The organism is Paenibacillus sp. FSL K6-3182 (genome assembly GCF_037976325.1).
Classification (GTDB): domain Bacteria; phylum Bacillota; class Bacilli; order Paenibacillales; family Paenibacillaceae; genus Pristimantibacillus.
Map to the genome: position 1 here is coordinate 3164631 of NZ_CP150265.1, position 57671 is coordinate 3222301.

Genomic DNA, 57671 nt, shown 5'->3' on the forward strand with positions numbered 1-57671 from the left:
TTATGAAAACACTGATTTATGTTGCAGACGGTGCTCCGGTTGCTGTTGTTGTTCGGGGAGACCATGAGGTAAATGAAATAAAAGTGAAAAATGCGCTTGCTGTAGCACATCTGGAGCTTGCGGATCAAGCTACGACAGAGCGGGTAACTGGCGCACCTACCGGCTTTGCTGGGCCGATCGGCTTGCAAATTCCCGTTTATGCTGACCATGCGGTTCTTGCGATGAAATCAGGAATTGCAGGAGCGAATGAGCAGGATTATCATATCGGAAATGTTATCCCAAGCATTCATTTGAAGGATGTGCAGGCAGGTGATTATCGAAATGCAGCAATAGGCGACGGGTGCCCGCGATGCGAGACAGGCAGCTTGGTATTTTACCGCGGCATTGAGGTTGGCCATGTGTTTAAGCTGGGAACGAAATACAGTGAAGCGCTAAATGCTAAGTTTTTAAATGCGTCGGGCTCAGAACAGCCGTTAATAATGGGCTGTTATGGTATCGGAGTTTCACGTTTGCTCTCCGCAGTACTTGAACAGCACTCCGATAGCAATGGCATCATTTGGCCTAAATCGATCGCACCTTACCAAGTTCATGTGGTACCTGTATCAGCGAAGGATCAGGTCCAAATGGATTTGGCTGCACATATTACAGCAAGATTGCTTGAGGCTGGGGTAGATACGCTGCTCGATGATCGTGACGAGCGCCCAGGCGTCAAATTCAAGGACTCCGATCTTATCGGCATACCACTGCGCATTGTAGTGGGGAAACATGCTGCTGATGGAATCGTAGAGCTTAAGCAAAGGAACGAATTAGAAGCGCAAAAGCTAGAATTAGAAGAAGCTATCGCTTTTGCTTTGCGTAGCTAAAGTTGAAAACATATGCATGAAATGGGTTTGAAAAATCCATGAAGGCCTATGGAATATATGATCAAAAGGGTGCGAGACCGCTTCATATGAAGACGCTCGCGCCCTTTTTTGAGATAAGTCGGCTATAAGCGTAAAATTAGTCAATAATCCAAGTTGCCATAACATAAGATGGAGTATAAGATAAAAGTAAGAACAAATTATCAGAACATTTCGTCAACTATTCTGAGGTAAGGGAGGGATTGCCGTGAACAAAAGCCATGAAGTCGAATATTGCAATTTGGAGCTGCGATTTGACCGGCGGCAAATCCAAAATCTCATCCGCGATCTTATTCAGGAAGGGTACTCCTTGTACTGGAGTGAGACGGAGGGGCAGTTTCTTGTATCCATTCGAACTGGCCGCAAGCTCGTTAAGCTTCAGTTCCAGCGAATGAAGAACCGTTACAAAATTGTCGGGGACTACATTATTAAAGATGAGAAGCTGTCAGAATTAATTGAAAAGCTGATTAATGACACACGTGGACATGCGATTGTGAAGCGCATTAAAGATCGTCAAATCGTCATTGAGAGTATTATGTTCGGTGAGATTATACGACTCGTGGAGGTGTCCGGTATGGAACATCGGATTATTTATCAGAAGAAGCCTTTCGTTACAATAGAAGAAATGATTAGAGCATTTCAATCAAAGCGTGCTGAGGAAAGAGCGGTTGTACTGCGTTATGAGCTGGATTATGAGCTATCGATGCTGTTTGACGCGTTAGAGAGCAAGGATGAGGAAGCGGTTACTGAGTCTAAAGAGCGGCTGAATACTCTTCGCTCGGAAATGTTGCAATTGGAACTCTGATGATAGATGCTAGCCCCCATTTGAAAACATAAAAACGATCAAAAGCTGCCTTCTAACAGCATTTGATCGTTTTTATGTTGTTCATTTACCATTAAAAAAGACTCCTTTTATTATAAAAATGTCTAAGCTTTTCGGTATATATAAGATAAACTTTTTAGTTCTCTCAATATAATTGATGCGACTATTGCGACATTTTTCCTTGCAGACAGTTTTCTTCTTGCCGCAAAAAGAGTAAAATGAAACTATTGTGACCCAAAATAGATGATGAAGGATGGAAGAACCAGATGTCAAAACAGCAAATTGGTGTAATTGGATTAGCCGTAATGGGTAAAAACCTTGCCCTTAACATTGAAAGCAGAGGCTTCACGGTATCGGTGTTCAACCGTTCCCGCGAGAAGACTGATGATCTTGTTAAAGAAGCAGTTGGAAAAAATCTTGTTCCTACTTATACAATCGAGGAATTTGTTCAATCATTGGAAGTTCCCCGCAAAATTTTGATTATGGTACAAGCAGGTGCAGGAACAGACGCAACGATTGATTCGCTTGTTCCACATTTGGCTGAAGGCGATATCATCATCGATGGCGGCAACGCTTATTTCCCTGATACTGTTCGTCGCAGCAAAGATCTTGAAGCTAAAGGCTTCCGTTTTATCGGAACTGGCGTTTCTGGCGGCGAAGAGGGAGCACTAAAAGGACCTTCTATCATGCCGGGTGGACAAAAATCCGCTTACGAGCTGGTTGAACCCATTCTTACTGCTATTTCAGCTAAAGTTGGAGACGATGCTTGCTGCACATATATCGGACCAGATGGCGCCGGTCATTATGTGAAAATGGTACATAACGGAATCGAATACGGCGATATGCAGCTGATTTGCGAAGCTTATGATCTGCTTAAAAACGTACTTGATGTTAGTGCTGAAGAGCTGCACGAAATTTTCTCCGAGTGGAATAAAGGCGAGCTTGACAGCTATCTAATCGAAATTACTAGAGATATCTTCTCCAAATACGATCCTGAGACAGGCAAGCCAATGGTAGATGTTATCTTGGATTCCGCTGGTCAAAAAGGTACTGGAAAATGGACAAGCCAAAGCTCGCTAGATCTTGGCGTACCGCTTTCAATCATTACAGAATCCGTATTTACTCGTTTCTTGTCAGCTATGAAAGAAGAGCGCGTTGCGGCAAGCAAAGTACTTAACGGACCTGCAAAAACACCTTTCCAAGGTGACAGAGCAGCATTTATCGAATCTGTTCGCAAAGCATTGTTCGCAAGTAAAATTTGCTCGTACGCTCAAGGATTTGCTCAAATGCGTGCAGCTTCTGAAGAATTTAACTGGGATCTTAACTACGGCGAAATCGCTATGATCTTCCGCGGCGGCTGCATTATCCGTGCTCGCTTCCTGCAAAATATCAAAGACGCTTACGACCGTGATCCTAACCTGCGCAACCTTTTGCTTGATTCTTATTTCCAAAACATCGTTGAGTCGTACCAAGGGGCTTGGCGTGAAGTGATCTCCACTGCAGTTTCGAACGGAGTGCCGGTTCCTGCATTCTCAAGTGCAATTGCTTACTTCGACAGCTACCGTACGGAGCGTTTGCCTGCAAACCTGCTTCAAGCGCAGCGTGACTACTTCGGTGCTCACACGTTCAAACGTGTAGACAAAGAAGGAAGCTTCCACTTTAACTGGATGCAATCTTAATTAGATCAGCCATTAGTTCCTCGTCTCGCGAGGATTGTCCTTATTTAAGCCATAAGCTGCTTGACGCAAACAGTCGCGCAGCCGATCGGCCTCTTGATTGGAATAATGTCTGCGATGGATGAGCGACATGGCCGCTTCGGCAAAGAAATGAAAATTTTGCAATAAGCGTGGCTGCGTAAGATCCTTTAAGGCTGGATCTTCGTCAGCCACCTTTTTTTTAATAAATTCAAGCATCCAGACCACATCCTCCCGGCAAAGGGGATGGTCAGGATCGAGAATACGATTGAAGCGTTTTTGAGTTGGACTCTGATCAGGCAACTGAAGTTCACTGTTCATCGCTAATGTCACTCCTATTCTCGAATAAACATCTTTATCATCCATACGGCATATATAACTTTTTTATACCCTAGTATTACAAAAAAATGATATGATATTGTAGAAAAATTGGTTTAACAAGAACGAAAAGGGTGAAACGGTTACGATGGGAAGGCAACAATTGAGTAAATTAGTGCTTATCGGGTTTATGGGAACCGGCAAATCAACCGTCAGCAAGCTGCTTTCCGAGAAGGTGGGCTGCACGCGCATCGACGGCGATGAAGAAATCGAAAAGCTGGAAAACAAGCGGGTTTCTGATATTTTTGCATCGGATGGCGAAGCAGGATTCCGGATCATTGAAACCAAAGTGCTGGGAACGATTTTGGAGCGCGAGGATACCTGTGTGGTTGCAACAGGCGGCGGCGCAGTGCTAAGTCCCATTAATCGTGAGCTAATGCTTAAAAACGGTTTTGTCGTCGCTTTAAAGGCGAGCCCAGATCAAATCATCGCTCGGGTAAAGACGGACACAGAGCGGCCTTTGCTTCAAGGCGATGCAGAGGAGCGAGTTAATCTGCTGCTTAAACAGCGTGAGCATGCTTACGATTTTGCTCATTTTACGATCGATACGACAAATATGAGTGTGGAAGAAGTTGTTGCTGCAATACTCGAGCAATGGTCGCTTCATAAATAACTGAGATCATCATCACCTCAATCAGCCGATCAGCTGTAGATGTGTATATATTATTGTAAAGGGAGATCATACGAACTATGGACGTTTTAGTGACACCAACGCCAAGACTTGAAGGTGAACTTCAAGCGCTTTCTTCAAAAAATTATACCACTCGCTACCTTCTGGTAGCCGCTCTAGCTGAAGGAACGAGTACGATTTATTTCCCAGCCCACAGTGAAGACAGCGATGCAATGCGCCGCTGCATTCGGGATTTGGGAGCAACGGTTGAGGAAGACGAGGAGAAAATCGTTATTACCGGTTTTGGCCGCAATCCTAAGCCAGTTGAGCAGCTGGATGTAGGTAACGCAGGTGCGGTTTTGCGGTTTTTGATGGCCATCGCGGCACTTTGCCCAGACGTAACCTTTATTAATCGTTATCCAGATTCTCTAGGTAAACGACCTCATAGCGACCTCATTGAATCTTTGACAGCGATGGGCGTTTCTATTGAGCATAATGAAGGCAAGCTGCCTATTCGAATTCAAGGCGGCGCTCCAAAGGGCGGCAAAATTCAAGTTTCAGGCAACATAAGCTCGCAATTTTTGAGTGCGCTGCTGTTTTTGACGCCTCTTCTCGAAGAGGACAGTGAAATTGAAGTGCTGCATGATTTGAAGTCAAAAGTAGTAGTTGGCCAGACACTAGAAGTATTGGAGCAAGCGGGTATTGTTATCCATGCAGATGAGGACTATATGAGGTTCCGCATCCCAGGCGGTCAAAGCTATGAAGCAAAAACTTATTCTGTGCAAGGCGACTACCCGGGGTCTGCAGCCATTCTAGCAGCTGCGGCTGTAACGGAATCGGATGTCATCGTACACCGTTTGGAAGAGAAGAGCAAGCAAGGCGAACGCGCTGTCGTTGATGTGTTGAAAATGATGGAAGTTCCGCTTACGCATGAGAATGGCATTGTCCACGTGAAGGGCAATGGCAAGCTCAAAGCAGTCGAGTTCGATGGCGATCATGCAACGGATGCTGTACTTGCAATGGTTGCAGCGGCTGTTTTTGCTGAAGGCACATCTAGATTTTATAATGTAGAAAATTTGCGCTACAAAGAGTGTGACCGCATTACCGATTATTTGAATGAATTAAGAAAAGCTGGAGCCAATGTCGAAGAACGCCAAGCTGAGATTATCGTGCATGGACGTCCTGAAGGTGTAGAGGGCGGTGTCGAAATCAATGCGCATTACGACCATCGTGTCATCATGGCATTATCGGTCGTTGGATTGCGTGCGAAACAGCCTATTCGAATTCGTGATGCACATCATGTAGCGAAGTCCTATCCGATATTCTTCGATCATTTGCAAGCTTTAGGCGCTAAGGTTGAATGGATTGAAGGTTAATTATTAGTTGACGTTTAGAAGCTTGTTCACAAAATAATGAATCGAGGTATGATCATGGCATTTGAGAATCCAACTCGCGAGCATATTAAGGGTATTTTGGAGAATAGCACGACGGTAGCTGTTGTAGGCTTGTCAGACAATCCAGAGCGCGTATCCTATATGGTATCTGAAGCGATGCAAGCGAAGGGCTATACGATTATTCCTGTTAATCCTAACGCCGATTCAATCTTGGGACAAAAAAGTTATGCCTCTCTAAAAGATATTCCCGTGCCAGTAGATATCGTAAATGTTTTTCGCAGAAGCGAGCATACGCCGCCTGTAGCTGAAGAGGCGGTTGCCATCGGCGCAAAAACCTTCTGGCTGCAGCTTGGCATTGCAAACGAGGAAGCGGCTTCGATTGCTGCAGCAGGCGGTCTAGAGGTTATAATGGATCGTTGTATCAAGGTGGAGGATTCCATCTTGCTTCCGAACGGGAAACCCAAAAGATAACAGTTATAAAAAACAGGTCACTCCTACACAATAAGAAAGCTTCAAGAGCGATTGCGTACTTGTTTTTCGCATGTAGAAAGCGAAACAAGCGGCATTCACTTGAAGACAATACGATTGTAATTCAAGGAGGACACGACGTGAATCAGTTTTCGCAACAACCGGGTAATTACCAAGGCCAACAGAGCTACCTTAACCAAAATGCACATTTTGAGCCATCTGGCCATGTGCAATCGCATTATCAAGGGCAGCTAAGCCAACCGACTTTTGGCAGAGAAACGCACTCAATTGTTGCTAACTCGCCAGGCGGTTACCAATCGTCTAATGCTTATAGCCAAGGAGCACAAACACAACATTATGCTCCTAATAACTATTCGAATATGACGCATCCGGTGGGAACGAACAATTCATTCATGTCGCATCAACCGGTTCACAGCTACGCGCAATCGCCAGCAACGGCGTTTGGCAACGTAGGTCCGGTTATCGCACATGTAGGTTATCAAGCTGGTTCTGAGCATAACCAACAACATTCCTACTACCAGCCATCCTCGAATAATGGGGCGCAGTATGCTCAGCATGCAGCATCCAATTATGGAGGTTACGGCCAATCGCAATTCCAAAATGGATATGGCGGTATGACACAAACGCACTCAAACACGTCGCTTCACCCTGTATATGAAGCAACGAATGCTTATCAAAATGCAGGGCCTGTCATTTCTCATGTAGGCTGGCAGTCGACGAGTGCAGTCAATTCTTCTCCTTATTCAGGCGGTAATCGATAACACTTTTTTAATACAATTAGAAAAGAATCATCAACATCGGCGGGCCCTTACAGGCTCGCCGTTTTACTTTGACAAAAACGCAGCAAACGCTTAACATCGATATAGATGTGTTGAATAATGCTTACGGAGTTAGTTTTGTTTTGCAAAACTTGAAGCTTATGCTTACGAAGTAGTTTTGCTTCGCAAAACTAAGCAAATGCTTACGAAGTAGTTTTGCTTCGCAAAACTTTAAGGAGGTGCAAGATGGTTTTCATTGGGAGCCTGCAGCAGCTTGGTAGAGCATTCATGCTGCCGATGATTGTTCTGCCAGGTGCGGCTATATTTTTGAGTTTAAGCAAGCTGCCATGGGATTACTTTGGCCTTCCAGGGATGGAAGGCTATTTACTAGCTGCAAGCGAAACGATTTTTACATATTTACCATATATTTTTGCGCTTGGCATCTCACTAGGCTTAACGGGTAATGCTCTCGCAGCAGGGATGGCTGCTCTTGTAGGTATGGCTATTTATAGCGGTATTACAGGGTCGGCAGAGGTGCCGATTGAACCAACCGTGCTCATTGGTACACTTATAGGAATTATTTCAGGCGTGAGCCATGAGAGGTTTAAAAGCTTAAAATTACCGGAATACATACAATTTTTTGGCGGACCGCGGTTTGTACCGTTATTTGTAAGTGTTGTTAGTTTGTTGTTCTCAATAGCTATGATCAATATTGCGCCTTATTTACAAAGCATGATGATAAATCTGGGTGAAATTGTTGAATCGGGTGGCGGCTTCGGTGTATTTTTATACGGATTTGTACACAGGATTTTGGTTGTATTCGGTTTGCATCATTTGGTCAGCCATGTATTCTGGTTTCAAATTGGCAGCTTTGAAACAGCTTCAGGACAGATGGTGTATGGCGATCTTCCGCGTTTCTTCGCTGGCGATCCTACTGCCGGCTCGTTTATGGCTGGACTTTATCCGACGATGATGTTCGCTTTGCCAGCCATCGCATTCGCCATTATTCACGAAGCGCGCGAGGATTTAAAGCCGAAAATTCGGAAAACGTTTATGTATGCAGCGCTTGCGTCATTTCTAACTGGCGTTACTGAGCCGGTTGAGTTCGCATTTTTGTTTGTTGCTCCGTATTTATACGTCGTCCATGCGATATTGTCAGGCATTATCATGTGGGTTACTTACGAGCTTGGCATTAAGCACGGATTCTCCTTCTCAGCAGGAGCCATAGATTATGTTATCAACGAGCATTTGGCAACACGAGGTTGGTTAATCATTCCGATCGGCATCGTTGTTGGCTTCGTTTATTACTTTTTGTTTCGCTGGGCGATACGAAGATTTCGGATTCCGACACCAGGTCGTGAGGAAGGCTCACAGCTTGATGAATGGGCAGGCGATATCCCTTATCGTGCACCGCTTATTTTGCAAGCCATTGGTGGTAAACAAAATATAGAAAAGATGGAGTCCTGTATTACAAGACTGCGGCTTAAAGTTTCCAACGATAAGCTGCTCGACATAAATGCGCTTCGAAATCTGGGCGCTGCAGGTGTAATCAAATTAGGCGGTGGACATGTTCAGGTCGTATTTGGCACGTATTCCGAACTTATTCGTGAAGAAATGATCAAGACCATTCATCGTGATCAAGCACAAGTTTTGTTCCACTCGCCGATGCAAGGCCGCATGATTCCTCTTGATGAGGTGCCTGATCCGATATTTGCGGGCAAACTCGTCGGACAAGGCGTCGCATTTATACCGGAGAAAGGAGAGCTTGTATCGCCGGTTAAGGGCAAGGTGATGCATATTTATCCGACGATGCATGCGATCGGCATTCTTACTCCTGAGGGGTTGGAAGTTCTGCTTCATATAGGCATAGATACTTCGCGTCTGGCTGGCAAAGCGTATTTTAATGCGCTCGTTAAAGAAGGGGACGAAGTTACGCCAGGCATGATGCTTATAAAATTTGATTTGCAGCGTGTTCGAAAGGAGAGCAAATCTCTTGCTACTCCTATGGTCATAACAAATTCTGATCTTGTTCACTCATGGCGATTTGCACCTTTCAAAGCGGTGAAAAAGGGGCAGTCCTCGGTATTGTCTGTTGTACTTAAAGAGAGAAACGGTGGAGGGGAAACACAATGATTCAAGGAATAGGGGCGTCAGCAGGCATAGCGATTGGGAGATCGTTTGTGCTTCCGAATTGGGAATGGGAGTTACCGGAGCAAAAAATCGATGTAGCTGATTTTGCCCGCGAGTTCGAACGTGTATACGAAGGCATTCGTACCTCTAAGTCTGAAATTGAACAGATTAAAGATGATCTGCGAGATGTTGTCGGTTCAGAGGAAACACATATATTCGATGCTCATATAGCCATTTTGGACGATCCTGTCTTTATGAATGAAATCCAAGGTATTATCCAACGCCAGTACAAAGCGGCTGAAGTTGCTGTTAAGGAAGCTATTGATCATTTTGTTACGATGTTTGATCTGCTTGACGATGAGTACATGAAAGAACGGGCGCTAGATATTAAGGATGTGGGCAATCGATTGCTGAAGCATCTGCTGGGAGCGCCAGAAATTACACTGCCTTCAGATACGCAGCCATTTATATTGATTGCTAAGGAGTTGTCTCCTTCTCAGCTAGCACATATTAATCCGCAGCATGTGCTCGGCATTGTGACTCTTGCTGGCAGCAAAACTTCACATTCAGCTATTATGGCTAGAGCGCTCGGCGTACCTCTTGTTGTTGGTGTAGAGACGAGGTTAGTTGAGCCTATTCAAACAGGGCAAACGCTAGTTATTGATGGTAATGACGGCACTGTGTTTATCGATCCTGCTCAGCAAGTTATTGACTATTACACTGAGCTGCACTCCCATCAATCGGAAGCGAAAAAAAGACTGCACGGCATTGCAGGTCATCGCCCGGTAACGCCTGATGGCAAAAGGCTGGAGCTTGCAGCCAATATTAGCTCCTACAAAGAGCTGGAAATTGCGATGTCGAGCGGGGCGCATGGGGTTGGGCTGTTCCGCACGGAATTTTTGTACATGGATCGAAATCGGTTTCCAAAGGAAGAAGAACAGTTTGAGGTATATCGCAGCGTAGCCGAACGCCTTGAGGGTGAGCCGCTCGTCATCAGAACGCTGGATGTCGGCGGTGACAAGCAGCTCGATTATTTTGACCTGCCAGAGGAAGACAATCCTTTCCTAGGTTACAGAGCCATTCGGATATCGCTGGATCGTAAAGATTTGTTCAAAACGCAGCTTCGTGCTATTTTGCGGGCAAGTCATTACGGTCAAGTAAAGCTTATGTATCCGCTTATTTCATCTGTCGATGAAGTACGTGCTGCAAATGCAGTATTAAACGAAGCGAAGCTTGAGCTTGAAGCAGCGGGGTATCCCTATGATAAAGGGATGAAGATCGGAATTATGATTGAAGTTCCTGCCGCAGTTATGATCGCTGATTTACTCGCGGAAGAGGTTGATTTCTTTAGTATCGGCACGAATGACCTGGTACAGTTTACGTTAGCTGTGGATCGTATGAATGAGGAAATCGCACACTTGTATGAGCCTTACCATCCAGCGCTCATTCGAATGCTGCGCATGACGGTGGAAGCGGCAAAACGAAGCGGGATTACGGTTGGCGTGTGCGGTGAGCTTGCAGGGGATCTAAGAGCGCTGCCGATATGGCTAAGCCTTGATGTAGATGAGCTGAGCATGTCTTCACATTCGATTTTGCCCATCAAGGAAAGGCTGCTCTTCACTTCACAAGAAGAAAGCCATGAGGTATTTCAGCAGCTGCATCATTGCCGTACAAGTACAGAAATATTAGAGCAGCTAACTGGTTTTATGGAGCGCTTGGACAAAAAAACAGCGAATGGTTAACCCATTCGCTGTACTAGTGCATCTACAAACGCTTTTGCATAAGGAGGAAGATCGGGCGGACGGCGTGCGGAAATGAGATTTCCATCAACAACGACGGCTTCATCGAACCATGTCGCTCCTGCATTTTCCATGTCATCTCGAATGCCTGGTGTTGAAGTGACTTTGCGCCCCTCCAATATTTTCGCCGAGATGAGTACCCAGCCCGCATGACAGATTTGGCCGATCGGTTTGTCAGCGGCATTCAGTTCTTGTACGAGCTGGAGAACTTTAGGATAACGGCGAAGCTTATCAGGTGCCCAGCCGCCTGGGACCAATAAACCGATAATGTCTTCGCTATTTACTTCATCAAATGACAAATCAGCTACTGCAGGCACGCCGTATTTTCCGATATGTGTTTTACCTTTCTCAGGTCCAGCATATAAAACGGTCGCACCAGCTTCACGCGCACGATATACGGGATACCATAGCTCCAAATCCTCAAATTCGTCGTCTAGCAAGCAGATGACGGTTTTATTTTGTAACGGCATATTTTTCCCTCCATCTAGTAAAGATCTCTATTATTGTAACGAAGGAGAAACAATGAAGCAAACGGAGAGTTATTCTAAACCATTTTCATACGTTAGGCTGCTGCGCTTTTTGCCGGCTATTGCATGGATGGCTGTTATATTTGCGCTATCTTCGAGAACAGGTGATGAGATAAATACCTTTCTCCCTTTCTTTCAAAAGTTTTTCCCCTTTATGGAAGGTTTTAATTGGGGCCATTTTGTTTCCTACTTCATACTTGCACTTACGATAGACTACGGCATTGGCAAGAGGGGCGACCGATTTTGGATGAAGGTCGTTATTGTACTTATTTGTGGTTTATATGGAATTACAGATGAATATCATCAGTCTTTTGTTGGCGGCAGAATGCCGGACGTTATGGATGTGCGGAATGATCTTATCGGAGCAGCGATTTGGACGATTGTTGCAGCTGTGCCGCCAGTAAGGAAAATGTGGAGAAAAGTTGCGCCATAACTAGCATTTAGTGTTCAATTTTGAGTGTGATTTTAGTAGTAAAAATTACAAGGTTGTGCATGCAGGAATTTGTGCGAAAATAGTCGAATCATTTATACATTATTACTCTGAAAGCTATGGTTGTTACGATAGCTGCTACTATGAAGGAGTGGACCACTTTGCATAAGAGTTGTCATTGTGGCGACATCATGAAGATGAAACTGCGCACAGTTATTTACTCAGGGAAGGTTGAGATCGATAACGTTCCTATATATTCTTGCACAACCTGCAATCGCAGTGAAGTATTTCCGGAAGTAAAACCTGATTTATCAGGTTTAATAGCACAATTGGGGGCTCAACCAGACAAGCAGACATTCCTTTTTAATGAATGCAACGAGTGGGCTAGCATTCTGGTAGAGGCAAAGGCAGACAAACAGCAGACGGATCGCATTGGATTCGAGAGACTGGTTGAGCAGAGAATCAATAAGCTACTTGATTTGTATTTGCTTGCTCAAACGCTTAACGATGAAGCATGGATTTTGGATTTGAAAAAGAGACTTGAGCAAATAAGCCGTCGAACGTTGCTTACATAGAAGCTCAGATTATTGATTTTACAAGCCGTGCAGATGAGTGAAACATGCGTCAACATTGCGAAAAGAAATATTTTGTCGTATGATAACGTTAATATGCGTCGTGCGTAATTATAAAATCTGAGCTAATGGAGAGAAACACTGTGACGGTAACCATTTATGATGTAGCAAGAGAAGCAGGAGTATCAATGGCTACGGTTTCTCGGGTTGTGAACAATAATCCCAATGTGAAACCAGCAACACGCAAAAAAGTATATGAAGCAATAGAGCGACTAGGATATCGTCCAAATGCCGTAGCAAGGGGCTTGGCAAGTAAGAAAACAACGACGGTGGGCGTAGTTATTCCTGATATTTCAAATGCTATTTTTGCTGAAGTAGCACGCGGAATTGAAGATATCGCAAATATGTATCATTACAATATTATTTTGTGTAATGCGGATAAGAAAAAAGACAAAGAAATCCGTGTTATCAATACACTTCTTGAGAAGCAAGTAGACGGCTTGCTATTTATGGGCGGGGCAGTGACGGAAGAGCATTTGCAAGCATTTAAGACGGCTAATGTTCCGATTGTACTTTGTGCAACTTCCGATGAGAGCGGACAAATTCCGTCTGTTGACATCAACCACGAGGATGCTGCGTTCGATGCTGTACAAAACTTGTATGAGCAAGGACATAGAAGAATTGCAATGATCAGCGGAACACTGCAAGATCCATCCATTGGTTATGCAAGATTCCAAGGCTATAAGCGTGCACTTGAAGCAGCAGGTATCGCTTATGATGATGCTTTAGTTCGTACGGGCAACTACCGTTATGAATCAGGCGCAGAAGCGATGAAATATTTTATTGAGCTGGACGAGCGTCCGACAGCTGTGTTCTCCGCAACGGATGAAATGGCGATCGGCGCAATTCACAGCATTCAGGATTCCGGCTTAAGAGTACCGGATGATATATCTGTCATTAGTGTTGATAACAGCCGTATGGCATCTATGGTTCGTCCACAGCTTACAGCTGTAGCACAGCCAATGTATGATATTGGCGCGGTATCGATGCGTTTGCTGACAAAGCTGATGAAGAAAGAAAATGTAGATCAATCCAAAGTTGTGCTGCCGCATGAGATTATCGTGCGCCAATCGGTTGGAGGAATATAAAAGAAATGTCGTTTAATAAAATTGGAATTATTGGCGCTATGGCTGAAGAAATTGAATTGCTGCATGAGCATGTAAACGTAGTGTCTGAGGTTACTAAAGCAGGTATTACATATTATGAAGGCACACTTCATGGCAAAACGATCATTTATTGCAAATCAGGTGTAGGGAAAGTAAATGCTGCGGTTTGTACGCAAATTTTACTTGATCTCGGTGCTGATTGCGTTCTGTTTACCGGCGTTGCTGGTGCAGTTGATCCGCAGCTTAACATTGGAGATATCGTCGTTTCGACGAGTTGTGTCCAGCATGATATGGACTGTACACCACTAGGCTTTGCTCTTGGAACGATTCCTTTTCATCCAAGATCAGAATTTCCTGCAGACGAGAGATTAATTGAGCTGGCTTCTGCAGCTAGCAATCGTTTATTCTCAGGACGCAGCATACAGGGCAAAGTGCTGTCGGGCGATCAATTCATTGCCAGCCGCGAGTCGGTCAAGCTGCTTCACGAGAAGCTGCAAGGCGCATGCGCGGAGATGGAAGGCGCCTCAGTTGCTCAAGTTTGTGATATGAATAATACACCATTTGTCATTATTCGTTCGATGTCTGACAAAGCGGATGGATCGGCTCATGTGAACTTTCCAGAGTTTACGGTAATCGCCTCCAACAACTCTTATCAAATTATTGATGATATCATGCAAAATATTTAAACGAAATAAAAAGAACCAGCTCTGATGCCAACATCGGAACTGGTTCTTTTTTTTGTGCGAGCTTGATGCTGTAATTGGATTACAGATCTTGAATAACGATCTGCTGCATCATTCTGTTTTTGTTCGTAATTTCGATTCGTCTAGGCATAGGCTCAATATCTTCGGGATCGTCCATCCAATGCGTAGGGAGCTTGTGAGGGCTAATGGATTCCCAATGGCTCAACCAGCGATCTGGAAGCCTAGCTTCTTCACCAGCTGCAATCGCATGTGCAATAGGGTGATCAATCATTGTAAGCCATACTAAAGACCAAGCTCGTGGAACGACGCGGAAAATATCATAACCGCCGCCGCCTAACGCAATCCAGCGGCCATCGGTATAGGTATGGGCTAATTCATGTATGATAGCAGGGATTTGAGCATATATACGCATGCTGCAATGAATGTGAGAGAGCGGGTCAAAGGCATGAGCATCGCAGCCGTGCTGACTAATAATGACATCTGGTTTGAAGGCCGAAATGATTTTGCGCAACGTAATATTAAAGCTCTCCAGCCAGGATTCATCCTCTGTGTACGGTTCTAACGGCACGTTAAAGCAAGCGCCAAAACCATGATCTGTGCCTTTTTCGTGCACGTAGCCTGTACCTGGAAACAAAAATTTTCCCGTTTCATGGATCGAATAGGTGCATACGTCTGGATCGTCATAGAAAACCCACTGAACACCGTCCCCGTGATGGACATCCGTATCAATATAAAGCACTTTTGCACCATACGTTTGACGGATATGCTTAATAGCGACTGCTGCATCATTATAAACACAGAAGCCTGAGGCGCGGTCAGGGAAGGCGTGATGCAATCCTCCGGCAAGATGGTAGGCATGCTTGGCTTGGCCCGTCATAACAAGCTCAGCGGCCGTCACAGAGCCTCTGACGATGGACATAGCTGCCTTGTGCATGCCAGGGAAATAAGGAGTGTCTTCTGTATGTAGTCCAAACTGCTGTGCAAGTACGCTGTTATCATTGATTTCGGCTTCACTCAATTGTTTAACAGCGTCCAAATAGTCGGTTCTATGGACGAGTGACAACAGCTCATCCTCGGAATACACTGCAGGAGGCTGGATATCCTCATCATACAAAGCATCAACTTCTTTGAGCAGATCGATCGTTAGAGCAAGCCGCAGCGGATCGAAAGGATGCTCCTCACCGAATTTATATCCGCTAGTATCCGAATGATAGATGAAAATAGAGTCAGAAGCCATTCCTATCCTCCTAAAGGTTTGCGAAGCAAACCAGCATCGTAAGCGTTACTTAGGTTTGCGAAGCAAACCAGCATCGTAAGCATAAACTTAGGTTTGCGAAGCAAACCAGCATCGTAAGCATAAACTTAGGTTTGCGAAGCAAACCAGCATCGTAAGCAAAAGCTTAATACATAAAGCGCTGCCGAAAACGTACTGTGTCAAAATGTTCTACCGAGCTTAGCGGGACCTCTGTGCCGATACGCACCATAAGACAATTCGCGGGATGGGAGCAAATTTCGGGGTCATCTGTGGCGTACCAAATCATTCCGACGGATTGCATCAATTTTTCCATCATTTTACGATAATCCCACACATTTAGCTTCGTGCCCTCAAGATCCCAATGCCAATAATACTCTGTCGTAAATACAATCATATTTTCTAATTGCTCCTCGGCGAAGGCGAGCTGAATCATTCGTTTTCCTAAGCCAAGGCCGCGATAATCATCTGCAACCTCGATGGCGCCGAGCTCGATTAAATCCGTCATTCCGCCTTCTGACCAGCGCTCAAGCTCGTCTGCATAGTGGAAGGTAACGTATCCAACGATAACCGAGCCTTCACGCGCTAAAATAATTCTTCCTTCTTCTAGGCCGGCAATTTCAACTAGCGCAACATGCTGCTCGTTTGGTCTGCGGAATGCATCCAGCGATTTGTGCATCGTCATGTTGGCTAACTGATCGGGCGGTACTGGTCCTTCCAAAATAAGTTCACGACTTGCGTCCAAAACGAGCTGCTCTCGCTGCAAACGCTTTCGATGTTCCAAGGCTGCCCCCCCTTTGCTGTTAAATTGCTGCTTAACACAATCCTCTATTACTCTTTATAACAAACATTTTACTAAATGAAAAGCGTAGTCGAATAGAAAAAGGTTATGTTATAATAAGTTTGGCGGTTTAAGATCATGGGATGCGCGAGTTGTTGTCGGCTTGTTTGCCTCAAGTTACGACTTCGTTTTGAAAGCGTATTCTTACAAAGTAGAAACACAGATTTGATGGGAGAGTGATAGTATGATCAACTTACATCAAGAACGAATTCCAGCGACTGCGCAAAATTCGAACTTACCGAATTATGAAGAAGCGATTAATTCCTTTGAATGGAGTCAAATCGAAAGTCAATTTAGCTGGTACACAACTGGAAAAGTAAATATGGCGTATGAGGCCATTGACCGTCATGTCGAGCAAGGAAAAGGCGATAAAATCGCCCTTTACTATAGCGATAGTGAGCGGGATGAATCCTACACCTTCGAACAACTGAGCAAACAATCCAATCGTTTTGCAAACGTCTTGCGCAAGCTTGGCATTTCCAAAGGCGAGCGTGTCTTCATCTTTATGCCGAGAACGCCTGAACTTTATTTTAGCGCGCTTGGTGCTTTGAAGGTCGGCGCGGTTGTTGGTCCGCTATTCGAAGCATTCATGGAGACAGCGGTAAAGGACAGACTTTTGGATAGCGAAGCTACTGCTATTATTACAACGCCTGCTCTTCTCAAAAGAATTAAGAGAGATGAGCTGCCGAATTTAAAGCATGTAATCGTATTCGGCAAGGATTTAGCGAAGGAAGAGAATATTGTTGATTTTGCAGAAGAGATGGCTGCAGCGTCCGACGAGGCTGAGATTGAATGGCTGGAGCGCGAGGATGGTCTCATTTTGCATTATACTTCCGGCTCAACCGGCAAACCAAAAGGTGTCTACCATGTACAAAATGCGATGATTCAGCATATGTATACGGGTCAAATAGTACTTGATTTGAAAGAAAACGATATATATTGGTGCACTGCAGATCCAGGCTGGGTTACTGGCACTTCTTATGGCATCTTTGCACCGTGGCTTAACGGCGCTACAAACGTCATACGAGGCGGACGCTTTAGCCCAAGCGATTGGTATAGCGTCATTCAGAAATACGGCGTTACGGTATGGTATAGCGCACCTACGGCATTCCGTATGTTAATGGGTGCAGGTGACGAAATATCACAGCAATTTGATCTTACAAGCTTGCGGCATGTTCTAAGCGTAGGCGAGCCGCTTAACCCAGAGGTCGTAAGATGGGGAATGAAGGTTTACGGCCAACGCATTCATGATACATGGTGGATGACGGAGACAGGCGGCCAATTGATTTGCAACTATCCAAGTATGGATATTAAGCCAGGATCGATGGGCAAGCCGTTGCCAGGCGTGAAAGCTGCTATTATCGATGATAGCGGCAATGAGGTGCCTCCATATCGTATGGGCAATTTAGCAATACATGTGCCTTGGCCATCCATGATGCGCAAGGTATGGAATAATCCTTCTAAGTATGAGGAATATTTTTATCTTAAAGGCTGGTATATCTCTGGAGATTCCGCCTATATGGACGAAGATGGCTACTTCTGGTTCCAAGGCCGTATCGATGATGTAATCAATACAGCAGGCGAGAGAGTAGGCCCGTTTGAGGTTGAGAGCAAGCTGGTTGAGCATCCGGCTGTAGCAGAAGCGGGCGTCATCGGCAAACCAGATCCGATGCGTGGAGAAATCATTAAAGCTTTTATTGCGCTCCGTGAAGGCTATGTGGCCTCGGATGAACTGAAGCTTGAGATTTCACAATTCGTAAAAGTAGGTTTATCCGCCCATGCGGCACCAAGAGAAATTGAGTTTAAGGATAAGCTTCCCAAAACACGAAGCGGCAAAATTATGCGTCGTGTGCTGAAAGCGTGGGAGCTGAACCTGCCAACGGGCGATTTGTCCACAATTGAAGACTAACCAAAATATAAAAAAGAGGATGGCTCCTGATCAGATCAGGGGCCATCCTCTTTTTCGTGCTTTATTCGAGCAATTATTAACGCTGAAATAACTCGATTCGCTCACCGTCAGGTCCGCTTACAAAAAAGTATTGGTATCCGTTCGGCAGTACAGTGATGCTCTCATCGATAAAGGTCACTTCAAGCTGCTTTAAACGTTCAAATTCCGCATGGACATCAGTTACTGTCACTGCAAAATGATGCACCTTGCCTTCACTTGGAAGGTTGTCATTATAGCCTTGAATTAATTCTAATTCGGTTTCGTCGGAACCACCAAAGCCAAGAAAGGCAAGCTCAATAATTCCATTCGTATGAGGCGTTCTTCCTTTAAGCTCAAAGCCAATAATTTCAGTATAAAAAGAAATAGAAGCATCAATATTTTTTACCATAACGCCAACATGATCAATACGTCTTTTAGTCATTGTTTTTATTTCCTTCCTAATCGGGAATATGGAATTTTATCGCAATAATGAATGCTTTTTATCATAAGGAGATGGAAAACAGTTGTCAAGTCATAATTGTCGAGTCGTAGTTAAGCAGCTGGTTCATTTTGAAAAAAATGGGTTGACTTTCATGCAGACACATTTATAATTATGATAGTTCCAAGTAATCGGGTAGGAATAATTAAGTAAAGGAGGTTCGCTTGTTGGATAAGAGAAAATTAGGCAATAGCGAGCTTTATCCATCCGTTATCGGGTTCGGAGCTTGGGCTGCTGGGAAAGCAGGCTGGGGAGAAGTCGATGATAACGAGATTGAGGCTGTCATTCGTCGTGCGTATGAACAAGGGATCACCTTCTATGACACCGCTCCATCCTATGGGCTGGGACATTCCGAGAAAGTGCTTGGTAAAGTGCTGCAGCCCGTAAGGGAGCATGTCATTATCGCAACAAAAGCTGGCCTCATCTGGAACGATCAAGGGCAGTTTAGTATAAATGTATCTAAAGCAAATATAATTCGTGAGGTAGAGGAGAGCCTGCGGCGATTAAATACGGACTATATTGATTTGTATCAAGTACATTTTCCTGATCCCAGCGGCAAAACACCGATTGAAGAAACGTTTGAAACGTTAAATCAACTCATAGTTGAAGGGAAAATCAGAAATATCGGCGTTTCAAACTTTAACGTTCAGCAATTAGTTGCAGCACAATCCGTTAGCAATATTGTATCTTTGCAGCTGCCCTATAATTTGTTCCAGCGCGATGTTGAACATGCAGCGTTACCCTATGCGAAGCAGCAAAAAATCGGTTTTATTCCTTATAGTCCGCTAGCCCAGGGATTGTTGACGGGGAAATTTAATTATTTGACAAGGCTGCCCAAAACGGATGTTCGCGCACAGCTTAATCCTTTATTTTCGGATAAACAATTTATTAAAAACATTGTCATCGTCGAAACCTTTACTGGGATTGCTAGAGCCATCGAGAAACCGTTAAGCCAGGTAGCTATCAACTGGTTATTGTATAAGCAGGAAATATCGAGTGTGATCGCTGGTGCGAAGACGGTTAAGCAGCTGGAGGAAAATACGGCTGCAACCAAATGGCGTCTATCCAGAGAAGATCATGAGCAAATAAGCCGTTTGTTTGAAACGGATTCATCTTATGTCATTTGATAATCATAGAATGCTGCTCTTATATTCATTTTCTAAATAGTAAATTCCCAAAAGAAAAGGCAGCAGCCCCGTGAGAGGCTGCTGCCTATTTCGTTTACCTCTAGCTGATCGTTTGCTTGGAGGATGGTGATGACTCGCCTTTCGCGTTTTCAGAGGTTATATAGAAGGAACCTGTGATAAGCGGCGCAACATACTCAAAGCTTGTTTCCAAGGTTGATCCGATCTTGGAATATTGACCATCGTTGTTTGCACTGTAGTAAATATTATATTGCGTCACTTGGTCTGACACACTGTTAGCCGCCCAAGTTAATCGTACGCTTAGATCTGTTTTCGCAGCCTGCAAGCCAGTTGGTGTGGAAGGTGCTGTTGTTGTGCCAGAACCATTTCCACTTCCATTTCCGCTTGAGTTGTCTCCACCTGTTGTCGGTGGAGGGGTACTCGGTGTGCTGCCATATTGTACTATTTGACTAGGTGCTGACTCTTTGCCCACAACATCAACCGCTGTTACGTAATAAGTGTAGTTTTGAGCATTGGAGGCATACACTTTCATACGTTTGTCTGCACCGACAACAATGGATTCCCCTTGCTTCTCATAAGGCCCTTGATTAACCGAACGGTACACGCGGTAACCAACGACATCAGCAGCAGTACTATCATTAAATGTCAATATAAGCACGCCATCCGACGATTGCAGCTTAACGCTTGCCGGAGGCGGTGGAGCTGCTCCATCGTCAACGCGAGGGTCTGGTTTAGACGGCGCGTTGTTTTCTGCATCAGCTGGAAGGTAAATATCAAGTGGACGACGACTGCTAGCCGGAAGTTTCTGCTGTGCTGCCTTAATTTCATCCATAAGAACATCCAGTGGTTTTTTACGTTTAATAACGATTTGTTCCTTAATCATATCGCTAGGAGTAGCTGGGTTCGGAACATAGTTAACGCCATTGAAGGAAATATAAGCCATCTTCACGAGCGCGTCATCTGTTTTCTTAGGTATATCCTTCTTGTTAAACCAGTCAGTAACAAGCATGCCTGCTTGTTTCGTTAATTGACTTGGAAGCAAGCCGCTAGCGCTTGACACCGTAGCTTTGACAATGCCGGATGGACGTTCAAATTCTTTGGTTACAAAAATTCCCGGCTTCTTCTCAGCCATCTTATTCATAATGAGTGCCCAGATGGAACGAGCACGCGTTTTGCCGACTTCGGATAGGGAGTTGACCTGTTCCTCATAACCGGCCCACACGCCTAGCGTGATATCTGGCGAGAAGCCCATAAACCACACGTCACCGTAGCTTTGTGTAGAGCCTGTTTTACCGGCAATAGGAATTTCACCGTACTTATCGAATTGTGATTTCAATTTGTTAGCAGAACCGCTCTTGCTTGAAATAACAGTCGACAGCATATCTGTCATCAAGAAGGCACTCTGCTCCGAGAACACTCGTTTTGGTTCCTGCTTGTGTTCATATACAATTTTTCCGTTTGCATCTGTAATTTTTTGAATCATATAAGCATCATTGAAAACGCCTTTGTTCGGAATCGAGCCGTATGCATTCGTAAGCTCTTCAACCGATACGCCGATGCTTAGACCGCCAATTACACCGGTTTGTGCATAAGCATCTTGCGGCTGCAGCGTTGTAATGCCTAGCTTTTTAACGAACTCCCACGCATTTTCAATTTTGACTTCCTCATTGAAAATTTTCAGAGCAGGCAAGTTCAAGGAACGGTTTAATGCCTCACGCGCCGTTACTAGACCCGCGAACTTACGGTTTACGTTCATTGGGATATGGAAACCCTTCTGGCCATCTTTCAGGACAATTGGAGCATCGTCAATTATGCTCGCGGGCTGAATGATACCCATTTCAATAGCTGGAAGGTAAGCCGCCAATGTTTTCATCGTTGAGCCTGGCTGCCTTGTCATCTGAGTGGCATAGTTTAATTGCTCCTCATAGAAGTCTCGGCCTTCAAGCATTCCCACAATAGCGCCAGTTTTGTGATCGAGCATGATCGCAGCAATCTGCTCCAGCCCTTTTTTCTCGCTATATGGCGTGAAATTCTCATCATTGGTGCCAATCTCACGCATGAGCTGGTAGACATCCTTGTCGATGGTTGTATAGACATGGTAGCCGCCGCGTAGCAAATGATCGCGAGCTTCCTCAATAAGCGGAGCATTTTCTTTTTTGCGAAGGTCTGCTTTTGTTAAAGTAGAATCCTGCGCCATGAGCATAATTTCCGCTGCTTGACGTTCTGCTTCAAGCATGAGATAAGGATAGGTTGTATAGGCTTTTTCTTTTGGCTTAGCCAGCGTTTTCCTAATATCGAATTTGGACGCTTCGTCGTACTCTTGCTGAGTAATCCGCCCAGTCTCGAACATCCGCTTCAACACTGTTTTTTGACGTCCAAGCGCGAGTTCAAAGCCCGCCTCATTGAATTGACCTTTACCTGTGAACGCTGTATAGGCAGAAGGCCTTTGCGGTAGACCTGCCAAATAGGCAGACTGCGCGATATTCAGCTGGTTTAGATCCGAAATATCAAATATCCCTTTGGCAGCTGCTTTAATGCCGAACAAATTGTAGCCGCTGGAACCATTTCCGAAAGGAACCTTATTCAAATAAGCAGCTAAAATTTCTTCTTTCGTTAAATAACGTTCCATGCGCAGCGATAAAAATATTTCTTTAATTTTACGGCTATCTGTTTTGTCTAAACTTAGAAATACACGTCGCGCAAGCTGCTGAGTAAGCGTACTTCCGCCCGTTTGCGTATCTTCATTTAGAAGCTTTTGCTTTACTGCACGTCCAAGGCCGTTAATGTCTACGCCGTGATGCTCCAAAAAGTTATTGTCCTCAATGCCAAGTACGGCAGTAATAACCTGCGGCGGTAAATCATCATATGTAATAATCATTCGGTCCTCTGACGTTCTTAGCTGTCCGACAAGTGAATCATCATTGAAGTAAACAAATCCAGTGATGGCATTTTCGCCGATCTTCTCTAAAATAACGGATCGAGGTCTTACGCTTTCGTCTTTCACAAGCGCGGCCACATAACCAGTTACTGCTCCACCGGCAAGCAATCCGATGAAGATTCCGAAATATACCATCCATTTAGCTGTTATAAAAGTTACGATTCCAAATGTACGCCATTTGCTTCTTTTGTTTGGCGCAGGTTGACGATCTTCTTGCATTTCTATGACTCCTCCTCCAAATAGCACACCTATTATAACATAAATCGCTAAAGTAACGCATTCTTTCCTTGCATTGACTTCACAGCACTGCTATGGTATAAATTCAATAATGTTTTATCTAATCAATGCTTTGAAGGGCATGAGTAGACAGCGAATCGTACTTTCAGAGAGCCGGTGGGTGGTGGAAACCGGTATGCGCCGCTTGTTGAATTACCGCCTGGAGCTAAGTGAAGGAACCGTATACTGACAATCCTCTGCACATTTTGGCAAAAAAGCCTGTGGGGCAGTCGAATCAGCCGTAGTAGTTCACTTCGGAGCCCGTCTCCGTTATCAACAACGAAGTGAGAGTACCTCTTTTTTATGTGAAAAAAGGTAGGAGTACTCTAACGAGGGTGGTACCGCGAGCTAATCCTTCTCGTCCCTTGGGGCTGGAAGGATTTTTTATGTCTATATAGACGCATACAAAGGAGGAAAAGTTCTATGGTGAAGTGGGAAAGTTTAAGTGGTGAGCAGAAAAGTGAGGTCGAGCGTCAGCTGGCTGTCATTCGCCGCGGTGTTGTGGAGATTGTACCTGAGGATGATTTGAAAAATAAAATAGCGAATGCTGTCGCAACAGGAAAGCCATTAAATGTAAAGCTAGGACTTGATCCTTCAGCGCCAGACATTCATATCGGCCATACGGTTGTTCTTCACAAGCTTCGTCAATTTCAGGAACTCGGTCATCAGGTTCAACTGATTATCGGTGATTTTACAGGCAGAATTGGTGATCCAACCGGCAAATCGGAAACGAGGAAGCAGTTGACGGAAGAAGATGTGAAGCGGAATGCGGAAACATACCAAAAACAAATTTACAAAATATTAGATCCACAGCAAACAAAGCTCTACTACAACTCGGAATGGCTTGCACCGCTTAACTTTGCGGATGTTGTAAATCTAGCCGGGAAAGTAACGGTTGCACGCATGATGGAGCGTGATGATTTCACAAAGCGGTACACGAGCGGCTTGCCGATCAGCATTCATGAGTTTTTCTACCCGCTGATGCAGGGATACGATTCCATAGCTCTTGATTCTGATGTGGAGCTAGGAGGCACGGATCAGACATTTAACCTGTTAATGGGCAGAACCTTGCAGAAGGAATATAATAAACCGGGCCAAATCGTAATTACGACTCCTTTGATCGAAGGGTTGGACGGCGTAAATAAAATGAGCAAAAGCTTGGGCAATTACATCGGTATCGATGAAGAGCCAAACCAAATCTACGGCAAATCGATGTCGATTCCAGATAGGCTTATGCTCAAATATTACGAGCTTGCTACCGATTTAAGCAACGAGGAGCTTGCGGCATTGAAAGCTGGGCTAGCAGATGGTTCTGTACATCCTCGTGATGCGAAGATGCAGCTTGCAGCGACATTTGTACGAATGTACCACGGCGAAGAGGCAGCGAAAGCGGCAGAAAATCATTTTATAACCGTATTTCAACAACGTGCGCTGCCTGATGATATCGAAGAGGTATCGATTGCTGCGGAACAATTGGAAGATGGCCAAATTCGCATCGTGAAGCTGCTCACTCTGCTTGACTTGCTGCCAACGAGCAGTGAAGCGAGAAGAAGCGTTCAGCAAGGGGCAGTGCGTCTAAATGAAGAGAAGATAACTGATATTAATGCGGATATTTCTCCTAAGGATGGCGACGTGCTTCAAGTTGGAAAACGTAAATTTATAAAAATTAAATTAACATAATTGGAATAATAGAGCTTGTTGAAATGATAAAATTCAACAAGTTCTATTTTTTTAGAAACAAAAGAGCGTTTTCAACGTATTAAATAACGGAAGCATTAACAGGTTATGGATACTAAGGGAGGAGGAGAGAGTTGGAGACGCTATTTATGTCTTGTCTAGTCGGAGGAATCCTTTATGCGCTCGTAAGTATTATTTTTGGGGATTTGATCGGGCAAGCACTCGATGGAGCACTCGATTTTTTATCCTTAGATGGTCATTCATGGCTGTCGCCGACTGCGCTAGTAGGCGGGATAACCACTTTTGGCGGAGCAGGGATCCTACTCGGACGCTACACTGCCTTTAGTTCAACAGCCATCGTGGTGATTGCCTTATTCATCTCACTTACAGCTGCAGTAGCTGTTTTCTTTCTCTACATTAAGCCGATGGAGCAAAGCGAGAATTCAATCGCTTTTTCGCTTAATGATTTGTCGGGTAAGCTCGGGGAGGTGCTGGTCCCCATTTCTGCGAAGGGCTATGGTGAAGTGATGGTTAAGGTGGGAGCTGGATTTACGAATCAAATTGCAGCTAGCTTTGAAGGCGTTGAAATTACAAGTGGCTCCAAGGTTGTCGTTGTTGAGGTAAGGGACAGCACTTTGTATGTATCGGAAGTAAATCTATCTTAATTAAAGCAGCATAAGGGGGAAATTCAATGGAAGATATTTATGTTATACCAGCTATTGTAGTTGGCGTTTTTGTTATATTAGGTCTTGCCTTCTGGGCGCGCTACAAAACAGTTAGTCCAGACGAAGCGATGCTCGTAACGGGATCATTTCTAGGCTCCCGAAATGCGAGCACGGATGAATCTGGGCGTAAAGTGAAAATCATTAGAGGCGGAGGCGCGTTTATTCTGCCGATATTCCAGAAGGCTGAGTTTCTATCGCTATTGTCCCATAAGCTGGATGTATCGACGCCGGAGGTATACACAGAGCAAGGCGTACCAGTCATGGCAGACGGTGTAGCGATCATTAAAATTGGCGGTGCGGTTGAAGATGTGGCGACGGCGGCAGAACAGTTTCTAGGCAAGCCTACCGAAGCGCTCAAGGGTGAAGCACAGGAAGTATTGGAAGGACATTTGCGCGCAATTCTTGGCTCAATGACAGTTGAAGAGGTATATCGCAACCGCGATAAATTTGCGCAAGAGGTGCAAGGGGTTGCAGCTAAGGATTTGAAGAAGATGGGTCTTCAAATCGTTTCCTTCACGATCAAGGATTTGCGCGATAAACATGGATATTTGGACGCGCTTGGTAAACCGCGAATTGCTGCAGTCAAAAGAGATGCTGAGATTGCGGAAGCTGAAGCGATTCGGGATGCTAGAATTCAGAAAGCACTCGCTGCTGAGGCCGGTCAAAAGGCCGAGCTAGTGCGCGATACCAACATTGCTGAAGCAGAGAAAGAAAAGGAAATGAAGGTCGCGACGTTTAAACGTGATCAAGATACAGCAAGAGCAGAAGCGGATCAGGCTTATTCGATTCATGAAGCGCGTGCTAAGCAAAACGTAGTCGAAGAGCAAATGAAGGTTGAACTCGTACGTAAAGAACGTGAGATCGATCTGGAAGGAAAAGAAATATTGCGTCGTGAGAAGCAGTATGATGCAGAAGTGAAGAAAAAAGCCGATGCAGACCGTTACGCAGTTGTACAAGCGGCGGAAGCGAACAAGGCGAAGCTTCTTAATGAAGCTGATGCTCTGCAATACCGTATTGAAGCGGAAGCCAAGGCACATGCTACCCAGAAACGTTTGGATGGTTTAGCTGTTGCAGAAGCAGAGAGAGCGAAAGGTACAGCGGAGGCAGACGTTATTCGTCTTCGCGGTTTAGCAGAAGCGGAAGCAAAAGAAAAGCTAGCTGAAGCTTTTGAGAAATTTGGAGAAGCTGCAATACTTGATATTATCGTAAAAATGCTTCCTGAGCTGGCTGGCAAAATTGCCGATCCTATCGGCAACATTGATAAGCTTACTGTCGTTGATACAGGGAATGGCGAAGGGGCGGCACGTATAAGCAATTATGTGACTTCATTAATGTCTACTGCTCCGGAGATGCTGAAGAGCGTATCGGGAATCGACGTGAATGCAATCATTAAAGGACTAACGAATAGAGGCGGTAATCTACCTGCAGTACCTAGCAAGCCGGTTGATATTGCTGCTGCTCCTGCTGTAATTAAGCTTCCTGAACAATAAAGTAAGGCAGTGTAAACAGAAAAAAACCTTGAACCAAATGGTTCAAGGTTTTTTTGTTTATTAACGGCTGTAGAATTCGACGATTTGTTTCTCGTCGATATCTTGGGAAAGCTCACCGCGGTCAGGCAGACGAAGGAATTTACCTTCCATTGCTTGATCGTTGAACTCCAAGTAGTTCGGAAGGTGATGACGGCCTTCCATAGCTTCTTTAATTGTTCTAAGGCTGCGGCTGCGCTCGCGCAAACCGATTACATCGCCAAGAGAAACGCTGTAAGAAGCGATATCCACTTTCTTGCCGTTTACAGTTACGTGACCATGTGATACCAACTGACGAGCTCCTGCACGGGAGTTGGAAAGGCCAAGACGGTAAACGAGGTTGTCAAGACGGCTTTCAAGGAGGCCCATGAAGTTTTCACCGGCTTTACCTTTCATTTTTGCCGCTTTGTCAAACAAGTTGCGGAATTGTTTTTCGTTCAAACCGTACATGTGACGAAGCTTTTGTTTCTCTTGCAATTGAACGCCGTAACCGCTCATTTTTCTGCGTTGGTTAGGGCCGTGTTGACCTGGTGGAAAAGCGCGTTTTGCAAGTTCTTTACCCGTTCCGCTCAAAGAGATTCCAAGGCGACGGCTTAGTTTAAATTTAGGTCCTGTATAACGTGACATACGTAATATTAACTCCTTCATCAAATAAATTTGTGAATGGGGTTGTGTTTCGCCGAATACGTTCAATGTTCGAGCAAGCTCGTCCCTGATAGGCTAGTCAGCCGCTGGCCTATAGTGAACGTATTTCATGAGGGTGACACAAAACCGTACGCCCATCTATTCATCAATAAATAATATATGAAATAGATAGCTGTTGTCAAGGTTCACTAAGGAAATTTAATGATGTTTGAAACACATCGAAAGACCTATATTTTAAATACATAGTAGTGCAAATTTCTCAAAAATGGAGTATGATGATTGTAATATTAAGTGAAAATAGGAAGCTCATCACCTTGGTTGACAGATGGAAGGGTTGGGGCTGCATGGTTGATCGAATGAATAGCAATTTTGCATATCGTAAAACATCAACAATTGTGGATACATCAGCAGAGTCACAACCGATTTGGTTCATCAGCGAAGATATTAGCGATGCGGACAAGCCCTTGCTATCACCATTGTTCCAAGACAGTTTCAATCAGTGGGTAAGTGAAACATCAGGATTAGCCTCATTTGAGGCTGGTGAATTTGTGTTATTCAATAATGAAGCGGAAGAGATCTCATCTGAAGGTCTTTATGACGCTGAGGCTGGCGAGAAACGCAATGCTGCGCTTGCAAAGGTTGTCCAAAGCGTTATAAGCAGCGGTTTATCTTGCCATAATGAAGCAGATGGTCTATTTACAGCAGCAGTGCCTATTCATAGGCGAGGCGATGGTGCTGTTTTTTGTATTCTTGCTTATGTGTCTCCAATTGGTCATCAGAAGGACATCGCGCAGCTTCAAATGTGCTCATTGCATTTTCGCAGCTGCTTTTACCATAAGTTTGAACAGCTTTATGTCAAGGATTTGCTTTTGCAGCAGCAGCGGGCTGAGCAGGAAGCAAATAGAAGAGATTCTTTGTTTCAAGCAGCCAAACGGCTTTATGATCAAATCGATGTTGCATCGGTGCTATCAGAACTGCTTAGCAGCCTGGAACAGCTTTATCCAAACTCGGAAGTTCATTTGTATTTATCGCAGGACCACTTAAATGGTGATCCGCGTGTAAAGCCGCTTGTTTTCAAAAACTTGGAGCATGATCTTGTCACCAAGGCTTTTTTGAATGGCAAATCGGTTACGGAGCATGACAGAGACGGTACGCTTAGGCTGGCTGTTCCAATGAACGGCAAACAAGCCGCGTATGGTGTGCTTTGTTTGTATATAGGTCCAGGCAAATGGGATGAAGCAGACTTGCCTGCCTTCCTGCAGCTGGCGGATACTGCGGGATCAGCCTTCGAGAATGCGAAGCTGTATGAGCAATCTAATCTGCTTATTAATGAGCTGCGACTAATTAATGAGCTTACGAAACGATTAAACCAGTCGCTTAGGCTCAAAGAAATTTTTCAATTTGCTACCACTGAGCTTTTAACGATATTTGATGCGGATTATTGCTGTGTTTTGCAGCTTAACAAAGAAAAAAATCAATTCATCGTCATGTCCAGTAATTTTCCATCCCTGACGAGCGAGCAGTTTTTGCCCGATTACGGGTTCTGCGGAATGGTTTATCGAACCAAGGAGCCAATGATTATATCCGATTACTGGCATACTCGTGTTGTAACGTCCAAGCTAATGGATAATACTGGTTCAAGATCACTTATTGCCTCACCAATAATGGTTGATGGAGAGGTCGTTGGTGTTATTTTGATTACACACAAAGCGCCAAACTTCTTCTCCTACGATAATTATAAATTACTTCAAGTGATGAGCACGCACATTGGACTTGCTGTAACGAATGCTTCATTGCACGCTGAAGTGCGCCGGATGGTTATAACTGATAACTTAACTGGCTTGCATGCTCGCCACTATTTAAATGAACAAATTCAAAACCGTCAGCGCAAAGATCCATTCGGCTCACTTATTCTTGTAGATATCGATTTATTTAAACGCATCAATGATACGTATGGACATCAAGTTGGTGATCGTATACTCATCCAAGTGAGCAATATTATTAGAGGATCGATCAGGCAGGGAGATATTGCTGCGCGCTGGGGCGGTGAAGAGCTTGCGATTTACTTGCCAGGCATTCGGGCTGAGCAAGCGTATCGCATCGCCGAACGAATACGGGTGCATGTGGAGATGGAAACGGATCCTGTCGTAACCGTATCCTGCGGCGTATCCGAATGGAAGTTTGAGGATGAGAAAATTAGCGTTGAGTCATTATTTTATCGTGCAGATATGGCACTTTATGAAGCTAAGCATAATGGAAGAAATTGCATCATTGTTGGTCAGAACTAAAATCATGAACATTGTAAAGAGAAGGATGCTGATTGCAGCATCCTTTTTTTTTGTTCCTATTTGGAATAATGAGCTTGCAGGTTAGGGACGCTACTATAGAACATGTTGGACGGGAGGTAAGCATATGAAAAAAGAGAAAGCAATTAGCGTAATTGTGGTCACGCTTGTATTCATGCTCTCAATTGCCGGATGCGGAAATGTGGGTAAACATCGTTCACCTGAGGAATGGCTGTCTTTGTCTTATTCGGGGCTTGCCGCAACGGATCAATATGATTTTACAGGGTCGATGAGCATAAAGACAGACGGTGGTCTAGCTTTTAAACCGGAAGTGTTCGAAGGCAAGGTCGTGGATCATCAGCAGTTGACATTGCAGACGAATAGTCAGGAAACGATGCATTGGAATCCAGTAAAGGTGCTTGAGACGTTGAATCAGTCCAATGATGAGGTTCGGATCGTAAATGGCAGCAACGATAAGGATACCGTAACGCTGTTGATTACTGAGAATGCAAAGGTTTCAAAGGAGAAATGGGAACAGCGTTTGCGGCAGCAGCTAGATCAGCTTGGAGCAAACATGCCTTCCAAAGATAAGCCTTTTCACCAAGAATGGATGGAGGAATTGGCACGATCGCGCAGCCAGCTTGATGCCATGCTTTCGACCATGCAGGCGACTACGGAGTATGAGCTCGTTATCGACCGCACGAAGCTGCTTCCGCTGAAGATGGAAGAGAAAACATCCTTTCAGTACACCTATAACAAACGTCCATTTTCTGAATCAAGATACACGACAGTTAGGTTTCAATCCTTTAACGGTGCGTTGAGCAACACTGTTCAGCAGATGCATAAACGTGTTACGATGGATTAGTTTATGATCGAAAGTTAGAAGGAGAGGAATTTTACATGCGTGATTCAAGATTGCAAAAGCTGGCGCGAAATTTAGTCGAATATTCTATCGATGTTCAAGCAGGGGAGAATGTGCTAATTGACATGGTTGGTTCAGAACGAGAGCTGACCAAGTGTTTAATAGAAGAGGTTGCAAGGCGGGGCGGCAGGCCGTTTGTAGAATCGAGCGATCGTTCTGTTCTTCGTACTTTGCTGAAGCATGCTACGAAGGAGCAAATGGAGCTTTGGTCGTCGCTTGATTTGGAGCGGATGAAAAATATGCAAGGATATATCGCCGTTCGCTCAGGAGACAATGTGAATGAATTTGCTGGAATTCCTGATGCCAACATGCGCCTATACGATCAAATTTATAGAAATCCGGTACATTCCGAACAGCGCGTTAAAAAAACAAAATGGGTCGTTTTGCGTTACCCAAGCCCATCCATGGCTCAGCTGGCCAATATGAGCACGGAAGATTTCGAAGACTTCTATTTTGATGTATGCAACTTGGATTATGCCAAAATGGACGCAGCGATGAACCCGCTTCAGAAGCTGATGAGTGAAACAGATCGAGTGCGGATTGTATCGCCAGGCACGGATTTAAGCTTCTCGATTAAGAATATCGGAGCGAAAAAATGCTCTGGCCACCGAAATATTCCCGATGGAGAAGTGTTCTCAGCTCCGGTTCGCGATTCGGTGCAAGGTACGATTACTTACAATGCGCCTAGCGTCTATTCTGGCGTTACGTTCCAAAATATTTCACTGACATTTGAAAACGGCAAAATCGTAAAAGCAGAAAGCAATGACAATGTTCGTTTGAACGAAATTTTAGACATGGATGAAGGCGCTCGCTATATTGGTGAGTTTGCAATCGGATTTAATCCGCATATTTTGCATCCCATGAATGATATTTTGTTTGATGAGAAAATTGCCGGCAGTTTGCACTTTACGCCAGGTCAAGCCTATGATGAGACGGATAATGGCAACCGTTCTGCTGTTCATTGGGATCTCGTACTTATTCAACGCCCAGAATACGGCGGCGGCGAAATTTATTTTGATGATGTTCTTATTCGCAAAGATGGCGTTTTCGTCATTCCAGAGCTTGAAGGGTTAAATGCTGAAAACCTCAAATAAGCAAATACGCTCCAATCGTATTCCTATGTAATAAATGGAAAATAAAGCGTTTTTCATTTTACCTCTTGCTGGATGCTTCTTTTCGGGTTATCATGGTGACAAAGGTAAGCTTTACTAATTTAACTGGAGGGATCTCCCATGTCCAACAACGCAGCAATCGTAGAAATTTCCCAAACGGCTAGCCAATTCACTTCATCCATCGTTCTGCAAGCCGAGAGCAAATATATTGATGTAAAAAGCATCCTCGGACTTTTCACTACACTAGTAGGCGGACATGCGTACGAACTTCATGTACACGGACCGGATGCTGAGGAAGCAAAAGCAGCAATGGCTGCTGTATTTGCTAAGCACAACTTAAATGTTAATGTTATTACGGATTAGTAGATCATATTTTTAACGAATAAGCACCTCTTCACTTTTGAAGAGGTGCTTTTCTGTTTTGACCTTGTATAATCGCTCTATTTCGTCTAATATAGTGGTATAGAAGACGGCGGATACGCGCACAGGGGGGAAAACGATGTCTTCACCGGAAATTACGGTACAATTGCATGAGAAAGCGCTTCGTCTCCTTCAGGAAGATGCGAGTAAAATAGAAAAGCTAATCGAAGTTCAGATGGAAAACTTGACTACTCGTCAATGTCCACTTTACGAAGAAGTGCTAGATACACAAATGTATGGATTCTCGCGAGAGGTTGACTTTGCTGTTCGCGCCGGACTCATTGCAGAGCTGGCTGGCAAGGAAATAGTGAGTAGATTAGAGCGGAATTTAGCTATGCTATACGAAGCACTGGAAAGAAAAGAGTAGCCTCCAAATGGAGACTACTCTTTTTTTTTGTTTACACAAGGTAGAACGCAATACCGAGGATGACATAGACCATGATAAGCAGCACGCCTTCATACCAATTCGTACGTCCATCACGTGATACTGATTTGGCAATAAAGACAGAAACACCGATGGCAGTTAATTCGATAGGCGTGAATACGATATCCATCGTGTTTCCAAATAAGCTACTAACGAGAATGAGCACAGGCGCTACGAATAAAGCAATTTGCAGGCTGCTGCCGATCGCGATTTCTACAGCTGCGCCGATCTTATTTTTCATAGCCAGCATGACAGCAGCGCTATGCTCCGCCGCGTTACCGACAATAGCGATTACGAATGCCCCTATAAACAGCTCAGACAGGCCAAATTTCGCACTGAATGCGTCAAGGGTATGTACAAGCCATTCACTCACAAAGGCCACCATAACGGTAGCTAGGAGGAGGAAGAAGATTGACTTTCCTTTTGACCAGGCCGGCTCTTCACCGTGATCTGCATTCATGACGACATCAGAGAGCATATCCTTGTGGGTAACCATGGAGAACACCAGCCACAGAATATAAGCTAAAATCAGAATTCCCGCAACTGCAAGACTTAGAAACTGATCCTTCTCAAACGAAAACTTCTCTGAAACAACGAATACAGCTGGCACAAAAAGTCCAATGACAGCCATGATCATGAGCGTAGAATTGTGATCCGCTAATCGGCCGTTAAATTGCTGCTCCTTATACTTCAACCCGCCAAGCAATATGCTAAGACCCAAAACAAGCAATAGATTTCCGATAATAGCTCCTGTCAAGCTCGCTTTTACCATATCGAATTGCTGCGCTTTAATCAAAAATATCGCGATGATGAGCTCTGCGGCATTTCCGAAGGTTGCATTGAGGAAGCCGCCCAGCCTTTGACCTGCATAATGTGCGACACTCTCCGTGGCTTTACCAAGAAAACCGGCCACAAAGATGATCGCGATGGCTGAAATGATAAATTGGACTGTGTTATCCCAGTGGGCGTAATGACCGATGGCACTAAGTGCAAACATGAGGATTAACCCTGAGAAAAACCATTTTTGATTCAAAGCGTTCACCTCTTCAAATAGTTGCTGAAAACCTGATAATACTATAGCGGAAATAAGCAAGCATGTAAACTTTACCAGTTAAAAGGTGCATTCGATATGTTTATCTGATTCATGGAAAATAAACGACGAGATAAAGTTATTGTCACATATTGGAGAAAGTTGGTAGAATGATAATAGTGTGAAGGATTGAATGGGGGCCTGGCTATGGCAATGATATGGGTAGCTATAATCGTGGGTTTGATCTATTTACTGGTGGCAGCTTCAAGATACAATAAACGGCTTGAACGTGATGCTTTTAGGAGAGGGGCTTATGCTTTCTCTCTTGCTATCCATCATCAAGGTCTTGGTATCCTTGCTGAGAATTGCAAAAGACGAGAACGCGGAGCTAAAGGAAATGGTTATGCTTGCCAACATTAATATGTTTAAGATTTACTCCTTCGTAACGACTGTGAATCAAAAGTTAGCAAGCGCGAATGGTGGAAGAATTATCAATTTATAAACATTTAGCCTGAATAGCATCTTGTTCACAAAAGCTTTTAACACTCAGCTTTGCTGTGGTATTGTCCGTCTGCTATAATAAGCCTATATGGCAAAATGAGGAGTGAGTCACATGACAGAAGAACTTCAAACGGGTCTTATCCGAATCTCTGATGATGTAGTAGCAACGATAGCTGGACTCGCAGCGCTTGAAACGCCAGGCATTGCGGCAATGTCGGGCGGAATTTCCGAAGGACTCGCCAAACGGCTGAGCGGAAAGAACGTGCAAAAAGGCGTTTCAGTTGAAGTAGGAACGACGGAAGCGGCCATTGATCTTCGTATTATTGTTCATTACGGCATTCCGATTCAAGAGGTATGTCGCCAGCTTCAACTGAATGTACGTGAATCTGTAGAGAATATGACAGGATTGCACGTTGTTGAAGTGAATGTGAAGGTAGAGGGTGTTGCCTTCAAAGAAGAAGAGCTGGAAGAAGTTCAGCAGCAGCGATTGAAGTAAATAAAGAAGGGTGCCTCTTTTATAAAAGAGGCACCCTTTTTTTTTGATTCCATTAGCGCTTTGTAGGTTCTACACGGTTTGCTTCCCTCGATATGCTTAACAATACGCCGATAGACATTAGACAAAATAGCAATGATGAGCCGCCATAACTTATGAACGGAAGTGTAACGCCTGTCAGCGGTATTGCAGCAGTAACGCCGCCTATGTTGACAAAAGCCTGAATGGCGATCAAGCCGACAATGCCAACACCAACTACTGTGCCGTAATGATCAGGACAGCGGAGTGCAACGATAAGGCCACGCCATAAGAAAAATAAATAAAAGAGCAAGAAGAGGGCGCTGCCAATAAAGCCTAACTCTTCTCCAATGATTGCAAAAATAAAATCATTATAGGGATATTTCAGGTAATGCAGCTTCTGGACGCTTTCACCGAATCCGGCACCGGTTAAGCCGCCGTGACCAAAGGCTTGCAGTGACGACACGAGATGCCAGCCGGTATCCTGAGAATCGCTGAGTGGATCTCTAAACACTGTAAGCCGATCAATTCGGTATTTCCAAGGTTTTGGATCAATCGCCATCGAGATACTGAATATGACGGTGAGAAAGAGGCCGATAATCGTTCCAGACATAAATACCTGCTTTAAATTCGCACCGCCAGCCATAATCATGACCGTAGCACATGCAGCAAGCACTAAAGTGGAACCAAGATCGGGCTGCATCATAATCAAGCCGCAAACGAAGCCGACGATAATGATAACCGGCAGCAGCCCTTTTTTGAAGCTGCGAAAATTATCGCCCTTCTTCGTTATAAGAGCACCAAGATACAATATGATGGCCAGCTTGGCTGGTTCGGTTGGCTGTATGCCAAGTGAACCTATCCCGAACCAACTATGTGCACCATTGATCTCCTTACCAATAAACGGAACGAGCACGAGCATGATGACTACTGGAATGAAAAATAGCATGAAAAGGCGTTTGAAAACCTGATAGCGCAAATTCATCATAAATAACATAACCATTATACCAAGGCCAGCCCACATGAACTGGCGCTTGGTGAAATACATGGCATCATCTTCTGTTACGACAGCGACACTTGAGCTAGCGCTAAATACCATTACAAGCCCAAAGCCGACGAGCAGAAGAGTTAAAATGAGAAGCAGAAAGTCCGGTCTTCCACGGCTACCGTTCTGCGTGGCTTTCATGACAGCACCGTTACGCTAACAATTGTTTCAATTGCTGAAGTCTTTGCGTCGCCGTACTCATAATTGGCTGTGGAATCGGGGACTCATACTCAAGACCATGCGGGAAAGTGGAGCGTCCAATATAAACCGATTCGATAATTAGAACGGCATGAGGTGATTCAAGCTTACCTTCAATGGCTCTTGTTGTAATTCTCAAATAATAATCGGATCCGCTAGCGTGATCCTCAAGTTTCAAGTCGTATGTAGCGCGATAGTATTCCCACTGCCAACGGACAAAACCAACTTTTTCAGCAGATTCGTCTAAGTGGTCAAGTTCGCTTTTAACACCGTTTAAGCCGGTATTTTCAATAATCATGGTAGTTCCTCCCAAAGGTTTTGTGAAGCAAAACTGACTTTACTAGCATATGCTTCCATTTCAAAAGACAGAGTTGTACATTCTTTTCTCATGATAGTATGTTTCCCCAGCAAGCGCAACCCTTACTCCCACCCCTTGTTGTGAACAAAAGTGACATTTTGAAGAAAACTAATATTCCTAACGATTTAGTGATGCTTTTGCTTCCTAATTAAGCCGTTCATCTGGTAAACTAAATGGCATGATAGGATTCGTAGTTTTTTTGAAAATGTAAGGGGGTTTGCGATTTGCAAACAGAGGATATCGTAGATCTACAGCTAGAGCAGCTATTTCCAAAAATGATTAATTGGCGCAGACATCTTCATCAATATCCTGAGCTTTCGTTTCATGAACGAGTAACGTCAAGCTGGATTGCTACCCAATTAAGCGAGCTGGGCATAGAGGTCCAGACTGGGGTTGGCGGACATGGACTAATTGCAACCATTAAGGGAGATCAACCAGGCCCGGTCATAGCGCTGCGGGCTGACATTGATGCACTTCCTATTCAAGATGAGAAAAAATGCGAGTATGCGTCTAAGGTGCCAAACGTTATGCACGCATGCGGTCATGATGCACATACATCTACGCTTCTAGCGATTGCGTCTTATTATTCGGCGAATCGATCCGCTATTTGCGGTGAGCGCAGACTGTTGTTCCAACCAGCCGAAGAGGTTACACCTGGCGGAGCAATGCCGATGATTAAAGATGGAGCACTAGATGGAGTAGACGTCATTTATGGCGTACATCTGTGGACGCCGCTCGCTTATGGCTTGGTTTCGTCCAAACCAGGAGCCTTTATGGCTGCTGCGGATGAATTCGTTATTGATATTGTCGGACGAGGCGGTCATGGGGGATTGCCGCATCAAGCTATTGATGCGATTATGATTGGTTCAACGCTTGTGCAATCCGTCCAATCCATTGTAAGCCGCAATGTGAACCCGCTGCATCCGGCAGTGGTGACTATTGGTTCTTTCCAAGCAGGTACGACCAATAACGTCATTGCGGAACGTTGCAGATTAAAAGGAACTGTCCGTTCGTTTGACGAGCAGACGAGAATGATGATACATGACCGGCTCAAGTCGCTTGTCACGCATATATGCCAAATGCATGGCGCGGAATTCGATTACCAGATGAGGATTGGTTATCCGCCCGTCGTAAACGATGAAGAAGAGGCTGAGCGTTTCTTCAAGGTTGGCGAAAAGCTGTTCGGTGAAAGCGCGGTTGTGCGTTCGGAAGCCATTACGGTTGCTGAGGATTTTTCTTATTACTTGGAAAAAGTACCTGGCTGCTTTATGTTTGTTGGTGCTGGCAATGAGAGCTGCGGTGCAACGTATGCGCATCACCACCCTAAATTCGACATTGACGAGAGAGCGATGCAGCAGGCAGCCAGACTTCTGATTGGTATGGCTGAGGAATATGCGAGCGGAGTTGTTTCAACCGCATAAGAGCGGATGCTCAGGCTCTAAAAAGGTTATGCTAAACCTCGTAACTTATAATCGAGGAGGTATTTCAGCTGAAAACGTTAAAACAAATTATGTCGACAGATTGTGTCACAGCGACTTTGGTTGATAATGTATATGAGCTTGCTGTAAAAATGAAGGAACATGATATCGGATTTATTCCAATTGTTGATGGCAAGAAGCTGATAGGTGTAGTCACTGATCGAGATTTAGTCGTAAAAGGATATGCAGAGAAGCATCCTGGCTCAGCTGCAGTTGCTGAGGTAATGAGTACGGATGTGGCTACGATAACTTCTGACGCATCTCCCGATGAGGCCGCGGAGTTGATGGCATCTAAGCAGATACGCAGACTTCCGGTTGTGGATGATGGAGAGCTAGTAGGGATTTTGGCAATCGGAGATCTTGCTGTACGAGATATATTTGCCGATGAAGCCGGTGAGGCGCTTAGCTCAATTTCGGAGCAAGAGTATTCAGCATCCCCTCCAACGTTTCATTAATATAAATAAGGCTGTCCGAGTGCGCTGTTAAACGCGCTTGGACAGCCTTATTTGTTATTAGTCTTCCCATACGGCTACTAATTCATTGTATTCATTATAGAGCTCCGCAGGGTCCGATTCTTTGTTGTTCCAAATATTTGTTGCTCCCCAAAGGAGCAGGTCATCATCTGATGAACGCACCTCGTCTGCTGAGGAAATGACTACTCTTTTCTGTGCATTCAGGACATATTGGCCAAACGGATAGGTTTGATTGCCTCGAACGCTAACCAGCTTCCAGCCTTTCATTTGAATGGCATCATCCGTCGTATTCGTTATGGTGACAAGCTCGGCTTGTTTGTCCACCTCAATCGTAATGCCGCTTCGCGCCGCTTTTTTTACAGGGAAACTTGTGTGATTAATTTCGGCGTCATTGCTCCATAAACCTTGCTTAGCTTGTTCAGCTTGCTGCTCCAACTGCTTGTATGCGTTTTCCATCTTGACGTTAGGCTCTATGATGAGTACCTTCGCAAGACCTTCCTCGATAAGCGCCTCGTTTAATATCCGTCCATCCTTCAGCTCCACGATTGCAAGCGTACGATCGTAGCGATCTTTAAGCTCCTTATCGAAAGTAAGCCTAACCTCTTGCGACTCTGTCAGAAGCGTCTCAGTGAAGGCAGCAGCTTCGGGTCCGAATGGATCGGCTGGACTATCTTGTTTCTTGGTCTCCGGCGTATCTACATAAAGTAGTCGAATCGTCGTTTCACTAGAACCTGTTTTGATTTTGAAAGTATCACCATCTATAAAGCCAGCTACCTGATACCATTGGTTGGTTTGTATAACGTTCGAAGAAAGCTCGGAAATGGCCGTACAGCCGGCAAGCGGCATGCAAATGAGCATGAGGAGAATGATTATAATTCTTTTCATAGATGCGGTACCTCCACCCCAATTTGCAGTTTATATACAATCTTCTTATTACTATAACACATCTTGAACATAAAAATCGCGCAGTTGTCCAGATACTTAAAGCATAAAATGGTGTTAATTTCTTCATACTGTGAGGAAGAGCAAGATCTAGGCTGTTTTTTTGAGAGGCCGTTTTGATGAATTTTTGAAGGAGGAGAATGATGCAGCATCCAAACGATCAGCCATTAATTGTGCAATCAGACTTAATGGTTCTGCTTGATGAACGCAAGCCACATGCACAGCAAGCTAGAGATAAGCTCGTTCTCTTCATGGATGCAATTAGAAGAGCTGGAGCGATCCATACTTATCGAATGACACCTTTGACTCTCTGGAATGCAGCAGCAGCTGGGATTACTGGCGAAGAAATCATAGGTTGGCTAACAGAATACAGCAGATACGAGCTGCCATTTCAAGCGGAGGTAATGATTCGCAAACTGATGAGTAGATATGGCAAGCTTTGGTTATCTACGGAATCGAACAAACTGATGCTGCACGGAGAACAAGCTATTTTGGATGAGCTTTCGGAACAATTGTCAATAACAAGCTGGGTAAAAGCACGGCTTAATGCCGCTTGGGAGCTTGATGAAGGCTGCAGAGGCGCCTTGAAGCAGGAGCTGACACGACTTGGATATCCTGTCATTGATCTAGCAGGCTATCATGTGGGCGAGGAGCTACCGGTAGAGCTGAGGAAGCATACGCTGCGAAATCGTTTGTTTGATTTAAGGGACTATCAGCAGGCTGCTGTCGAGCTTTTTTATAAGGAAGGCAAAGTGGAAGGCGGGAGCGGCGTAATCGTATTGCCTTGCGGAGCGGGTAAAACCATTGTGGGCATAGCCGCATTGGCTCGTTTGGGCAGAGCAACACTTATACTTACCTCTAATTCTACCTCCGTAAAACAATGGAAAGACGAGCTGCTGGATAAAACGTCGCTGTTGGATGCGGATGTTGGTCAATATTGCGGCACATTGAAGCAGGTACGACCTGTTACGATAGCAACTTATAATATTTTAACGCATCGCAAATCCAAGGAGTCTCCTTTTACCCATATGAAGCTGTTCTCCGAACGGGATTGGGGGCTAATTATTTACGATGAGGTGCATTTGCTGCCAGCTCCAGTCTTCCGGATGACTGCAGATATACAAGCGACAAGACGGCTTGGCTTAACCGCGACACTCGTACGTGAGGATGGCTGTGCTGAGGATGTATATTCATTAATAGGTCCGAAGCAGTTCGACATGCAATGGAAGACAGCCGAGGCTGGCGAGCATATAGCGGCAGTAGCTTGCACAGAGATTAGGGTTCCACTGCATATAAGTAAAGCGGCTTTGTATGCACAGGCCTCTGCGCGTTCTAAGCTCAGATTGGCTGCGGAAAATCCTGCAAAAATCAAAGTTGTAGAGCAGCTATTGCGGGAGCATGCAGGCAAACCGACTTTAATTATTGGCCAGTATTTGCACCAGCTGCATGAGCTGTCCGCAGTTATTGGCGCTCCCTTGCTGACGGGAGAGGTGCCGCAGCTCGAGAGACAAATGCTTTATGACAGCTTTAAAGCAGGCGACATATCAGTGTTAATCGTATCCAAGGTAGCTAATTTTGCAGTGGATTTGCCTGATGCATCCGTAGCCATTCAATTATCCGGCAGCTTTGGCTCACGGCAAGAGGAGGCTCAACGGATTGGGAGATTGCTGCGGCCAAAAGCGATTAACAATTGCGCATGGTTTTATACCATTGTAACGGATCAGACGAAGGAAACGGAATTTGCGATGAAAAGACAGCTTTTTATGCTGGAGCAAGGGTATCACTACGAGAGACTTAGCTTGCCGCATGATGAGGACAAGCTTGAGGAGGCTGCTGCTCTATGAAAATGAAACAGCTGCTAGGCAAGTTATCTGCTGAGCGCTTGGATCATATGATGCAAGGACTGCTATGGCAGAAAGCCGGTCAAAGAGGCCTGTCATGGGAAGAAGCAGCGGTGGACGATGAGACAATCCGCGAAGCTGTATCTATGCTCTCGCCGTATGCAGCCGAAGTATTGACGGAAATGCTGCGTTATTTTGCAGCTGCTCCCGCAGACGGAGAACGGCTCCTTAAAGTTCTTCGGAACAGCACAAGCCTCTCAGGGGCGGAATGTCAGCTCGCATTGGCAGAGCTTGAGGAATGGGGCGTATTATTCACGGTACATAAAGTATGGGGAGAGAGTCTGTATTTTATGCCTGTAGAATGTTTCGCTGTGTGGCAGAGGATGTTATTCCCATACAAAGCTGTGGTGCTGACTGAGCATCAGAGGGAAAGACTAATGAATGGTGTCATGCGACCTCATTGCAGGCCGCTTGGCAGACAGCTGCTCAGTGCCTTTTCGTTATTGGGGCGAAGCGGCTTATCTCTTACGACAAACGGCACGCTTCCCAAAAAGACGATTGCTAAGCTGCTGCAGGCTGCAGATTTGGAGGAGTGCTGGCTTAAATCATTTGATCTGAAATGGTCCTACTCTGATATTTATCCTGTACAGGTTGCCTTCATTTTGGAAGCGGGTTTTGCGTTTGGGCTGTTAACAGCAGTGAATGGGGCAATGAAATGGAATGATGACCAGCTTAGAAAATGGCTTATGCTTGATGAGGCTGTGAGAGAATATCAATTAATGAATTGGTGCTTGGCGATGCTGCTTCCAGCCGCAGGTGGAAACGCCCATTTGGCTGCCTCGTTGACGAGCCTTCAAGCAGGTGAATGGTATTCTAATCAGTGTGTGGATACGTGGCTTCATGAGAATCGGATCGTTGCTGATATAGGCCCGGAGCAAAACATAAATCGAAATCAACCAAGGCCAAGCTGGTTTGGTTTATGGCATAATCTAGGCTGGATGGAGCTGGTAGATTGTCAGCAAGCAGCGGACAATGAGTTTTTTTTCAGATGGAAAGCAGCTGCTCCTTTACGTAAAGTGCCACCGGTGCAGGTGAAGGATATGGATGCAGTGGTTTCCGTTCAACCGAATGGGGAATTGATTGTACAGCCAGAATGTCCCTTCTGGATAAGGTGGGAGCTGGAGCTGATTGCTGAACGCAAATCAGATGAGCAGGTTTCTGTTTACCGTCTTGAAGCAGCATCAATTACAAGGGCGCTGGAGCAAGGAAGATCAAGAGCCTCCATTCAAAGCTTTCTTGAGCAGGCATCAGGCGGAGATCATTTGCCTTCTACGGTAATCGCTTTGTTGGAAGTATGGACGAGCCGTGCTAGCCGTACTTTCTTCGCCGAAGTTGTGCTGCTGCGCTGCGATAGTGAAGAGATGGCGGCAATAGTGGAAAATGATTCTGGTGTAGCCCCTTTATTGATGGAGAAGCTTGGTCACTTGGATTTCATTGTTGAAAAGTCTCATATAAGTGAGATTCGAGCATGTTTGCAAAAAGCAGGATATCCCGCACGCAAAATGGTTCAGACAGAATTTGCGAATGACGAATATAATTACCCATTCGTTAGTTTCGATATAGAGGGATCGCGCTTACTTGAACTTCTGCCGAAGGAGGAATCAAAAATACCCGCTCCTTCTTATATTTATGAAGCTTTTCCGCTTCATCATTATGAACTCAGTGATTTAGCCGCTAGGAAAAAACCGCTTTTGTTCTTTGAAATGGAGCTTGTGCCTTCCATGTGGACAAAGCAGCTGCGTGCATACCATCATTCGACAAGAAAAGAATTAATTGAGAAGGCATTGCAATGGCAAACGCCTGTTCAACTTCGCATGGAAAGGGAGCTTCGTTCATTTGTGCCTGAGAAGCTTGAGCAGCAAGGCGACGGATGGGCCGTCGTCGGGCTGCTGCGTGATGACCCGCAGCGAGAGCAGATCAGGTTGACTCCTGATATGTGGGAAGAGATGTGCTTAGTGATACCAGGCCAAGGCAGCCCAATATAATCTCTATCTATTGGCTAATTAAATATGATATGATAGTGTAGAATTTAGCGAATGGGAAAGAGGTGGATAAATGCCAACTGCTGAAGGTTTAACGGCTATTCAATTGGAGCAACCGCAAGGCGGCGTTTCTTCTCTCGATATGGCGTCGCTGCTGCTTTGCGCCTATGATTTAGGTGATTCGATTAATCAATCGGCGGAAGTTGCCGAATATTTATATTGGAAGTCAGCTGTGAATGAAGATGAAGAAGTGAAGCAAATTACCAAACGGTTCGATAAAGCGAAGATACTGTTTGAGGAATGCCAACGATTCGGGCGCTTTCATCCTGACTACAACGAAGCGAAAGACAAAGTGAAGCAAATCGAACGAGAGCTAAGCGAAATTGAAAGCGTTCGCCGCTTCAAGCTAGCCGAGCAGATCGTTGATGAAATGCTTTATGATGTATCCCGCACGATAGCGGAGTCCGTTTCGGACAATATTAAAGTGCCTGGCAATGAAAAAGCTGCCGGCGGCGGTAGCTGTGGAAGCGGCGGCTCATGCAGCTGTGGAAGCGGCGGTTGCAGTTAGTTAGTAGCCATAAGAGCGAACAAGGAAGAAGCATAGGCTTACGAAGTGAGGTTTGCTACGCAAACCTAGGTAAATGCTTACGAAGTGAGGTTTGCTACGCAAACCTTTGAGGAGGGAAAAGATGCTACCGGATCGAACAGGTTATATCGTTTGGGTAAGTGATTTGAAAGCGGCAAGATCACTGGAGAGGTTCGGGACGGTTCATTATATGTCGCGGAAGATGCATTACGTTGTGATGTATATGAATGCGGAACGCTCTGAAGAGGCTGTGCGGCAGATGGGGAAGCTCTCGTACGTACGAAAGATTGAACGATCGTATCGAAACGAGATTAAGACAGAGTACAGCAAAGACAGTGAAGATAAAACTAGATTTTATAGTTTGTAAAGGTTTAGTCGAAAACACTCGTCTGATGACGTTGTTCGTAAAGCTAATCAATCGCATAACGAAGGAAATATTGGTAAAAACTTCAAAACATGCACTAAAAGACGTTTCAAGGTGTGCAATAACACTGAGAAACGTCTTTTTTTTATTCTAATAGCCAGAAACTTACAAAAATGGTCGGACTTTAATTTTTTGTTGTAATCTCGGACAATCGTGATAGAATGGAATTAAATTCATAGTATAAAAGCCCTGGTTCTTTGGAAGGAGTAGGTTGCGAAGTGAAAGATAGAATGACGAGAAGATGGAACACATATGAGTCGTTTTATATTGATCTAGGTGACAAAAAAGTAGCGGATATCGTTATTACAAACCATGCCAAAAGTCGTTGGCTTGACCGGATAGAAAGCGAGAAAACCGGTTATGAAGATATAGCTGAATATTTATGGGAATGCTTGAAACAAGGCCGCATCGAGCCTTACTACCGCAATGAGCAGGACGTTTATTTAATTGACGACGATCTCGTATTTGTTGCTGAATTTGCAGATTCGATGACAGAAACGGATATAACCGGAACTCCGCTACATAAAATGATCATAGTAACTTTCCTTGGGCGCATGTCAGAAACAATCGAGCTAAGGGATCTAAAGTCCTACTATTCGTGGCTTCGCCATTCACGGCGCATGACTCTCGTCAAAAGCAGCAGAAAAAGAAAATGAGACTTTGTACCTATATATCAAAGAGTGGAGCGTCCAATCCTAAAACAGATTGCACGCTTTTTTTGTGCGTGTTGTAAGATTCTGTACAAGGTTTATAGTATAATAAGCACCAGAAGAAAGGATGATTGGACGATGGCGCTTAATTTTCATCAACTGCACATATTTTGCACGGTTGCGGAACGCGGCAGTTTTTCAGCTGCAGCGCAATCATTACATATGACTCAGCCAGCCGTTACGATGCAAGTGCAGTCACTGGAAGATTATTTTGGCACGAAGCTGCTTCAGCGATCAACGAAGCGAATCGAGCTTACAGAAGCTGGACGGGCTCTTATGCCTTACGCGCAGAGGAGCATCGATCTTATACGAGATACAGATCAGGCGATGTCAGCATTCACGAAGCAGCTTAAGGGAAGATTGCAGCTCGGTTCGAGCTTAACGATAGGTGAATATATTTTGCCGCGCCTGCTTGGTCCTTTTGGACAGGAATATCCGCATATTTCGATTAGTATGAAAGTTATGAATACCTCGCAAATTATGGAGGATATTTTGAATCATCAGCTTAATTTCGGATTAATTGAAGCTCCTGTTAATCATCCCGATATGCATATGGAGGCGGTAATGAGCGATGAGCTTAGATTGATCGTATCGCAATCGCATCCATTAGCCGATCGAGAATCGGTTACATTGGAAGAAGCGATGGAATATCCGTTTGTTCTGCGTGAGCAAGGCTCGGGGACAAGACTTGTCATGGAGGAGCAGCTGAGGAAAAAAAATATAGATCCTGCATCGATGAAGATCGTAATGGAGCTGGGCAGCACTGGAGCAGTCAAATCTGCAGTTGAAGCAGGCCTTGGCATATCTTTTATTTCCTCTTCCTCTGTAAAACATGAAGTTGCGCTTGATTTAATTCGGATGATTAAAGTGTCGGATTCCAAGTTCCAACGACAGTTTTATTCGATATACTTAAAATCGGCTATATTGCCGATATCAGCTGTTACTTTTCTAAGTTTTTTGAGAGAGAGGGATTTGCAGCAATGGCTCTAATGAACGTACTTGCTGATTTGCATACGCACACGACGGCTTCTGATGGCATGCAAAGCCCCGCGGATAATGTTCGGCTAGCCAAAGAGGCAGGGCTTGCTGCGATTGCTATAACAGATCACGATACGGTGGCTGGTGTAGCTGAAGCTTTGCTTGAGGGCGAACGATTAAACATTACGGTTGTTCCCGGTGTTGAGGTGAGCACGGTGGCAGAAGGAACGGATATTCATATTCTCGGCTATTACACGAATAATAACGACGAGAAGTGGTTATCGCGTCTTTCGAGTTTGCGCGGGCTAAGAGATCAACGGAATGAAATGATTATAACTAAATTAAATGAGCTTGGCGTTGTGCTGTCTATGGATGATGTTATCGCTGCGGCTCATGGTGAAAGCTCGAAGGAAGAGCTCCAAGCAGCCGAGGTAAGTATTGGTCGCCCGCATATTGCTGCTGCACTTATTCAAAAAGGTTTCGTTCAAAATATGAAGGAAGCTTTCGATCGCTATTTGGCTGCCGGAGCCGCGGCGTATGTCAATCCACCGAGATTGACTCCATTTGAAGCGATTGACTGGATTAGAGAAGCGGGAGGCACAAGTGTTATTGCGCATCCTGGTTTATACAACAATGATTCTTTAGTCGAAGAACTGGTACGCTATGGCGTGCAGGGCATCGAGGTGTTCCATTCGGATCATGGACCGGAAGAAGAGCAAAGATACGGGCAGCTTGCAGCGGCATTCAACCTGATCGTTACAGGTGGATCGGATTTCCATGGATCGCGTCAAGGCGTTGTATTTCATGGCGAGGTGGGCAGCCGTACCGTAAATGCAAGCGTGCTAAAGCAGCTTCAGCCTTCAGGATGATGACCTTAGCCATCTGAGGACTTGAAGTGAACGCTTTACTATGCAATGAAACGAATTGTTATTGAAAGAGGCAATCTTAAGGGCTTATAACCTTTGGACTGCCTCTTTTTTGCGGTTTCGGGCGAATTTTTTGCATTTGGAAAATGTCGGTATAGATATTTGTAGTTATTATGCAAATTTTGAATTAATAAATCATAAATATGGTTTTAAACACCATAATTCAATATAAATATGACAAAATGGTGACGAAAACGAGCAAACATAAATTTCATAAATCATTTACAAAGTGAAAATTATAGATTTTGTCGATTTTTATTCAATAGAAGCTGCCAAGAAAAAACCCACTAGGAAGGTTGGTTATACGCTTTCAAAAAAATGGACTATTAGCTCATTCCTCAATTAACGCCCTTGATTCGACAAAATCTGCAAATGATTGGAAGTTAAACATTTGGCTTTTAGCAAGAAAACCGAAGCAAATGATAGAAAACGATAGATAATAGCAGATGTATTCGTTTTATTGAAAACTGGTGAGATTTTACAATTCTAATAATGATGAGATAGGTTGAAAGTAGAAAAAGAAACGTAGCAATGGTTCGTAATCGCCATTGCTAAATGAAGGAGTGGATAGTTATTCAGTACATGCTGTATGCGACAACCGTTGTTTTTCTCATCTTTCAACTGCTGTATACGGTTATTCCGTTGTTCTTCAGCAAGGTGCGAAAGCTTAATAACGAGCTTAATGAGAAGTCGTTATCGGTCCTGGTTCCTGCGTATAACGAGGAGCTTACGATCAAAAATTGCATCGATGCGATGCAGGGTCTGCATTATCAGAATCATGAGATCATTATCGTAAATGACGGCTCTAAAGATCGTACCTTTAACAAGCTGCAAGAGCTATTGGATCTTCGGAATGATTACAGAAAGGCTAGTCAAAAACTGAAATATAAAAGAATTAGAGGTTTTTACCGTTCAAGCAAATTTCCCAACATCTACGTCATGGACAAAATGAATGGCGGCAAAGCAGATTCACTCAATGCTGGCATCGATTATGCGAATGGCGAAATTGTTATTACGCTTGATGCTGACAGTATGCTGGAAGTAAACTCCTTAAAATACGTAAACCAATATTTTCACGAAAGCGACATTATTGCCCTAGGGGGAACCGTCAAAATCGTACAAGGCGCAGAACGACAAGACGGCGTCATTATGGAGAAATTTATAGGAAAAGGCATTATAAAAAGCCAAGTCATTAGTTATATCCACAGCTTCTACGTCCGCAAATTAACACAATCGCTATTTAACTCCATCGTCGTTATCTCAGGGGCATTCGGAGCCTTCTACAAGGAACTCATGTTTGATGTGAACGGGTTCAGAAGCACGGTTGGCGAGGATATCGACATCACTTTGAAAATCCACGAGTACATGAAAGCAAATAAACTCAAAAAAAGACTGGTCTACGCGCCGGAGGCGGTATGTTACACCGAATGTCCGGAAAATATGAAAAACTTCTACAAGCAGCGTATTCGTTGGCAGAAAGCGTTTGTGGATTGTATCCTCATTTATTGGTCGAAATTATCTCGGAGCTTCAGTATCGGCGTCAGCTTGTTTTTTGCAATAGACGGCTTCGTACTCGGAACATTAACCGCATTTACGACGATTTTCCACATGGCGCACGCCATTACATCGGGCAGCGGCATATGGGCAGCGATTGTACTATTCCTTGTCACGATGATAGTGAATGCAATTCAAATCGTTATATCACTCTATTTGTGCAAAAAGTATGGCAGTAATTATTCGTTGCTAGATTATATTAAAATGTTTGGATTTAGTCAGTTGGAATTGTTCACATACCGATTTGTGCTCCTTTACATTAACATCATTGGAACATTCAAATATTTCGATAATGATGAAGGATGGGGTTTTGTCGAACGCAAGGGCGTCGCATCCATTAGCCAAAATACAGTGGCAAGTTCGAGATAATATTGGAGGGACATTATGAGCAACACAGCCCATGTTCAAAATAATCGAATTATGTATATTGATTTATTAAGGATTCTCTCCATAGTAGCCGTTATCGTGCTTCATATTACTGCATCCTTGCTGACCCGAACGAATGATTTTACGACAACCTCATGGTGGGTCAGCAATGTGTTCAACTCGATTTGCCGTTTTGCTGTTCCAGTATTTTTTATGATCAGCGGTGCCATGATTTTGAGAATCGAAGTGAAGTCCTATAAAGGATTTTATAAGAAAAGAATACTGCCTCTGATCATTCCTTTGCTTACATGGTCATTAATTTACGGCTATTACAAGGAGTATTACATCCTTAAAAGCCAAATGAGCGCGTACGAGTTCATTCTCGATTTTGGCAAAAAATTAGTAACAGATGGAAACTACGTTCATTTGTGGTTTTTGTACGCTATTATTGCCATTTATATGACCGTTCCGCTAATTGGCAAGCTCGTACGCTCATGCAGTGAGAAGGATCTAAGATATTTTCTAATCTTATGGTTTATCGTCAGTATCTTGTACCGGTTAGTATCCGACATCTTCTTACGCCTAACCGATCAGCACCTTTATGTACCTAGTATGAATATTCCATTTTTTATGGGCAATTTAGGTTATTTTGTGCTTGGCTACTATCTCTTTAATGTCGAGCTTCGTCCCGTTATTAAGCACACATTGTTTAATCTCGGCATTTTGTCCTTTTTCCTAACTCCAATATTGACTTATTTAGTGTCCTCATACGGCGGGGTGCTGGACGAGATGTTTTACGGCAACTATTCCATTACAAGCTTCTTAATGGCGATCGGCGTGTTTCTGTTTTTTAAGGAAAAAGATACGATGATTAGCCGGAAAACAAATTATAAGGTTAAAAAAGTAATAGGCTCCGTCTCTACGGCAAGCTTCAGCATTTATTTAATCCATCTCTTGGTCGATACGATGGTTTCAAGGGATGTGGCTATCGATGCAACATTCCTTGAGACGACATTAAGCCTTCTGTTTAATATCGTTGCGATTTTCTCGATTAGTTATATCGTTGTCAAAGTGTTTAATTTGAATCGGTGGGTAACGCATATTTTATTCGGCGGAAGGGGGTAGCGGGGTGAATGTGAAGAAGACGGTAAAAGGGAAAAAAACGAAAACTGCGCGAAAAGGAACGAAAGCGCTAAAAGTAAATTTTTTGACCAAAGCGCTTGTGGCTATGCTTCTTATTGGTATGGGCATTTACTTCTACCAAAGCGTAAACGCAGAGGATCGGAAGTTGTCAACGGTATATATCGAAGCCTGGCGCGACCCGAAGGATGTAAGATTATCGGAGCAGGGCGTAGATATCGCCTTTGTTGCCTTCGCCAAAATTTCCGGTACTGGCTTGTTCTTTCATGAAAAAGAAGAAGGGAACAAGCAGATCAAACAAAACATTATACAGCTCAAAGCCAATAATCCAAAGACGAAATTTGTTCTTGCCGTTGGGGGTTACGGCGTAGATGGCTTCTCAGACGCTTCGCTCGACGGCAATCGATATGTATTTACGAAAAATATTATTGATTTGGTCAAGGAGCTCGATCTCGATGGTGTTGATATTGACTGGGAGTTTCCTGCCTTCGACGCATGGGGAACCGTAAAGGCGAGTCCAAAGGATACAAAAAACTTCACAAGCTTAATGCGAGAGCTAAGAGAACAGTTAAACCTGCTGCCGCATAAAGGAAACAAAAAGTATATTCTTACTTTTGCAGCAGGTACACAAGATTGGTATTTTAAAAATGTAGAAGTGAAGGCCGTAGAAAAGTATGTCGACTTCATCAATGTCATGAGCTACGATCTGACTGGCAGATGGTCCGAAACGACAGGATTTAATGCTAATCTTTACAAAGATAAAGGGAATAAAGCGACTCAAAGCGTGGATCAGATCGTGCGAGCTTTTCTAGATCACGGAGTTGATAGCAAGAAACTGCTGCTTGGCATCCCAGCTTATTCATATGGCTGGACAGATGTGAACAGTGATGAAGATGGTTTTTTTGCCAAGGGTAAGCCAATCGATATCGATAAAGTAAATATTCATTATCGAAATATTGAGGATAAATATTTGGACAAAAATGGATTTAAGCGTTATTTTGACGATCAAGCAAAAGCAGCTTACCTATTTAACGGCAGTACCTTCATTAGTTATGAAGACAAGGAAGCTTTGCGAGAAAAGGTCAAATACATCAAGCAAAAAGATCTAGCAGGTGCGATGGTATGGGAATATGCACAGGATGCAGAGAATGGAATTATTCAATATTTGTCCGATAACTTGAACAAGGAGCTAGGCACTGAGGATTAAATAGAGGAATAAGCGAGGCCAGGAAGCTTTATTGAAATACAGCAAAAGGGAACTTCTTATCCAAGGAAGTTCCCTTTTTACCTTTTGTTTGATGAAGATTTTCGGATGCTGCAAATCAAGAAAATGCAGGCAGCAACGGAGTATGTTGCAGTACCGCTAGAGCTGTCTATTTCAGCTGGCATGCCAGCGATTTGATACGTCGCTCGTCTGGCGTAATAAACAATGTTTTCTGATTGTCATAGATAACAAACCCCGGCTTAGCGCCGCTTGGCTTACGTACATGACGTATCGTTGTGTAGTCTACTGGAATCGAGCTGGAGTCGCGAGCCTGACTATAATGTGCAGAGAGCATAGCGGCTTCTTCAAGTGTTGCATTGCCAAAGTCCCCGCCTTTTATAACGACATGTGAACCAGGAATATCCTTTGTGTGCAGCCATGTGTCAGAAGGTGAAGCAAGGCGGTTCGTCAAGTATTCGTTTTGTGTATTGTTTTTGCCGACATACATCGTTACCCCCTCGGAAGAGGTATAACAAAGCAAGGTTGGTTTAAGCGTTTTTTTCTTCTTTGGACCGCGGCGTCCACGTTCCTTCATATAGCCTTGTTCCACGAGCTCGTCACGAATTTCGCTTATATCGCCAAGCGAGGCGTTATCGACCTGCTGAAGCAAGGTTTCAAAATATTGAATTTCTGTACGAGCGAGTTCCATTTGCTCGGCCACGATGGATAGACTGTTTTTGTGCTTCGTGTAACGCCGGAAATAACGCTGAGCGTTGTCAGAAGGAGTAAGATGCGGATCAAGATCAATCTTTATTACAGCTTGCTCCTCATCATAGAAGTTGACGAGCTCAATTGTTGTGTCGCCGCGCTTCATCTGATGCATATAGGCAGTAAGAAGCTCGCCCAGCACCCGATATTTTTCAGCATCCTTCGCTTCAACAAGCGTGTCCTCAAGCTTTTTAATTTTTGTAACGTTTTTGGCTTTTTCATTTTGAACGAATCGGATGAGGTCAGCAGCGCGCTGCTTAACGGTATCGCGTTCAGCCTTATTGCCGTAGAAACCTTCAAGGCAGGCACTAATGTCTGGGAATACCGTTTCTTCTCCATCGATATGTGTAAGCTCAGTGACAGAGAAAAAGGACTTGCCGGTATCTGCGTTGGTTTTAATTGTAGGTTTATAAATGTCTTGCTTTACTTGTTCCATAAAGCTTGAGAAGCTCTTCCAAACCGCCACTACGCTTTCCTCAGAACCTTGTTCAGCCTCTGGAAGCACATCTGCACCCGCCCGATGAACCAACTCTTTGGCGAGCAAAGGGCTAAAGCCGCTTAGCTTGTCGACTAGTCTTTTGTAAAGAGGAGCGGCTTCATCCGTATCGCTTAAAGCGTCCAAAAACTGCTGCTCGTTCACAATCGAAAGCGGATCTAGTTTGCCTTGCTCAGGGGGAGAGGTATAGGTGCTGCCGGGCAATACGATGCGGTGACTGCTTATGGCTGGCGTTACATGATGGATGCCATCGTGAATGAGGCCGGTTGAAGGGTCCATCAAAATAATGTTGCTATGACGCCCCATAATTTCCACAACAATCGTTTTATTCGATAGATCGCCGAGCTCGTCCCGATGTTTAACTTCAATATGAATGATACGCTCCCGACCAACTTGACGAACGGATTCAATCAGTCCGCCTTCGCAATGCTTCCGAAGCAGCATGCAAAACATAGGCGCTTCCATAGGGTTGACGTACGTACCGGTTGTCCAGTGCACCCTTGGATAGGTCGGATTGGCGGACAAGAGCAATTTGCCCTGCGTGCCGGCTCCGCGAATGCTGAAAACAAGCTCATGGTTGGTAGGCTGGTGAATCTTATGTATACGCGCTCCGACACAGCGCTGTAGGTCTTGCGTAATTGCATGGGTGACGATGCCGTCTAATGCCATGGTGTTGTTCCTCGCTTCCTTTGTAAGTCTTTCTCTATCATGCCATAGTTGAGCCAAAAACTTAAGTCTTTTATGGGATATTTTAAGGGCTGTCCGAATACATTTACCCTATAAAGGCTGTCCGAAGGGCCGACAACTTAGCTGCTTGGCTCGGCATATTACAGGAGGGAGTTAAACCATGGAACAAATGAAATGGCATCAAATGGGGACAATTGAGCTGATTGACGCATTAGTCAGCTCCCCAGATCAAGGACTGACTACGTCGGCAGCGGCGCAACGTCTAGAAGAAAATGGAAAAAACGAATTGTCTGAGGGCAAGCGCGTCTCGCCGATTTTGTTGTTCCTTAATCAATTTAAGGATTTTATGGTACTCGTTTTAATGGGTGCAACGTTGATTTCTGGCTTGCTGGGCGAATATTTAGATGCAATTACGATTGTTGCGATCATTGCTCTCAACGCCGTGCTTGGATTCGTGCAGGAATTTCGAGCCGAGCGCTCATTGCGGGCGCTTAAGGAATTATCCGCCCCGACAGCCAAGGTTATACGCGGAGGCGAGCTACTGACTGTACCAGCGAAAGAGCTTGTGGCAGGCGATCTTATTTATTTGGAAAGCGGAGACCGCATTCCGGCTGATGTACGGCTGCTTGAAGCCAATAGCTGCTATGTGGAAGAGTCCGCTTTGACGGGGGAGTCTGTCCCCGTTGGTAAGCACGCTGCAGCGATTGCAGAGGAAGACTTGCCTTTGGGTGATCAGCGCAACATGGGCTTCATGGGCACGATGCTCACAAGGGGAACTGCTCGAGCAGTCGTCATTCGTACAGGCATGGATACGGAAATGGGCAAAATAGCAGGACTTATTCAACAGACTGAATCGATGGAAACGCCGCTGCAGCATCGTTTAGAGCAGTTAGGCAAAATATTAATCGTTGTGGCGATCGGCTTGACGATTATGGTAGTCATTGCAGGTATTTTGCACGGCCAGCCAGCGTATGGCATGTTCCTTGCAGGTGTTAGCTTGGCGGTAGCAGCTATTCCAGAGGGGCTGCCAGCAATTGTGACCATCGCTTTAGCTCTTGGCGTACAGCGGATGATTAAACGGAAGGCAATCGTTCGCAAGCTGCCTTCAGTTGAAACATTAGGCTGCGCATCCGTTATATGCTCGGACAAAACAGGGACGCTGACACAAAACAAAATGACGGTTACCCATGTCTGGATTGGCGGCAGACAGCTTGAAGTGAGCGGAGAGGGCTACGTTCCAAATGGTGCAATTTATGAAGCTGGCAATGCGCTTGACATTAAGCATGATTTATCAATTAAGCGTCTCCTTCAAGTAAGCGCCTTGTGCAATAACGCACAGCTGTCGAAGGTAGAAGCTGTAGATACGGGCAAGCGCAGAAACAAGGAGCAGCATGAAGAGTGGATACTTAAGGGAGATCCAACTGAAGGTGCGCTTGCTGTGCTTTCAGCAAAGCTGGGCTCCTCTGCCAAATCATTGGAGCCGCTATATAAACGGGAGAAGGAATTTCCATTTGACTCGGAGCGCAAACGGATGTCAGTTGTTGTATCGCACCAAGGCGGGCGGCTTATTTGCACCAAGGGTGCCCCTGATTTACTGATGGATCATTGCTCTTATGTTCTCTGGGAAGGGAAGGTCGTTCCGTTTACTGCAACGCTGAAGCGCAAATGCGCTGAAGCAGGCGAGGTTATGGCACAGTCAGCGCTTCGTGTATTGGGACTTGCATACCGGGATTTGCGCGCATCCGACGCTTGTGAGACCGAAGAAGACGTAGAGAGTCAGCTTGTATTCGTAGGCTTGACTGGGATGATCGATCCGCCTCGCCGCGAGGTGAAAGAAGCGATTACGAACTGCAGGCGAGCGGGAATTAAAACCGTTATGATTACCGGAGATCATCAGCTGACAGCAGAAGCAATTGCAGGTCAACTAGGCATTATGCCGCGCGGAGGCATCGCTATGAGCGGCAAGCAGCTGGAGGCGATGTCTGATGAACAGCTCGACCGGCTCGTAGACAATATTTATGTATACGCGCGTGTATCGCCAGAGCATAAACTGCGTATCGTCAAAGCGCTTCAGCGCCAAGGACATGTCGTTGCGATGACAGGCGACGGCGTAAATGATGCTCCAGCGATCAAAGCAGCGGATATCGGAATTTCGATGGGGATTACCGGAACGGATGTATCGAAGGAAGCGTCCGCGCTCGTTCTGAGTGATGACAACTTCTCGACAATTGTTGCTGCTATAGAAGAAGGAAGAGGCATTTATGAAAATATTCGAAAATTTATCCGTTATTTATTAGCATCAAACGTTGGCGAGATACTTGTCATGTTTCTTGCGATGATGGCTGGATTGCCGCTTCCGCTCGTACCGATTCAAATATTGTGGGTCAATCTGGTCACGGACGGATTGCCGGCAATGGCGCTTGGCGTAGATCAGGCAGAAAAGGATTTAATGCAGCAAAAGCCACGTTCGGCAAAGGAGAGCATATTCTCCCGCAGGCTGGGCTGGAAAATTATAAGCCGAGGCATTCTTATAGGTGTATGTACGCTTGGCGCTTTCTGGATTACGCTTCAAGACGGTCCAAACAATGCTGCGCATCTGATGAAGGCGCAAACGGTAGCTTTCGCTACTCTCGTTATGGCACAGCTCATCCATGTATTTGACTGCCGAAGCTCGCGTTCCATTTTTCACCGTAATCCGTTCCAAAATAAATATTTGGTGCTTGCCGTATTGTCTTCGCTAGTGTTGATGATCGGAGTGCTTTATATCGATGCATTGCAGCCTATCTTCAAAACCGTTCCACTTAACTTCCGTGAATGGTGTCTCGTCTTTGTAGCTGCGGGAATTCCTACTTTCTTAATGGGAATTGGCAGTGTATTCGGCACTTCCAAGAAAAATAAAGGTAAAACGAAATGGCCGTTAGGTCCTCAAACCGCGGCAAGATAACGAAAAAATACAAATCTTGATACAAATTATGAATAGCCTTTCTCCTTGCTTTGCGGTATGCTATTAGCAATTAATCATAGTTTTATCATACCTAGAGATGTAGCAAGGAGAGGGCATTCAGATGAATTTTACAAAAATGAACGGTTTGGGAAATGACTTTGTGGTGATTGCAGGCGAGCAGCAGCTTCCAGAAAATGTTGCGGAATTAGCTATACAGCTTTGCAACCGGTTTTTTGGAATCGGGGCAGATGGTCTCGTTTATATTTTGCCTTCAGAAATCGCGGATTTCCGTATGCGCATTATTAATTCTGATGGCTCAGAAGCTGAGCAATGCGGCAACGCCATTCGCTGCGTCGCTAAATATGTGTATGATAATGGCTTAACCGATAAAGAAGAGATTACAATCGAAACACTTGGCGCAGGCGCTCAAAAAGTGCAGCTCACCGTTCAAGATGGCAAAGTGTCATCTGTGCGTGTAGATATGGGAGAGCCGATTCTAAATGGCCTTCGTGTACCAACAACGATCGATGCGGAGCAAGTCGTTGAACATCCGATAGAGGTGGACGGTCGTGAATTCCGTTTTACCGCTGTATCGATGGGCAACCCTCACTGTGTCATCTACGTTGATGATGCAGTGAATTTTGATCTAGGCACTTGGGGTCCCAAACTTGAGACACATCCGTTATTTCCACGTAAAATAAATGTTGAGTTCGTTACGGTGAACTCCCGTACGCATACCGATATGCGCGTCTGGGAGCGCGGTGCAGGACCAACGCTAGCTTGCGGTACAGGCGCTTGCGCAACGGTAGTTGCTTCTGTACTCACTGGCGCAACAGATCGGACAGCAACGGTTTCACTCAAAGGCGGCGACCTATTGATTGAGTGGAATGAATCCGATAATCATGTATATATGTCTGGACCGGCTGCAGTATCATTCTGCGGCGAGTTTTAAGAGCAAAGTAAGATGGGTGGTATGAATATAATGAAACCGGATTTGAGGGAAGCGCTCAAGCAGCGTATCTTGACCGGGGACGGCGCGATGGGAACCTATCTATATCAGATGGGGTTCCCTGTCGGCGTTTCTTATGAGGAAATCAATACGAACCGTCCCGATGTAATTGAAAATATTCACCGTCGCTACTATGAAGCTGGCGCGCGCGTAATTGAGACAAACACATTCTCAGCCAATCTTGAGAAGCTCTCGAAATATGGCTTAGAAGACGAAATGGATGCAATTAACCGTGCGGGCGTACGAGCAGCTCGCGCAGCGATCGGCAATGATGCTTATGTTGTAGGCGCTGTTGGCTCCATTCGAGACGGCAAGCTGAAAAATTTGCGAACAGCTAAAGTAATTGAAGCCTATCAGCGGCAAATGCATGCGCTGCTTGATGAGGGCGTGGATGGTCTTTTGCTGGAAACCTTCTATGATCTTGATGAAATGCTGCTTGCCCTTAAGATTGCTAGAGCAGCGTCAAATGTTCC

The 57671-nt window shown here is 44.7% G+C and carries 52 protein-coding genes and 1 other annotated feature (2 of these 53 cut by a window edge); of the genes, 40 read left to right on the forward strand and 12 right to left on the reverse strand.

Annotated elements, in window-relative coordinates; genetic code table 11:
* The 3 genes from MHH56_RS13595 to gndA form a co-directional block, all read left to right on the forward strand.
* Positions 1–863, forward strand: the 3' portion of a protein-coding gene (locus tag MHH56_RS13595; RefSeq protein ID WP_339208787.1) for a proline--tRNA ligase. Its footprint begins 841 nt before the window's first position; only the last 863 of its 1704 coding nucleotides appear in the window; its start codon lies off the left edge, out of view; its stop codon occupies positions 861–863.
* A 244-nt stretch (positions 864–1107) separates the two neighbouring features.
* Entirely contained in the window at positions 1108–1704 is a 597-nt protein-coding gene (locus MHH56_RS13600; protein WP_076268222.1) for a hypothetical protein, read from the forward strand.
* A gap of 284 nt (positions 1705–1988) precedes the next feature.
* Positions 1989–3401 (forward strand): NADP-dependent phosphogluconate dehydrogenase, encoded by a 1413-nt coding sequence (gndA, locus tag MHH56_RS13605; RefSeq protein ID WP_339208789.1) that lies wholly within the window; start codon positions 1989–1991, stop codon positions 3399–3401.
* Positions 3402–3413: 12 nt separating this feature from the next.
* On the opposite strand, the gene MHH56_RS13610 is transcribed toward gndA, so the two are convergent.
* Complete coding sequence (locus MHH56_RS13610) at positions 3414–3737, reverse strand: hypothetical protein (protein WP_339208790.1); 324 nt, start codon at positions 3735–3737, stop codon at positions 3414–3416.
* 160 nt (positions 3738–3897) lie between these two features.
* Between MHH56_RS13610 and MHH56_RS13615 the strand changes: the two genes are divergently transcribed.
* From MHH56_RS13615 to ptsP, 6 genes are all read left to right on the forward strand, one after another.
* Positions 3898–4407 carry a shikimate kinase gene (locus MHH56_RS13615; protein WP_339208792.1) on the forward strand — a complete coding sequence of 170 codons (510 nt, stop codon included), beginning with the start codon at positions 3898–3900 and terminating at the stop codon, positions 4405–4407.
* 77 nt (positions 4408–4484) lie between these two features.
* On the forward strand, positions 4485–5780 hold the full coding sequence (gene aroA / locus MHH56_RS13620) for a 3-phosphoshikimate 1-carboxyvinyltransferase (RefSeq protein WP_339208794.1): 1296 nt from the start codon (positions 4485–4487) through the stop codon (positions 5778–5780).
* Between the two features lie 54 nt (positions 5781–5834).
* On the forward strand, positions 5835–6269 hold the full coding sequence (locus tag MHH56_RS13625) for a CoA-binding protein (protein ID WP_339208795.1): 435 nt from the start codon (positions 5835–5837) through the stop codon (positions 6267–6269).
* A gap of 137 nt (positions 6270–6406) precedes the next feature.
* Positions 6407–7048, forward strand: a complete 642-nt coding sequence (locus MHH56_RS13630; protein ID WP_339208797.1) for a hypothetical protein — start codon at positions 6407–6409, stop codon at positions 7046–7048.
* 243 nt (positions 7049–7291) lie between these two features.
* Positions 7292–9178, forward strand: a complete 1887-nt coding sequence (locus MHH56_RS13635) for a glucose PTS transporter subunit IIA (protein ID WP_339208798.1) — start codon at positions 7292–7294, stop codon at positions 9176–9178.
* Positions 9175–10917 carry a phosphoenolpyruvate--protein phosphotransferase gene (gene ptsP / locus MHH56_RS13640; protein WP_339208800.1) on the forward strand — a complete coding sequence of 581 codons (1743 nt, stop codon included), beginning with the start codon at positions 9175–9177 and terminating at the stop codon, positions 10915–10917. Before MHH56_RS13635 ends, ptsP begins: the two co-directional genes overlap by 4 nt.
* Here the strand turns inward: ptsP and MHH56_RS13645 are convergent.
* Positions 10914–11444, reverse strand: a complete 531-nt coding sequence (locus tag MHH56_RS13645) for a type 1 glutamine amidotransferase domain-containing protein (protein ID WP_076268231.1) — start codon at positions 11442–11444, stop codon at positions 10914–10916. The genes ptsP and MHH56_RS13645 overlap by 4 nt on opposite strands.
* Before the next feature lie 52 nt (positions 11445–11496).
* On the opposite strand from MHH56_RS13645, the gene MHH56_RS13650 reads away from it, so the two are divergent.
* From MHH56_RS13650 to MHH56_RS13665, 4 genes are all read left to right on the forward strand, one after another.
* A complete protein-coding gene (locus MHH56_RS13650; RefSeq protein ID WP_339208802.1) occupies positions 11497–11934 on the forward strand; it encodes a VanZ family protein in 438 nt (145 codons plus the stop codon).
* 188 nt (positions 11935–12122) lie between these two features.
* Positions 12123–12506 carry a hypothetical protein gene (locus MHH56_RS13655; protein WP_305953885.1) on the forward strand — a complete coding sequence of 128 codons (384 nt, stop codon included), beginning with the start codon at positions 12123–12125 and terminating at the stop codon, positions 12504–12506.
* A 140-nt stretch (positions 12507–12646) separates the two neighbouring features.
* The gene (ccpA, locus tag MHH56_RS13660; RefSeq protein ID WP_076268234.1) at positions 12647–13651 is read left to right on the forward strand and encodes a catabolite control protein A; all 1005 of its coding nucleotides are present in this window, start codon (positions 12647–12649) and stop codon (positions 13649–13651) included.
* 5 nt (positions 13652–13656) lie between these two features.
* Complete coding sequence (locus MHH56_RS13665; RefSeq protein ID WP_076268235.1) at positions 13657–14355, forward strand: 5'-methylthioadenosine/adenosylhomocysteine nucleosidase; 699 nt, start codon at positions 13657–13659, stop codon at positions 14353–14355.
* Between the two features lie 79 nt (positions 14356–14434).
* Here MHH56_RS13665 and MHH56_RS13670 read toward each other — a convergent pair whose 3' ends face one another.
* On the reverse strand, positions 14435–15610 hold the full coding sequence (locus MHH56_RS13670; RefSeq protein WP_339208804.1) for an acetoin utilization protein AcuC: 1176 nt from the start codon (positions 15608–15610) through the stop codon (positions 14435–14437).
* A gap of 163 nt (positions 15611–15773) precedes the next feature.
* Complete coding sequence (locus MHH56_RS13675) at positions 15774–16409, reverse strand: GNAT family N-acetyltransferase (RefSeq protein ID WP_339208805.1); 636 nt, start codon at positions 16407–16409, stop codon at positions 15774–15776.
* A gap of 241 nt (positions 16410–16650) precedes the next feature.
* On the opposite strand from MHH56_RS13675, the gene acsA reads away from it, so the two are divergent.
* Positions 16651–18375 carry an acetate--CoA ligase gene (gene acsA / locus MHH56_RS13680; RefSeq protein WP_076268238.1) on the forward strand — a complete coding sequence of 575 codons (1725 nt, stop codon included), beginning with the start codon at positions 16651–16653 and terminating at the stop codon, positions 18373–18375.
* Positions 18376–18451: 76 nt separating this feature from the next.
* On the opposite strand, the gene MHH56_RS13685 is transcribed toward acsA, so the two are convergent.
* On the reverse strand, positions 18452–18835 hold the full coding sequence (locus tag MHH56_RS13685; protein WP_339208807.1) for a VOC family protein: 384 nt from the start codon (positions 18833–18835) through the stop codon (positions 18452–18454).
* Between the two features lie 224 nt (positions 18836–19059).
* Between MHH56_RS13685 and MHH56_RS13690 the strand changes: the two genes are divergently transcribed.
* Complete coding sequence (locus MHH56_RS13690; protein WP_339208808.1) at positions 19060–20019, forward strand: aldo/keto reductase; 960 nt, start codon at positions 19060–19062, stop codon at positions 20017–20019.
* A 100-nt stretch (positions 20020–20119) separates the two neighbouring features.
* On the opposite strand, the gene MHH56_RS13695 is transcribed toward MHH56_RS13690, so the two are convergent.
* A complete protein-coding gene (locus tag MHH56_RS13695; RefSeq protein ID WP_339208809.1) occupies positions 20120–23194 on the reverse strand; it encodes a transglycosylase domain-containing protein in 3075 nt (1024 codons plus the stop codon).
* A 121-nt stretch (positions 23195–23315) separates the two neighbouring features.
* Positions 23316–23620: a binding site (T-box leader), on the forward strand.
* 57 nt (positions 23621–23677) lie between these two features.
* On the opposite strand from MHH56_RS13695, the gene tyrS reads away from it, so the two are divergent.
* From tyrS to MHH56_RS13710, 3 genes are all read left to right on the forward strand, one after another.
* A complete protein-coding gene (gene tyrS, locus MHH56_RS13700; RefSeq protein WP_339209587.1) occupies positions 23678–24931 on the forward strand; it encodes a tyrosine--tRNA ligase in 1254 nt (417 codons plus the stop codon).
* A 131-nt stretch (positions 24932–25062) separates the two neighbouring features.
* Positions 25063–25593, forward strand: a complete 531-nt coding sequence (locus MHH56_RS13705; protein WP_339208810.1) for a protease — start codon at positions 25063–25065, stop codon at positions 25591–25593.
* 26 nt (positions 25594–25619) lie between these two features.
* Entirely contained in the window at positions 25620–27143 is a 1524-nt protein-coding gene (locus tag MHH56_RS13710; RefSeq protein WP_339208811.1) for a flotillin family protein, read from the forward strand.
* Positions 27144–27203: 60 nt separating this feature from the next.
* On the opposite strand, the gene rpsD is transcribed toward MHH56_RS13710, so the two are convergent.
* Entirely contained in the window at positions 27204–27806 is a 603-nt protein-coding gene (gene rpsD / locus MHH56_RS13715; RefSeq protein WP_054028044.1) for a 30S ribosomal protein S4, read from the reverse strand.
* 332 nt (positions 27807–28138) lie between these two features.
* Between rpsD and MHH56_RS13720 the strand changes: the two genes are divergently transcribed.
* The 5 genes from MHH56_RS13720 (at position 28139) to MHH56_RS13740 (ending at position 32930) form a co-directional block, all read left to right on the forward strand.
* Positions 28139–30112: a diguanylate cyclase gene (locus MHH56_RS13720; RefSeq protein WP_339208813.1), complete on the forward strand. Its 1974-nt coding sequence runs from the start codon at positions 28139–28141 to the stop codon at positions 30110–30112.
* Between the two features lie 124 nt (positions 30113–30236).
* Positions 30237–30974 (forward strand): hypothetical protein, encoded by a 738-nt coding sequence (locus MHH56_RS13725; protein ID WP_339208814.1) that lies wholly within the window; start codon positions 30237–30239, stop codon positions 30972–30974.
* Positions 30975–31009: 35 nt separating this feature from the next.
* Complete coding sequence (locus tag MHH56_RS13730) at positions 31010–32125, forward strand: aminopeptidase (RefSeq protein WP_339208816.1); 1116 nt, start codon at positions 31010–31012, stop codon at positions 32123–32125.
* Between the two features lie 138 nt (positions 32126–32263).
* Positions 32264–32506, forward strand: a complete 243-nt coding sequence (locus tag MHH56_RS13735; RefSeq protein WP_076268246.1) for an HPr family phosphocarrier protein — start codon at positions 32264–32266, stop codon at positions 32504–32506.
* A 136-nt stretch (positions 32507–32642) separates the two neighbouring features.
* Entirely contained in the window at positions 32643–32930 is a 288-nt protein-coding gene (locus MHH56_RS13740) for a YlaN family protein (protein WP_054028048.1), read from the forward strand.
* Between the two features lie 31 nt (positions 32931–32961).
* Here the strand turns inward: MHH56_RS13740 and cax are convergent, their stop codons facing one another.
* Positions 32962–34020, reverse strand: coding sequence for a calcium/proton exchanger (gene cax, locus MHH56_RS13745; RefSeq protein WP_076268247.1), 1059 nt, complete (start codon positions 34018–34020; stop codon positions 32962–32964).
* Between the two features lie 204 nt (positions 34021–34224).
* On the opposite strand from cax, the gene MHH56_RS13750 reads away from it, so the two are divergent.
* Complete coding sequence (locus MHH56_RS13750) at positions 34225–34437, forward strand: hypothetical protein (protein ID WP_339208817.1); 213 nt, start codon at positions 34225–34227, stop codon at positions 34435–34437.
* Positions 34438–34630: 193 nt separating this feature from the next.
* Entirely contained in the window at positions 34631–35014 is a 384-nt protein-coding gene (locus MHH56_RS13755) for an Asp23/Gls24 family envelope stress response protein (RefSeq protein WP_076268249.1), read from the forward strand.
* A gap of 52 nt (positions 35015–35066) precedes the next feature.
* Here the strand turns inward: MHH56_RS13755 and ftsW are convergent, their stop codons facing one another.
* Complete coding sequence (gene ftsW, locus MHH56_RS13760) at positions 35067–36215, reverse strand: putative lipid II flippase FtsW (RefSeq protein ID WP_339208818.1); 1149 nt, start codon at positions 36213–36215, stop codon at positions 35067–35069.
* A 10-nt stretch (positions 36216–36225) separates the two neighbouring features.
* Positions 36226–36570, reverse strand: coding sequence for a YugN family protein (locus MHH56_RS13765; protein ID WP_076268251.1), 345 nt, complete (start codon positions 36568–36570; stop codon positions 36226–36228).
* Positions 36571–36905: 335 nt separating this feature from the next.
* Here MHH56_RS13765 and MHH56_RS13770 point away from each other — a divergent pair, with 335 nt between their 5' ends.
* Positions 36906–38051: an amidohydrolase gene (locus tag MHH56_RS13770; protein ID WP_339209588.1), complete on the forward strand. Its 1146-nt coding sequence runs from the start codon at positions 36906–36908 to the stop codon at positions 38049–38051.
* A gap of 89 nt (positions 38052–38140) precedes the next feature.
* A complete protein-coding gene (locus tag MHH56_RS13775) occupies positions 38141–38563 on the forward strand; it encodes a CBS domain-containing protein (protein ID WP_339208819.1) in 423 nt (140 codons plus the stop codon).
* Between the two features lie 57 nt (positions 38564–38620).
* Here MHH56_RS13775 and MHH56_RS13780 read toward each other — a convergent pair whose 3' ends face one another.
* A complete protein-coding gene (locus MHH56_RS13780; protein WP_339208820.1) occupies positions 38621–39466 on the reverse strand; it encodes a thermonuclease family protein in 846 nt (281 codons plus the stop codon).
* Between the two features lie 197 nt (positions 39467–39663).
* Between MHH56_RS13780 and MHH56_RS13785 the strand changes: the two genes are divergently transcribed.
* From MHH56_RS13785 to MHH56_RS13830, 10 genes are all read left to right on the forward strand, one after another.
* Positions 39664–41367, forward strand: a complete 1704-nt coding sequence (locus MHH56_RS13785) for a DNA repair helicase XPB (RefSeq protein WP_339208821.1) — start codon at positions 39664–39666, stop codon at positions 41365–41367.
* The gene (locus MHH56_RS13790; protein WP_339208822.1) at positions 41364–43409 is read left to right on the forward strand and encodes a helicase-associated domain-containing protein; all 2046 of its coding nucleotides are present in this window, start codon (positions 41364–41366) and stop codon (positions 43407–43409) included. Before MHH56_RS13785 ends, MHH56_RS13790 begins: the two co-directional genes overlap by 4 nt.
* Positions 43410–43479: 70 nt before the next feature.
* On the forward strand, positions 43480–43974 hold the full coding sequence (locus MHH56_RS13795) for a YlbF family regulator (RefSeq protein ID WP_339208823.1): 495 nt from the start codon (positions 43480–43482) through the stop codon (positions 43972–43974).
* A 121-nt stretch (positions 43975–44095) separates the two neighbouring features.
* The gene (locus tag MHH56_RS13800; RefSeq protein ID WP_053375618.1) at positions 44096–44359 is read left to right on the forward strand and encodes a YlbG family protein; all 264 of its coding nucleotides are present in this window, start codon (positions 44096–44098) and stop codon (positions 44357–44359) included.
* Between the two features lie 275 nt (positions 44360–44634).
* Complete coding sequence (locus tag MHH56_RS13805) at positions 44635–45072, forward strand: hypothetical protein (protein WP_076268256.1); 438 nt, start codon at positions 44635–44637, stop codon at positions 45070–45072.
* Positions 45073–45204: 132 nt separating this feature from the next.
* Positions 45205–46116 (forward strand): selenium metabolism-associated LysR family transcriptional regulator, encoded by a 912-nt coding sequence (locus MHH56_RS13810; protein ID WP_076268257.1) that lies wholly within the window; start codon positions 45205–45207, stop codon positions 46114–46116.
* Complete coding sequence (locus MHH56_RS13815) at positions 46116–46973, forward strand: PHP domain-containing protein (RefSeq protein ID WP_339208824.1); 858 nt, start codon at positions 46116–46118, stop codon at positions 46971–46973. The genes MHH56_RS13810 and MHH56_RS13815 overlap by 1 nt, the downstream gene beginning before the upstream one ends.
* A 630-nt stretch (positions 46974–47603) precedes the next feature.
* Complete coding sequence (locus MHH56_RS13820) at positions 47604–48953, forward strand: glycosyltransferase family 2 protein (RefSeq protein WP_339209589.1); 1350 nt, start codon at positions 47604–47606, stop codon at positions 48951–48953.
* Between the two features lie 15 nt (positions 48954–48968).
* Complete coding sequence (locus tag MHH56_RS13825; RefSeq protein WP_339208825.1) at positions 48969–50075, forward strand: acyltransferase family protein; 1107 nt, start codon at positions 48969–48971, stop codon at positions 50073–50075.
* Positions 50076–50178: 103 nt separating this feature from the next.
* Positions 50179–51297 carry a glycosyl hydrolase family 18 protein gene (locus MHH56_RS13830; RefSeq protein WP_339209590.1) on the forward strand — a complete coding sequence of 373 codons (1119 nt, stop codon included), beginning with the start codon at positions 50179–50181 and terminating at the stop codon, positions 51295–51297.
* A 166-nt stretch (positions 51298–51463) separates the two neighbouring features.
* On the opposite strand, the gene MHH56_RS13835 is transcribed toward MHH56_RS13830, so the two are convergent.
* Positions 51464–53227 carry an NFACT RNA binding domain-containing protein gene (locus MHH56_RS13835; protein ID WP_339208826.1) on the reverse strand — a complete coding sequence of 588 codons (1764 nt, stop codon included), beginning with the start codon at positions 53225–53227 and terminating at the stop codon, positions 51464–51466.
* 178 nt (positions 53228–53405) lie between these two features.
* Between MHH56_RS13835 and MHH56_RS13840 the strand changes: the two genes are divergently transcribed.
* The 3 genes from MHH56_RS13840 to MHH56_RS13850 all read left to right on the forward strand — a co-directional run.
* Positions 53406–56189 carry a calcium-translocating P-type ATPase, SERCA-type gene (locus MHH56_RS13840; RefSeq protein WP_076268260.1) on the forward strand — a complete coding sequence of 928 codons (2784 nt, stop codon included), beginning with the start codon at positions 53406–53408 and terminating at the stop codon, positions 56187–56189.
* Between the two features lie 121 nt (positions 56190–56310).
* Positions 56311–57141 (forward strand): diaminopimelate epimerase, encoded by an 831-nt coding sequence (gene dapF, locus MHH56_RS13845; RefSeq protein WP_339208827.1) that lies wholly within the window; start codon positions 56311–56313, stop codon positions 57139–57141.
* Between the two features lie 30 nt (positions 57142–57171).
* On the forward strand, positions 57172–57671 hold the start of the coding sequence (locus MHH56_RS13850; protein WP_339209592.1) for a bifunctional homocysteine S-methyltransferase/methylenetetrahydrofolate reductase. 1390 nt of this gene lie beyond the right edge of the window; the window shows 500 of its 1890 coding nt (coding positions 1–500); its start codon is at positions 57172–57174; its stop codon lies beyond the right edge, outside the window.

Coding starts and splice junctions, on each gene's coding strand:
- gndA (WP_339208789.1), top strand. CDS start 1,989: ATGTCAAAACAGCAAATTGGTGTAATTGGATTAGCCGTAATGGGTAAA.
- MHH56_RS13610 (WP_339208790.1), bottom strand. CDS start 3,737: ATGAACAGTGAACTTCAGTTGCCTGATCAGAGTCCAACTCAAAAACGC.
- aroA (WP_339208794.1), top strand. CDS start 4,485: ATGGACGTTTTAGTGACACCAACGCCAAGACTTGAAGGTGAACTTCAA.
- MHH56_RS13625 (WP_339208795.1), top strand. CDS start 5,835: ATGGCATTTGAGAATCCAACTCGCGAGCATATTAAGGGTATTTTGGAG.
- MHH56_RS13635 (WP_339208798.1), top strand. CDS start 7,292: ATGGTTTTCATTGGGAGCCTGCAGCAGCTTGGTAGAGCATTCATGCTG.
- ptsP (WP_339208800.1), top strand. CDS start 9,175: ATGATTCAAGGAATAGGGGCGTCAGCAGGCATAGCGATTGGGAGATCG.
- MHH56_RS13645 (WP_076268231.1), bottom strand. CDS start 11,444: ATGCCGTTACAAAATAAAACCGTCATCTGCTTGCTAGACGACGAATTT.
- MHH56_RS13650 (WP_339208802.1), top strand. CDS start 11,497: ATGAAGCAAACGGAGAGTTATTCTAAACCATTTTCATACGTTAGGCTG.
- MHH56_RS13655 (WP_305953885.1), top strand. CDS start 12,123: ATGAAGATGAAACTGCGCACAGTTATTTACTCAGGGAAGGTTGAGATC.
- MHH56_RS13665 (WP_076268235.1), top strand. CDS start 13,657: ATGTCGTTTAATAAAATTGGAATTATTGGCGCTATGGCTGAAGAAATT.
- MHH56_RS13670 (WP_339208804.1), bottom strand. CDS start 15,610: ATGGCTTCTGACTCTATTTTCATCTATCATTCGGATACTAGCGGATAT.
- acsA (WP_076268238.1), top strand. CDS start 16,651: ATGATCAACTTACATCAAGAACGAATTCCAGCGACTGCGCAAAATTCG.
- MHH56_RS13685 (WP_339208807.1), bottom strand. CDS start 18,835: ATGACTAAAAGACGTATTGATCATGTTGGCGTTATGGTAAAAAATATT.
- MHH56_RS13695 (WP_339208809.1), bottom strand. CDS start 23,194: ATGCAAGAAGATCGTCAACCTGCGCCAAACAAAAGAAGCAAATGGCGT.
- MHH56_RS13710 (WP_339208811.1), top strand. CDS start 25,620: ATGGAAGATATTTATGTTATACCAGCTATTGTAGTTGGCGTTTTTGTT.
- rpsD (WP_054028044.1), bottom strand. CDS start 27,806: ATGTCACGTTATACAGGACCTAAATTTAAACTAAGCCGTCGCCTTGGA.
- MHH56_RS13725 (WP_339208814.1), top strand. CDS start 30,237: ATGAAAAAAGAGAAAGCAATTAGCGTAATTGTGGTCACGCTTGTATTC.
- MHH56_RS13730 (WP_339208816.1), top strand. CDS start 31,010: ATGCGTGATTCAAGATTGCAAAAGCTGGCGCGAAATTTAGTCGAATAT.
- MHH56_RS13735 (WP_076268246.1), top strand. CDS start 32,264: ATGTCCAACAACGCAGCAATCGTAGAAATTTCCCAAACGGCTAGCCAA.
- MHH56_RS13740 (WP_054028048.1), top strand. CDS start 32,643: ATGTCTTCACCGGAAATTACGGTACAATTGCATGAGAAAGCGCTTCGT.
- MHH56_RS13750 (WP_339208817.1), top strand. CDS start 34,225: ATGGCAATGATATGGGTAGCTATAATCGTGGGTTTGATCTATTTACTG.
- MHH56_RS13755 (WP_076268249.1), top strand. CDS start 34,631: ATGACAGAAGAACTTCAAACGGGTCTTATCCGAATCTCTGATGATGTA.
- ftsW (WP_339208818.1), bottom strand. CDS start 36,215: ATGAAAGCCACGCAGAACGGTAGCCGTGGAAGACCGGACTTTCTGCTT.
- MHH56_RS13765 (WP_076268251.1), bottom strand. CDS start 36,570: ATGATTATTGAAAATACCGGCTTAAACGGTGTTAAAAGCGAACTTGAC.
- MHH56_RS13770 (WP_339209588.1), top strand. CDS start 36,906: ATGATTAATTGGCGCAGACATCTTCATCAATATCCTGAGCTTTCGTTT.
- MHH56_RS13775 (WP_339208819.1), top strand. CDS start 38,141: ATGTCGACAGATTGTGTCACAGCGACTTTGGTTGATAATGTATATGAG.
- MHH56_RS13780 (WP_339208820.1), bottom strand. CDS start 39,466: ATGAAAAGAATTATAATCATTCTCCTCATGCTCATTTGCATGCCGCTT.
- MHH56_RS13785 (WP_339208821.1), top strand. CDS start 39,664: ATGATGCAGCATCCAAACGATCAGCCATTAATTGTGCAATCAGACTTA.
- MHH56_RS13790 (WP_339208822.1), top strand. CDS start 41,364: ATGAAAATGAAACAGCTGCTAGGCAAGTTATCTGCTGAGCGCTTGGAT.
- MHH56_RS13795 (WP_339208823.1), top strand. CDS start 43,480: ATGCCAACTGCTGAAGGTTTAACGGCTATTCAATTGGAGCAACCGCAA.
- MHH56_RS13800 (WP_053375618.1), top strand. CDS start 44,096: ATGCTACCGGATCGAACAGGTTATATCGTTTGGGTAAGTGATTTGAAA.
- MHH56_RS13810 (WP_076268257.1), top strand. CDS start 45,205: ATGGCGCTTAATTTTCATCAACTGCACATATTTTGCACGGTTGCGGAA.
- MHH56_RS13815 (WP_339208824.1), top strand. CDS start 46,116: ATGAACGTACTTGCTGATTTGCATACGCACACGACGGCTTCTGATGGC.
- MHH56_RS13825 (WP_339208825.1), top strand. CDS start 48,969: ATGAGCAACACAGCCCATGTTCAAAATAATCGAATTATGTATATTGAT.
- MHH56_RS13830 (WP_339209590.1), top strand. CDS start 50,179: ATGCTTCTTATTGGTATGGGCATTTACTTCTACCAAAGCGTAAACGCA.
- MHH56_RS13835 (WP_339208826.1), bottom strand. CDS start 53,227: ATGGCATTAGACGGCATCGTCACCCATGCAATTACGCAAGACCTACAG.
- MHH56_RS13840 (WP_076268260.1), top strand. CDS start 53,406: ATGGAACAAATGAAATGGCATCAAATGGGGACAATTGAGCTGATTGAC.
- dapF (WP_339208827.1), top strand. CDS start 56,311: ATGAATTTTACAAAAATGAACGGTTTGGGAAATGACTTTGTGGTGATT.